The 57,671-nt window shown below is 38.5% G+C and carries 44 protein-coding genes and 1 tRNA gene (1 of these 45 cut by a window edge); 21 read left to right on the top strand and 24 right to left on the bottom strand.

Translation table 11 applies throughout. The annotated features are described in order from the left end of the window. A protein-coding gene (gene ycaO / locus HMPREF2813_RS06095; RefSeq protein ID WP_048946890.1) for a 30S ribosomal protein S12 methylthiotransferase accessory factor YcaO crosses the window boundary here: on the top strand, positions 1 to 1,329 show its 3' portion. The gene continues 435 nt to the left of window position 1, outside the view; only the last 1,329 of its 1,764 coding nucleotides appear in the window; its start codon lies beyond the left edge, outside the window; it ends in the stop codon at positions 1,327 to 1,329. A 573-nt stretch (positions 1,330 to 1,902) separates the two neighbouring features. Next, positions 1,903 to 4,551 carry a DNA topoisomerase (ATP-hydrolyzing) subunit A gene (gene gyrA / locus HMPREF2813_RS06090; RefSeq protein ID WP_014550707.1) on the top strand — a complete coding sequence of 883 codons (2,649 nt, stop codon included), beginning with the start codon at positions 1,903 to 1,905 and terminating at the stop codon, positions 4,549 to 4,551. 54 nt (positions 4,552 to 4,605) lie between these two features. Here the strand turns inward: gyrA and HMPREF2813_RS06085 are convergent, their stop codons facing one another. Next, positions 4,606 to 5,682 carry a homoserine O-acetyltransferase MetX gene (locus tag HMPREF2813_RS06085; RefSeq protein ID WP_005659627.1) on the bottom strand — a complete coding sequence of 359 codons (1,077 nt, stop codon included), beginning with the start codon at positions 5,680 to 5,682 and terminating at the stop codon, positions 4,606 to 4,608. 157 nt (positions 5,683 to 5,839) lie between these two features. On the opposite strand from HMPREF2813_RS06085, the gene HMPREF2813_RS06080 reads away from it, so the two are divergent. Further along, positions 5,840 to 6,520 (top strand): SanA/YdcF family protein, encoded by a 681-nt coding sequence (locus tag HMPREF2813_RS06080; RefSeq protein WP_005659629.1) that lies wholly within the window; start codon positions 5,840 to 5,842, stop codon positions 6,518 to 6,520. Positions 6,521 to 7,389: 869 nt separating this feature from the next. Here HMPREF2813_RS06080 and folC read toward each other — a convergent pair. Next, positions 7,390 to 8,694: a bifunctional tetrahydrofolate synthase/dihydrofolate synthase gene (folC, locus tag HMPREF2813_RS06075; protein ID WP_041174620.1), complete on the bottom strand. Its 1,305-nt coding sequence runs from the start codon at positions 8,692 to 8,694 to the stop codon at positions 7,390 to 7,392. 1 nt (position 8,695) lies between these two features. Beyond that, positions 8,696 to 9,586, bottom strand: a complete 891-nt coding sequence (gene accD / locus HMPREF2813_RS06070) for an acetyl-CoA carboxylase, carboxyltransferase subunit beta (RefSeq protein WP_005653009.1) — start codon at positions 9,584 to 9,586, stop codon at positions 8,696 to 8,698. A 193-nt stretch (positions 9,587 to 9,779) separates the two neighbouring features. Between accD and HMPREF2813_RS06065 the strand changes: the two genes are divergently transcribed. Beyond that, the gene (locus HMPREF2813_RS06065) at positions 9,780 to 11,171 is read left to right on the top strand and encodes a DegQ family serine endoprotease (protein ID WP_005687316.1); all 1,392 of its coding nucleotides are present in this window, start codon (positions 9,780 to 9,782) and stop codon (positions 11,169 to 11,171) included. A gap of 52 nt (positions 11,172 to 11,223) precedes the next feature. On the opposite strand, the gene mfd is transcribed toward HMPREF2813_RS06065, so the two are convergent. The 7 genes from mfd to HMPREF2813_RS06035 form a co-directional block, all read right to left on the bottom strand. Further along, positions 11,224 to 14,664: a transcription-repair coupling factor gene (gene mfd, locus HMPREF2813_RS06060; RefSeq protein ID WP_014550705.1), complete on the bottom strand. Its 3,441-nt coding sequence runs from the start codon at positions 14,662 to 14,664 to the stop codon at positions 11,224 to 11,226. Between the two features lie 102 nt (positions 14,665 to 14,766). Continuing rightward, complete coding sequence (locus HMPREF2813_RS09875; protein ID WP_005652999.1) at positions 14,767 to 14,940, bottom strand: DUF5363 family protein; 174 nt, start codon at positions 14,938 to 14,940, stop codon at positions 14,767 to 14,769. Beyond that, positions 14,937 to 16,907 (bottom strand): tRNA(Met) cytidine acetyltransferase TmcA, encoded by a 1,971-nt coding sequence (locus HMPREF2813_RS06055; protein ID WP_014550704.1) that lies wholly within the window; start codon positions 16,905 to 16,907, stop codon positions 14,937 to 14,939. The genes HMPREF2813_RS09875 and HMPREF2813_RS06055 overlap by 4 nt, the downstream gene beginning before the upstream one ends. A 4-nt stretch (positions 16,908 to 16,911) precedes the next feature. Continuing rightward, positions 16,912 to 17,253, bottom strand: a complete 342-nt coding sequence (locus HMPREF2813_RS06050) for a SirB2 family protein (protein ID WP_005652996.1) — start codon at positions 17,251 to 17,253, stop codon at positions 16,912 to 16,914. 61 nt (positions 17,254 to 17,314) lie between these two features. Further along, a complete protein-coding gene (gene ettA, locus HMPREF2813_RS06045) occupies positions 17,315 to 18,985 on the bottom strand; it encodes an energy-dependent translational throttle protein EttA (protein WP_005663485.1) in 1,671 nt (556 codons plus the stop codon). 163 nt (positions 18,986 to 19,148) lie between these two features. Beyond that, positions 19,149 to 19,472, bottom strand: coding sequence for a HigA family addiction module antitoxin (locus tag HMPREF2813_RS06040; RefSeq protein WP_005650217.1), 324 nt, complete (start codon positions 19,470 to 19,472; stop codon positions 19,149 to 19,151). Positions 19,473 to 19,482: 10 nt separating this feature from the next. Further along, entirely contained in the window at positions 19,483 to 19,788 is a 306-nt protein-coding gene (locus HMPREF2813_RS06035) for a type II toxin-antitoxin system RelE/ParE family toxin (RefSeq protein WP_005650215.1), read from the bottom strand. 324 nt (positions 19,789 to 20,112) lie between these two features. On the opposite strand from HMPREF2813_RS06035, the gene zevA reads away from it, so the two are divergent. Together zevA and zevB are read left to right on the top strand one after the other, a co-directional pair. After that, the gene (gene zevA / locus HMPREF2813_RS06030) at positions 20,113 to 20,733 is read left to right on the top strand and encodes a zinc transporter binding subunit ZevA (RefSeq protein ID WP_014550702.1); all 621 of its coding nucleotides are present in this window, start codon (positions 20,113 to 20,115) and stop codon (positions 20,731 to 20,733) included. A gap of 2 nt (positions 20,734 to 20,735) precedes the next feature. Next, positions 20,736 to 21,704: a zinc transporter permease subunit ZevB gene (gene zevB, locus HMPREF2813_RS06025; protein ID WP_015702144.1), complete on the top strand. Its 969-nt coding sequence runs from the start codon at positions 20,736 to 20,738 to the stop codon at positions 21,702 to 21,704. A 102-nt stretch (positions 21,705 to 21,806) separates the two neighbouring features. Here the strand turns inward: zevB and HMPREF2813_RS06020 are convergent. After that, a tRNA-Asn gene (locus tag HMPREF2813_RS06020) sits at positions 21,807 to 21,882 on the bottom strand. A gap of 436 nt (positions 21,883 to 22,318) precedes the next feature. Between HMPREF2813_RS06020 and uvrB the strand changes: the two genes are divergently transcribed. Beyond that, on the top strand, positions 22,319 to 24,358 hold the full coding sequence (uvrB, locus tag HMPREF2813_RS06015) for an excinuclease ABC subunit UvrB (RefSeq protein WP_005687320.1): 2,040 nt from the start codon (positions 22,319 to 22,321) through the stop codon (positions 24,356 to 24,358). Between the two features lie 30 nt (positions 24,359 to 24,388). Here uvrB and HMPREF2813_RS06010 read toward each other — a convergent pair whose 3' ends face one another. Then, entirely contained in the window at positions 24,389 to 26,314 is a 1,926-nt protein-coding gene (locus HMPREF2813_RS06010; protein ID WP_041174660.1) for an LTA synthase family protein, read from the bottom strand. 228 nt (positions 26,315 to 26,542) lie between these two features. Next, positions 26,543 to 28,813 carry an NADP-dependent malic enzyme gene (locus tag HMPREF2813_RS06005; protein ID WP_005687322.1) on the bottom strand — a complete coding sequence of 757 codons (2,271 nt, stop codon included), beginning with the start codon at positions 28,811 to 28,813 and terminating at the stop codon, positions 26,543 to 26,545. A gap of 197 nt (positions 28,814 to 29,010) precedes the next feature. On the opposite strand from HMPREF2813_RS06005, the gene HMPREF2813_RS06000 reads away from it, so the two are divergent. The 3 genes from HMPREF2813_RS06000 (at position 29,011) to HMPREF2813_RS05990 (ending at position 31,618) form a co-directional block, all read left to right on the top strand. After that, positions 29,011 to 29,631, top strand: a complete 621-nt coding sequence (locus HMPREF2813_RS06000) for a DUF1919 domain-containing protein (protein WP_005687323.1) — start codon at positions 29,011 to 29,013, stop codon at positions 29,629 to 29,631. A gap of 90 nt (positions 29,632 to 29,721) precedes the next feature. After that, a complete protein-coding gene (gene rsuA / locus HMPREF2813_RS05995; RefSeq protein ID WP_005657592.1) occupies positions 29,722 to 30,420 on the top strand; it encodes a 16S rRNA pseudouridine(516) synthase RsuA in 699 nt (232 codons plus the stop codon). A 1-nt stretch (position 30,421) separates the two neighbouring features. Next, positions 30,422 to 31,618, top strand: coding sequence for a Bcr/CflA family multidrug efflux MFS transporter (locus tag HMPREF2813_RS05990; RefSeq protein WP_014550699.1), 1,197 nt, complete (start codon positions 30,422 to 30,424; stop codon positions 31,616 to 31,618). Between the two features lie 31 nt (positions 31,619 to 31,649). Here the strand turns inward: HMPREF2813_RS05990 and HMPREF2813_RS05985 are convergent, their stop codons facing one another. Continuing rightward, complete coding sequence (locus tag HMPREF2813_RS05985) at positions 31,650 to 32,450, bottom strand: hypothetical protein (protein ID WP_014550698.1); 801 nt, start codon at positions 32,448 to 32,450, stop codon at positions 31,650 to 31,652. Between the two features lie 96 nt (positions 32,451 to 32,546). On the opposite strand from HMPREF2813_RS05985, the gene HMPREF2813_RS05980 reads away from it, so the two are divergent. Both HMPREF2813_RS05980 and proA read left to right on the top strand, forming a co-directional pair. Continuing rightward, entirely contained in the window at positions 32,547 to 33,209 is a 663-nt protein-coding gene (locus HMPREF2813_RS05980) for a trimeric intracellular cation channel family protein (RefSeq protein WP_005652973.1), read from the top strand. Between the two features lie 20 nt (positions 33,210 to 33,229). Further along, positions 33,230 to 34,483, top strand: a complete 1,254-nt coding sequence (gene proA / locus HMPREF2813_RS05975) for a glutamate-5-semialdehyde dehydrogenase (RefSeq protein ID WP_050822630.1) — start codon at positions 33,230 to 33,232, stop codon at positions 34,481 to 34,483. 78 nt (positions 34,484 to 34,561) lie between these two features. Here proA and dnaJ read toward each other — a convergent pair whose 3' ends face one another. Then, positions 34,562 to 35,710: a molecular chaperone DnaJ gene (gene dnaJ, locus HMPREF2813_RS05970; RefSeq protein WP_005687329.1), complete on the bottom strand. Its 1,149-nt coding sequence runs from the start codon at positions 35,708 to 35,710 to the stop codon at positions 34,562 to 34,564. 86 nt (positions 35,711 to 35,796) lie between these two features. Continuing rightward, complete coding sequence (dnaK, locus tag HMPREF2813_RS05965; protein WP_011961899.1) at positions 35,797 to 37,704, bottom strand: molecular chaperone DnaK; 1,908 nt, start codon at positions 37,702 to 37,704, stop codon at positions 35,797 to 35,799. 252 nt (positions 37,705 to 37,956) lie between these two features. Between dnaK and HMPREF2813_RS05960 the strand changes: the two genes are divergently transcribed. Next, positions 37,957 to 39,399, top strand: a complete 1,443-nt coding sequence (locus HMPREF2813_RS05960; RefSeq protein ID WP_070647009.1) for a YdgA family protein — start codon at positions 37,957 to 37,959, stop codon at positions 39,397 to 39,399. A 63-nt stretch (positions 39,400 to 39,462) separates the two neighbouring features. Here HMPREF2813_RS05960 and mgsA read toward each other — a convergent pair whose 3' ends face one another. Further along, on the bottom strand, positions 39,463 to 39,921 hold the full coding sequence (gene mgsA, locus HMPREF2813_RS05955; RefSeq protein WP_005687337.1) for a methylglyoxal synthase: 459 nt from the start codon (positions 39,919 to 39,921) through the stop codon (positions 39,463 to 39,465). A gap of 299 nt (positions 39,922 to 40,220) precedes the next feature. On the opposite strand from mgsA, the gene aceE reads away from it, so the two are divergent. From aceE to hda, 8 genes are all read left to right on the top strand, one after another. Then, a complete protein-coding gene (gene aceE / locus HMPREF2813_RS05950; protein ID WP_070647007.1) occupies positions 40,221 to 42,881 on the top strand; it encodes a pyruvate dehydrogenase (acetyl-transferring), homodimeric type in 2,661 nt (886 codons plus the stop codon). Positions 42,882 to 42,942: 61 nt separating this feature from the next. Then, positions 42,943 to 44,562, top strand: a complete 1,620-nt coding sequence (gene aceF / locus HMPREF2813_RS05945) for a pyruvate dehydrogenase complex dihydrolipoyllysine-residue acetyltransferase (RefSeq protein WP_070647005.1) — start codon at positions 42,943 to 42,945, stop codon at positions 44,560 to 44,562. Between the two features lie 113 nt (positions 44,563 to 44,675). Further along, positions 44,676 to 46,100, top strand: coding sequence for a dihydrolipoyl dehydrogenase (lpdA, locus tag HMPREF2813_RS05940; RefSeq protein WP_070647003.1), 1,425 nt, complete (start codon positions 44,676 to 44,678; stop codon positions 46,098 to 46,100). Between the two features lie 158 nt (positions 46,101 to 46,258). Continuing rightward, positions 46,259 to 46,801: an adenine phosphoribosyltransferase gene (gene apt, locus HMPREF2813_RS05935; RefSeq protein ID WP_014550691.1), complete on the top strand. Its 543-nt coding sequence runs from the start codon at positions 46,259 to 46,261 to the stop codon at positions 46,799 to 46,801. An 11-nt stretch (positions 46,802 to 46,812) separates the two neighbouring features. Beyond that, entirely contained in the window at positions 46,813 to 48,882 is a 2,070-nt protein-coding gene (gene dnaX / locus HMPREF2813_RS05930) for a DNA polymerase III subunit gamma/tau (RefSeq protein WP_014550690.1), read from the top strand. 123 nt (positions 48,883 to 49,005) lie between these two features. After that, positions 49,006 to 49,632: a uracil phosphoribosyltransferase gene (upp, locus tag HMPREF2813_RS05925; protein WP_005652947.1), complete on the top strand. Its 627-nt coding sequence runs from the start codon at positions 49,006 to 49,008 to the stop codon at positions 49,630 to 49,632. Positions 49,633 to 49,735: 103 nt separating this feature from the next. Next, the gene (locus HMPREF2813_RS05920; protein ID WP_014550689.1) at positions 49,736 to 50,980 is read left to right on the top strand and encodes a nucleobase:cation symporter-2 family protein; all 1,245 of its coding nucleotides are present in this window, start codon (positions 49,736 to 49,738) and stop codon (positions 50,978 to 50,980) included. A gap of 65 nt (positions 50,981 to 51,045) precedes the next feature. Beyond that, a complete protein-coding gene (gene hda, locus HMPREF2813_RS05915) occupies positions 51,046 to 51,741 on the top strand; it encodes a DnaA regulatory inactivator Hda (protein WP_005694288.1) in 696 nt (231 codons plus the stop codon). A 28-nt stretch (positions 51,742 to 51,769) separates the two neighbouring features. On the opposite strand, the gene yciH is transcribed toward hda, so the two are convergent. The 7 genes from yciH to cmk all read right to left on the bottom strand — a co-directional run bounded on the left by yciH (position 51,770) and on the right by cmk (position 57,201). Continuing rightward, positions 51,770 to 52,090 carry a stress response translation initiation inhibitor YciH gene (gene yciH, locus HMPREF2813_RS05910; RefSeq protein WP_014550688.1) on the bottom strand — a complete coding sequence of 107 codons (321 nt, stop codon included), beginning with the start codon at positions 52,088 to 52,090 and terminating at the stop codon, positions 51,770 to 51,772. Between the two features lie 6 nt (positions 52,091 to 52,096). Continuing rightward, a complete protein-coding gene (pyrF, locus tag HMPREF2813_RS05905; protein WP_005663540.1) occupies positions 52,097 to 52,789 on the bottom strand; it encodes an orotidine-5'-phosphate decarboxylase in 693 nt (230 codons plus the stop codon). Between the two features lie 23 nt (positions 52,790 to 52,812). Continuing rightward, positions 52,813 to 54,003 (bottom strand): lipopolysaccharide assembly protein LapB, encoded by a 1,191-nt coding sequence (gene lapB, locus HMPREF2813_RS05900; protein WP_011961891.1) that lies wholly within the window; start codon positions 54,001 to 54,003, stop codon positions 52,813 to 52,815. Further along, positions 54,003 to 54,296: a LapA family protein gene (locus tag HMPREF2813_RS05895; protein ID WP_005650128.1), complete on the bottom strand. Its 294-nt coding sequence runs from the start codon at positions 54,294 to 54,296 to the stop codon at positions 54,003 to 54,005. Before HMPREF2813_RS05895 ends, lapB begins: the two co-directional genes overlap by 1 nt. A gap of 74 nt (positions 54,297 to 54,370) precedes the next feature. Continuing rightward, positions 54,371 to 54,655 (bottom strand): integration host factor subunit beta, encoded by a 285-nt coding sequence (locus HMPREF2813_RS05890; RefSeq protein WP_011272718.1) that lies wholly within the window; start codon positions 54,653 to 54,655, stop codon positions 54,371 to 54,373. A gap of 122 nt (positions 54,656 to 54,777) precedes the next feature. Continuing rightward, on the bottom strand, positions 54,778 to 56,427 hold the full coding sequence (rpsA, locus tag HMPREF2813_RS05885) for a 30S ribosomal protein S1 (protein ID WP_014550687.1): 1,650 nt from the start codon (positions 56,425 to 56,427) through the stop codon (positions 54,778 to 54,780). 102 nt (positions 56,428 to 56,529) lie between these two features. Continuing rightward, positions 56,530 to 57,201 carry a (d)CMP kinase gene (gene cmk / locus HMPREF2813_RS05880; protein WP_005687356.1) on the bottom strand — a complete coding sequence of 224 codons (672 nt, stop codon included), beginning with the start codon at positions 57,199 to 57,201 and terminating at the stop codon, positions 56,530 to 56,532. Positions 57,202 to 57,671 lie beyond the last annotated feature (470 nt).

The raw sequence follows: 57,671 nt of genomic DNA, 5'->3' as shown, positions 1-57,671 counted from the left end.
CAGTCTGGCAATTATGATCGTGGGATCGTGGCGATGCCTTATGTTCGTCAATCGGACGAACAAACCGTTTACATTCCACAAAGTATTATTGCCAACCTTTATGTCTCAAACGGGATGTCTGCGGGCAATACAAAATTTGAAGCACGCGTGCAAGGCTTGTCAGAAGTTTTTGAGCGTTATGTGAAAAACAAAATTATCGCTGAAGCGATCAGCCTGCCAGAAATTCCAAAATCTGTGATGGATCGCTATCCATCTATTCAAGCTTCTATTGCAAAATTAGAGGAAGAAGGTTTCCCAATTTATGCATTTGATGCTTCACTTGGCGGAAAATACCCTGTTATTTGCGTTGTGCTACTCAATCCGAATAACGGTACTTGCTTTGCCTCTTTTGGTGCACATCCAAATTTCCAAGTGGCATTAGAACGTACTGTGACGGAGCTTTTACAGGGTCGTAGCTTGAAAGATTTAGATGTTTTCTCACCGCCCTCTTTCAATAACGATGATGTAGCTGAACACGCTAATTTAGAAACCCACTTTATTGATTCGAGCGGTTTAATTTCTTGGGATTTATTCAAAGAAACGCCTGATTATGAATTTGCTGATTGGGATTTCAGCGGTACAACTCAGGAAGAATACAATAATTTAATGGCAATTTTCCGTACCGATGAAAAAGAAGTTTACGTAATGGATTACAACCATTTGGATGTCTATGCGTGCCGTATTATTGTGCCAGGTATGTCTGATATTTATCCTACAGACGATTTAATTTATGCCAATAACAATATGGGAATGGATTGGCGCGAAATTTTACTGGATTTACCAAACTGGCATCACGATGCAGAAACCTATCAAGAGTTATTAGAAGAATTAGATGGCCAAGATATTGACGATGCAACTCGCATGCGTGAATTTATCGGCATCGTTGCACCTAAAAATAGCGGCTGGACAACCTTACGCGTAGGGGAATTAAAATCAATGCTCCACCTTGCATTGGGTGAATTAGAACAGGCATTAGATTGGGCAAACTGGACGCTGAATATGAACAGCTCCGTATTCACTACAGAACCTGTGAATTATTACCGCACATTAATTTCCGTCATTGAATTACATTTAGATCAAAATCGCGACCCAGCACAATATCGTGCAGTATTTGAGAAAATGTATGGTAAAGATACAGTTAAACAAGCTTGGGCAGCTGTCTCTGAAGGTGGCAATCCGTTCTACAATCTTCCTGCAAGTGATGAGAATTTGGAAAACTTTAAGGAACATCAGGCGTTACTGGAGGCTTATGGGAAGTTGCAGAAAGCCAAAAAAGAAAATTGGAAATAATTAGGTCAGGATTTCGCCTGACGACGACCTACTTTCTTTTACTCGTGTAAAAGAAAGTAGGCAAAGAAAACACGCCCCAATTAAATCGCTAATCTTTGCTTTATTTCAATTTTCTTAACGGCAATTTTCTAAACTCGCTGCGCTCAAACAGACGAAAATTGCCTAAAAATTGAAAGTCGCAAAGGCGATTTATATGGGGCCCCGAATTTATCAGAGCATTATTTAAAAAGTGCGGTTAATTTTAAATTCATTTTAAGAACAAAAAATATTTTGAGTTTTGACCGCACTTTAAATCGGATAAAGAACAAATTGGGTTCCCTTCTTTTCCACCTTTGTGGAATTGAATTTGTAGGAAATTTTCGTCTGTTTGAGCGCAGCGAGTTTAGAAAATTTCCGTGAAACAAATTCAATGGAACAAAGGGAATAAGGAAAAGCAGGGTTGCCTTTCTTTTTGCCTACTTTTTCTTTGGCAAAGCAAAGAAAAAGTAGGTCGCCATCAGGCGAAATCCTAATGTAAAAAACATACCTTTATGCTATAATCCGCCACAATTTTTGATCAAAAAAGGAATACCAATGACGGATTCAATCCAATCATCTATCACCCCTGTCAATATCGAAGAAGAACTTAAATCTTCCTACCTTGACTACGCGATGTCTGTTATCGTTGGGCGTGCATTACCTGACGTTCGAGATGGTTTAAAACCTGTTCACCGCCGCGTACTATTCTCAATGGATCGCGAAGGCAATACCGCCAATAAAAAATACGTAAAATCAGCGCGTGTTGTGGGTGATGTAATCGGTAAATATCACCCGCATGGTGACTCAGCCGTGTACGATACCATCGTTCGTATGGCACAACCATTCTCACTTCGCTATATGTTGGTTGATGGGCAAGGTAACTTTGGTTCAATTGATGGTGATGCACCCGCTGCAATGCGTTATACCGAAGTGCGTATGCAAAAAATCACGCAAGCATTGCTCACTGATTTGGATAAAAAAACCGTCAATTTCTCGCCAAACTATGATGGCGAATTAATGATTCCAGATGTATTGCCGACTCGTATTCCAGCGCTTTTAGCAAATGGTTCTTCTGGTATTGCTGTGGGGATGGCAACTAACATTCCCCCTCACAACTTAAATGAAGTATTAAATGGTTGTTTGGCGTATATCGACAACAATGAAATTACTATTGATGAATTAATGCAACATATTCCAGGGCCTGACTTCCCGACTGCTGCGTTAATTAATGGTCGTAAAGGGATTGAAGAAGCCTATCGCGCTGGTCGTGGTAAAGTGTATGTTCGTGCTCGTGCAACGGTAGAAACCAACGAAAAAGGACGCGAGCAAATTATCGTGTCTGAATTGCCATACCAAGTAAATAAAGCAAAATTAGTCGAGAAAATTGCCGAATTAATTCGCGAGAAAAAAATCGAAGGCATCAGCAATATTACTGACCTTTCAAACAAAGAAGGGATCCGTATTGAAATTGATATTAAACGTGATGCAGTGGGGGAAGTGGTATTAAACCATCTTTACTCACTCACTCAAATGCAAGTGACCTTTGGTATCAATATGGTGGCATTGGATCACGGTCAGCCACGTTTATTTAATCTTAAAGAAATTATTGAAGCCTTTGTTTTACACCGCCGTGAAGTGGTTACACGTCGTTCTATCTTTGAGCTTCGCAAAGCACGTGAACGTACGCATATTTTGGAAGGTTTAGCGGTTGCTCGTTCTAATATCGATGAAATGATTGCAATTATTCGCAACTCTAAAAACCGTGAAGAAGCCGCAACAGCAATCAGTTCACGCTCTTGGACGTTACATAGCGATATTATTAATCTTCTTGATGTTTCCGCTCGTCCTGATGAGTTAGAAGAAAATCTTGGTATTCAAGGCGAACAATATTACTTATCGCCAGCGCAAGTAAACGCAATTCTAGAACTTCGTTTACACCGTTTAACGGGCATTGCGTTTGAAGAAGTTATAAAAGAATATGAAGAATTATTAGTTAAAATTGCGGATCTTCTTCATATTTTAAGTAGCGCAGAACGTTTAATGGAAGTAATTCGTGAAGAATTGGAAGAAGTAAAAGCACAATTTGGTGATGATCGTTTAACTGAAATTACCGCTGCTTCTGGCGATATTGATTTAGAAGATTTAATCGCACAAGAAGACGTGGTTGTGACGCTTTCTCACGAAGGTTATGTGAAATACCAACCACTGACTGACTATGAAGCACAACGCCGTGGCGGTAAAGGCAAATCTGCAACGAAGATGAAAGAAGAAGATTTCATCGAAAAATTACTGGTAGCAAATACTCACGATACCATCCTCTGCTTCTCTAGCCGTGGTCGTTTATATTGGTTGAAAGTATATCAACTTCCACAAGCAAGCCGTGGTGCACGCGGGCGTCCAATTGTGAATATTCTTCCGTTACAAGAAAACGAACGTATTACTGCAATCTTGCCAGTTTCTGCTTACGAAGAAGATAAATTCGTGGTCATGGCAACTGCTGGCGGTATTGTGAAGAAAATCGCCTTAACCGAATTTAGCCGTCCACGTTCAAACGGTATCATCGCATTGAATTTACGTGACGAAGATGAATTAATCGGCGTGGATATTACTAATAGCAGCAACGAAATTATGTTGTTCTCATCGCAAGGTCGCGTGGTGCGTTTTGCTGAAAATGCCGTGCGTGCAATGGGGCGTTTAGCAACAGGTGTTCGCGGTATCAAACTTGCTTTAACAAACGATATTTCTGACGATGAAAGTGCGGTCGAAATTGAAGATATTTCTGATGACAACACTGAAGCATCATTAGACTTAAATATCGATAAAGTGGTTTCTCTTGTTGTGCCAAAAGGTGAAGGGGAAATTTTAACCGCAACACAAAACGGCTACGGAAAACGCACACAATTAAGTGAATACCCAACTAAATCACGTAATACAAAAGGTGTGATTTCGATTAAAGTGAGTGAACGCAATGGTAAAGTCGTTGCCGCAACTCAAGTAGAAGAAACAGACCAAATTATGTTGATCACTGATGCAGGAACGCTTGTTCGCACACGCGTAAGCGAAGTGAGCATTGTAGGGCGTAACACGCAAGGTGTTCGTTTAATTCGTACCGCAGATGATGAACACGTAGTAAGTTTAGAGCGTGTTTGTGATGCAGATGAAGATGAAGATGATTCTTTGGAAGAAAGCAGTTCTAAAGAATAACTGGTTATAAAAGAAGAAGTGCGGTGAAATTTCACCGCACTTTTTTATGACTAATTAATTACCCGCCAAACCATCTCTAATTCGTTTTTCAAACTGATCATAATCCACTAAAAACGCATCGTGTCCGTAATCTGATGGGAATTCATAAAAATGTAGATCGACTCCACTTTGCTCTAAAAGCTGTTTACTTTTATAAAGATCAATGGGTTTAAAAAGTTGATCCGTTGTCACTGAAACCAATGTATAGCGTGCTTTAATGCGTGACAATGCTTCTTTAACATTGTCATACCCCAAACTGGGATCATACATATCCAACGCACGTAACAAATGCAAATAACTATTGGCATCAAAACGTTCTAAAAATTTTTTGCCTTGATAAGAAAGGTAGGATTCAACTTGAAAGTAATCGCCCCAAAAACTGCCATCTGATTTTGTGGCACGCCCAAAGGCTTTGGCTAGTTGTAAATCGGTGCGGTAAGTCAGCATACCTAGCATACGTGCAATAGATAACCCTTGATCTGGCGGTGTACCCTCGTAATAATCGCCGCCGTTAAAATTAGGATCATTAATTACCGCTTGACGCATTACGTGATTAAAACCTATGGCTTCAGCACTAAAATAAATGGATGAACAAAGATTTACGATATTATCCATAAAATCAGGATAATCAATCGCCCATTGATTCGCTTGCATGCCGCCAAAAGATCCACCAATAATCGCTTTTAAATGGCTAACGCCAAGATGATCAAGCAAGGCTTTTTGTACTTTGACAATATCTTGCACAACGATATTAGGAAATTGGCTACCATAAGGTTTACCCGTTTGCGGATTAATTGATGAAGGCCCAGTTGTTCCCTTGCAACCACCTAATACGTTCGAGCTAATAAAAAAATAACGATCCGTATCCAATGCCAAACCTGCTCCCATAAAATTCTGCCACCAACCATCGCGACCATCATCGAAATAAGGCTCAGCATCGCCAGTCAAAGCGTGGCAAATTAATACCGCATTATTTTTCTCATCATTGAGCGTGCCATAAGTTTGATACGCGACATTAATATAGGAAAGTTTGCCGCCAAGCATCAGAGTTAAAGGCTGTGTGTCAAAAAGCACTACATTTTGCACAGACATTGAAAACCTATCGTAATAATCAGAATGGCGTTTAAACTATCAGTAAGTCGATTAGCTTGTCAAGAAATTTTAGCCGTCTAAACGGCTAAATTATCGCACATCAATGCAATTCACAAAATCCATCAAATTCTCCTTGAAGTGCGGTCGATTTTTCATTATGTTTACCGCTATGCTAGTAAAAAAATTCTCCCCAAAATTCACCGCACTTTTTCGCGCACTATTCTACGCAATCTTTGCATTGATTATACTTTGCTTGCTAGTGGATCGAGGCGTAAGTTTTTATGTTCGCGATAAAATATTCATAAATATTGATGAACTCCCCTTTCGCCCTTACGCCCTTGTGCTTGGCACATCAAAATACACCGCCAGCGGAAAACCGAACGTTTATTACGATAGTCGCTTAATGGCAGCTAAAAGCCTAATCGAACAACAAAAAGTGAATTATCTTTTATTAAGTGGCGACAACCGAACTTTGCAATATAACGAACCAAGAGCAATGTTTCGCGATTTACGCAAAATGGGTGTGCCAGAAACTTTAATGTTCCGTGATTTTGCAGGTTTTCGCACCCTTGATTCCGTTATCCGCGCCGATAAAATTTTCCAAGTGCAAGCATTTACGATTGTCAGTCAAAAATTTCATTGCGAACGCGCTCTATTAATTGCCCAAGCACATAATATTGATGCCATTTGCTTTGTGGCAAAACAGCCAGAATTACATTTTTCCACACAAATAAGAGAAGTTTTTGCCCGCATAAAAGCGGTTTTTGACTTGATATTAGGTGTTGAGCCTTATTTTTTAGGGGAACCTCAGCCATTGCCAAACAGCACCACATTATAATAAATCATATTTCTTCTATTTTTCTAAAATCACACTAATCTAAACTTGTTAAATAAACACAAACTGGTTAAAATCCAACCGATAAGGAAAATACTGTTTTATGCTAAAGGGTTTACTTTAATTGTCGTTGAACTCACAACTTTGTTAGGTTAAATTATGAAACAAGAATCCCAAAAGCAAGCAAAATTGTAAAAAAAACTTCTTAGTATTCTAATCTCTTCTGCCCTTTCTACTACGGCTTTTGCCACTGATTATCAAAATGTTGATGAAAAAATTACTGGAGAAACCCCCATTGGTCATGAAGTTAAGGAAGCTACCAATACCGTTACTGGTAATGTAAAGATTCGAGTAACCCCAAAATATCCCCAAAAATACACTTACCCAAAAGGACTTGTTATCCGAGCTGATCGAACTGAGGAAATTCAAGGAAAAAGCGATATTGCTGTTACTTTAGCTAGTGAAAATAATACCCATACTTCACCCGATTCTAACGCTGCTTACGGTATTGCAGTTGGGTATGATCATGATGGCACTGGCACAAATAATACTATTTTAACACTAAAAGATAATGTCAAAATTAATGTTGATAACACAGAAAAAACTATTTTAAGCGTTTATAGCATTCCTGGTGCATCAACACAAATAGGTCAGCAATTAACAGGGATTCGTATTTATAGAAAAGATTCAAATAAATCTACACCTATTTTTAATGCTGAAAAAGAACTCACAATTGATGTAAAAGATAAAACAGAGAAAAAAATAGTCATAAAGGTTACCAAGGCACCGTGGGTGTGAAATATTCTTGGAAATAATATTCCAAAAAATAAGGGCTGATTTTAAATATCAGCCCTTTGTTTTAATGATAAATTTTATTCCACCACAGCCCAAAATTCGGCTACGGTGTGGAAAGATCCAAAGACTAAAACAACATCATTCTTTACCGCACTTTTGAGTGCTGTACACACACCATCCATAACAGAATTATCTGATGTAGCTTGAATATTTGGGAAATTGCTTTTCAATTTCTCTGCTAATTCATCGCCTGACTGCCCGCGATAGCCGCCTAAGGTTACACAATGCCATTCATCAATAATAGGCGTTAAATGCGCAAATACCCCATTTGCATCTTTGTCTTTGAGCATCCCACATACGGCAATAATTTTGCCCTCAATGTTGCATTTAAGTGCGGTCAATTTTTCAGATAAATATTTTGCGGCATGAGGATTATGCCCCACATCAACGATGATTGTTGGCAAGGTTTCAACTGGTACGCCAAGATAATCCGCTAATTTCTCACGTTTATCTGTTTTTATAGCTTGAAAACGACCAACCAGTTCTACCTCTTGCAAAGATTTTCGCAAAGTCTGTTCTGAAATATCAAAAGGTAAATATTGAACAGCAGCAAGAGCCGTTGCGGCATTCGCCAATGGAATCTGACAAAACGGCAAATTTTCTAACCGCACTTTTTTATTTTGCCATTGCCAATTTTCAGTATTTTGCTCAAACGACCAATCCACATCACGACGAGCAACTTGGCAATGTAATTTTTCAGCCTGATCTAAAATTGTTTGTGGCACATTAGGTTCACCAATCACGACAGGGCAATTTTCGCGGAAAATTCCTGCTTTTTCAAAAGCAATGGCCTCTCTGCTATCCCCAAGAAAATCGGTGTGATCAATATCGATGCTAGTAATCACAGCAAGATGGCTATCCACAATATTGGTCGCATCTAAACGACCACCCAACCCCACTTCTAAAATCACCACATCTAATTTTGCTTGCTTAAATAAATGCAAGGCAGAAAGGGTGCTAAATTCAAAATAAGTCAGCGATTCTGTTTTATTTTCATCAATAAAAGTAAAAGAGGCTGTGTGTGCTTCATCGGGTAAATCTTGATTTTGAATGCGTACTCGCTCGTTATAACGCAATAAATGGGGCGAAGAATACACGCCTACACGTAATCCGTGATTAAGCAGAATCGTTTCTAACAAGCGACAAGTCGTGCCTTTACCATTCGTCCCCCCCACAGTTATCACATAAGGGGCGGGATGAAGTAAATCCAATTTTTCTGCCACAGATTGAATACGATCTAAACCAAGATCAATAGGTTTAAAATGGCTTTTTTCTAAATAAGAAAGCCACTCAGCGAGTGGCGAAGTGGCTTTAAGTTGCATATTATTCATCTTCTGAAATGAGTTCAGGTTCTACAAAAGGAGATGGTTGATTCGTTAATTTACTCAGTACACTTGCCAAAGTTTGACGCATTTCCGAACGTTTCACGATCATATCAATTGCCCCTTTCTCAAGTAGAAACTCACTACGTTGGAAACCTTCTGGCAATTTTTCACGCACAGTTTGTTCAATAACGCGTGGTCCTGCAAAACCAATTAAGGCTTTTGGCTCGGCAATATTTAAATCCCCTAACATCGCAAAACTGGCTGATACGCCGCCTAAAGTCGGATCCGTTAATACCGAAATAAACGGCACGCCTTTTTCACGCATTTGGGCAAGCACCGCGCTAGTTTTTGCCATTTGCATTAAAGAAAACAAGGCTTCTTGCATACGAGCACCACCACTCGCAGAGAAACATACAAACGGACAATTCATTTCCATCGCTTTTTCAGCCGCTTTAACAAATTTTGCACCAACTACAGAACCCATTGAACCGCCCATAAAAGCAAAGTTCGATGCAGCCACAACAATTGGCATATCATAAAGCGTGCCTGTCATAGTAATTAGCGCGTCTTTCTCGCCCGTTTCTTTTTGTGCCGCATTGATACGATCTTTATATTTCTTTAAATCTTTAAATTTTAAAATATCTTTTGGTTCTAAATCTGCCGCAATTTCTTGGCTTGAATCTTCGTCCAATAAATTTAATAAACGCTCACGAGCATCAATACGCATATGATGACCACATTTCGGGCAAACATACAGATTACGTTTGAGTTCTTCACTATAAAGTACTTGTTCACAAGCAGTACATTTTGTCCATACGCCTTCTGGCACATTGGCTTTTCGAGTGGAAGAAGAAGGACTTTTACTAAAAATTCGGTTAATCCAGCTCATTTTTTGACCTTTTTATTGACTAGAAAATTGCGCATATTAGAACATAAATTTATAGAATTTGCTACTTGTAAGACCGTTTTTGTACTGCTCCGATTTCCTTTTAAACAAGATAATTTGCTCTCCTCTTATTGAACATTTTTTTTATTTTTTTGTCTTACAGACCACGTTATCTGAAATCTATTTTGGAGTATTTATGAAAAAAACACGTTTTGTATTAAATAGTATTGCACTTGGATTAAGTGTATTAAGCACATCATTTGTTGCTCAAGCCACTTTGCCAAGTTTTGTTTCGGAACAAAACAGTCTTGCACCAATGTTAGAAAAAGTACAACCTGCCGTTGTCACTCTTTCCGTTGAAGGAAAAGCTAAAGTAGATTCTCGTTCTCCTTTCCTAGACGATATTCCTGAAGAATTTAAATTCTTCTTTGGCGATCGTTTTGCCGAACAATTTGGTGGACGTGGAGAGTCAAAGCGTAACTTCCGTGGTTTAGGTTCTGGTGTCATTATTAATGCAAGCAAAGGCTATGTTTTAACCAATAATCATGTTATTGATGGAGCTGATAAAATTACCGTGCAATTACAAGATGGGCGTGAATTTAAAGCAAAATTAGTGGGTAAAGATGAACAATCAGATATTGCATTAGTACAGCTTGAAAAACCAAGTAATTTAACAGAAATCAAATTTGCTGATTCCGACAAATTACGCGTAGGCGATTTCACTGTTGCAATCGGTAATCCATTTGGTTTAGGTCAAACTGTGACATCAGGTATTGTTTCTGCATTGGGTCGTTCAACAGGTTCTGACAGTGGCACTTATGAAAACTATATTCAAACCGATGCAGCAGTAAACCGCGGTAATTCGGGTGGTGCATTAGTCAATCTAAATGGCGAACTTATTGGAATTAATACCGCAATTATTTCTCCAAGCGGTGGCAATGCAGGAATTGCCTTTGCGATTCCAAGTAATCAAGCAAGCAATTTAGTACAACAAATTTTAGAATTTGGTCAAGTGCGTCGCGGATTGCTTGGTATTAAAGGTGGCGAACTCAATGCTGATTTAGCCAAAGCCTTTAATGTAAGCGCGCAACAAGGCGCATTTGTAAGTGAAGTTTTACCGAAATCTGCTGCTGAAAAAGCAGGACTTAAAGCGGGCGATATTATCACGGCGATGAACGGTCAAAAAATCTCAAGTTTCGCTGAAATTCGTGCAAAAATCGCAACCACTGGTGCAGGCAAAGAGATTAGCTTGACTTACTTACGTGATGGCAAATCCCACGACGTTAAAATGAAATTACAAGCGGATGATGGTAGCCAACTTTCCTCAAAAACTGAGTTGCCTGCATTAGATGGCGCAACATTGAAAGACTACGATGCTAAAGGCGTTAAAGGAATTGAAATCACAAAAATTCAACCTAATTCGCTGGCTGCACAACGTGGTTTAAAATCGGGCGATATTATTATTGGTATTAATCGCCAAATGATCGAAAACATTCGTGAATTAAATAAAGTGCTTAAAACTGAACCGTCAGCAGTTGCACTTAATATTTTACGAGGTAACAGTAATTTCTATTTATTAGTGCAATAATCTGCTTGATATATTTAAGAAAAAAGTCCGATCACAATGATCGGACTTCTTTTTATGCAGCAATCGTTCTTAACAAATCCACCACAAATTCTAACCGCACTTTGTTATCGGATAGATCTTTCATAAACTTAAATTTTAATGGGCCATCAAATCGATACACAATAGGTTCTTTTTGAATTAATTGAATAAATTTATCTGGATTCACTTGTGCTTTTGCTGAAAACTCAATAAAACCGCCTTGTGTTCCAGCATCAATTCGCACAACGTTCAACGGCTCAACCAATAAACGTAACTCTGTAATTTGTAATAAATTTTTCGTTGCATCAGGCAATAATCCAAATCTGTCAATCAACTCAACTTTTAATTCATCTAATTCTGCTTTACTCTCTGCTGCAGCAATGCGTTTATAAAAGGATAAACGCATATTCACGTCTCCTAGATAATCATCAGGCAGTAAAGCAGGCACACGCAATTCAATATCCGCTTGTTGTTGCGTCAATTCTTCTAATGATGGTTCACGCCCTTCTTTTAACGCTTTAACCGCTGCATCCAATAATTCCATATAAAGCGAAAAACCGATGCTTTCAATTTGTCCACTTTGTTCGTTTCCAAGTAATTCGCCAGCACCACGAATCTCTAAATCGTGGGTTGCCAAGATAAAACCAGCCCCAAGATTATCAAGATTTTCCAACGCATCTAGACGGCGTTCAGCATCTTTTGTCATCATCTTTGGCGGTGGCGTAAGCAAATAAGCATAAGCCTGATGATGTGAACGCCCAACTCGTCCACGTAATTGATGCAACTGAGCCAAACCAAAATGATCCGCTCGTTCAATAATAATGGTATTTGCCGTTGGTACATCAATACCCGTTTCGATAATGGTTGAACAAACTAAGACGTTATAACGCTGATGATAAAAATCACTCATCACACGTTCTAACTCACGTTCTCTCATTTGTCCATGCCCTACAATCACTCGTGCTTCTGGCACAAGTGCGGTCAGTTTTTCTGCTGTATTTTCAATGCTTGCGACATCATTGTGGAGATAATAAACCTGCCCACCTCGGAGAATTTCACGCAAAATCGCTTCTCGTACAACAAGATCGTCATTCTGACGGACGAAGGTTTTAATACTTAATCGGCGCGCAGGAGGCGTAGAAATAATGGAAAGATCACGAATGCCATTCATCGCCATATTAAGCGTTCGAGGAATTGGCGTTGCCGTTAGCGTAAGAATATCGATATTCGCACGAAGCTGTTTGATTTTCTCTTTTTGCCCTACACCAAAACGATGTTCTTCATCAATAATCAACAATCCAAGATCGTTAAATTTTACATCTGATTGAATTAATTTATGGGTACCAATCAGTATATCGACTTTGCCTTCTGTAAGGTTTTCCAGAATTTGTTTTTGTTCTTTTGCAGTTTTGAAACGCGATAACACTTCGACATTCACAGGTAAATTCGCAAAACGATCTTTAAAATTCTCATAATGCTGTTGGGCTAACAGTGTGGTTGGCACTAGCACTGCTACTTGCTTATGATTCATCACAGCCAAAAAGGCAGCGCGCATTGCCACTTCAGTTTTACCAAAACCCACATCACCACAAACAAGGCGATCCATTGCTTTTGGCTGACACATATCCGAAATTACCGCATTAATTGCCATTTCCTGATCGTAGGTTTCTTCAAAAGGAAAGGTTGCGGAAAATTGTTGAAATTCTTCACGATCATATTTAAAGGCAAAGCCTTTCTTCGCTTCACGTTGTGCGTAAACATCTAATAACTCTGCCGCCACATCACGAATTTTCTCCGCTGCTTTTTGGCGTGATTTCGCCCAAGCCTCGTTCCCTAATTTATGTAATGGCGCACTTTCATCAGAACCACCAACATAACGGCTAATCAAATGTAATGAAGTCACTGGCACATAAAGTTTCGATTCATTTGCATAATTTAGTAGCAAATATTCGGCTTTAATGCCGCCTGTATCTAAGGTAATCAAACCGCCATAACGTCCCACACCGTGATCAAGATGCACAACTGGCTGCCCTATTTTCAGTTCGGCAAGATTTCGTACAAGCGTATCAGGATTAATTGTTTTACGTTTGTCTCTAGAACGTTGTTGAACACGTTCGCCAAGCAAATTAGCTTCGCCAATAATCGCAACAGGAAGCGATTGTTCAATTATAAAACCTTGTTCAAGAGAGCTGACTAACAAGCTAAATTTTTCATTTTCAATCTGTTCCAAAGATTGAATTTGTTTTGGCTTGAGTTTTAACGGTGAAAGCAAATCAAGCAAAGTCTCTCGGCGACCTTCCGTCTCCACAGAAAACAATAAATTTCCTTTAAAATGCTCAATAAATTGGCGGAGTTGTCCCAATGGTTCTTTTTGCTGGGATTGAATGGTCACTTCTGGTAGAGCGGCAACAGGTAAATTTTTCTGGCGTACCGATGACCGCACTTTTTCCGCTTTAAATGTAATACGTGGATAAGATTTCAATCGGCGATTGACTTCATCTACATTAAGCCATAATTTTTCAGGCGATAAAAGCGGACGCATCGGATCCACTTTACGTTGTTCATAACGCTGTTTGGCATCTTGATAAAAACGCTCGCCTTGCGTTTGGTTATTTTCCATATCCACAAACAGCGTTTGTTCTGGCAAATAATCAAACAAAGTCGCCATTTCAGCAAAGAAAAGTGGCTGCCAATATTCAATGCCAGAAATCAAGGTACCTTTACTAATTTGCTGATAAATATGTTCGGGCTCTCGGCGAATCTCCCCAAAGGTTTCACGAAATTGCGCACGAAAAAATTCAATCCCTTTGTCATCCGTTGGAAATTCGTGAGCCGGCAAAAGATTAATTGAGTTAATTTCATCAAGAGTACGTTGCGTATCCACATCAAAAGTGCGAATGGAATCAATTTCATCATCAAAAAAATCAAGGCGAAAAGGCACCACACTTCCCATTGGGAAAAGATCCAACAAGGCTCCACGAACCGCGTATTCACCGTGTTCTAATACTTGCTCCACAGCTCGATAGCCCGCAGCTTCTAATTGTAAGCGCATTTTATCGATGACCAAACGATCGCCTTTTTTAATCAGAAGCACATTGTGTTGTAAATATTGTGGCGGGCAAAGGCGTTGCATTAATGTCGAAATTGGCAATAAGAAAATGCCTTTTTTCGCATTTTGTAAATGGAAAAGCGCACTTAAACGAGAGGAAATAATTTCTTGATGGGGAGAAAAGGTATCGTAAGGTAAGGTTTCCCAGTCAGGAAATACGCATACATTTTGACTGCTTAATTCCGATAAAACACGTGATAAACGCACCGCACTTCGAGTATCTGGTGTCACCACTACGGTTAAACTTTGATTTTGCTCTGCAATTTCACTAATCGCCAATGCATCAGCACCTGGTAATACATTGCCTAAAATTTTGTGATCATTGGGTTGGGTTGGAATATCAGGTTGGAAAAAAGCCGTTTTCATAAATATAAATAATGCGTCAATCTTGTATAAAAATTGACGCATAGTGTACTGGAATTTGCTCTATCTTTCAATAAGTTCACTGTTTAAAAAAACAGTTGATATTTATTTCTTTAAAGAAGATTCTTTTTTCTTCAAATTACCATTTTCATCTTCTGTTGCTGACATAGGCACGCAGCTACAATTCGGTTGATCTAAACCCCATTCTTTAATGAAGTTGTCATATTTTTCAAGTGCGCGTTTAAACCAGCCTTTTGGTTTTGCGGCTTGTTCTGTCATAAAGTTCCTCGCTCTAAATATTGTTTAATTTCTAAACGCAAACATTCTACGCCTTTTTTCTTGTTAATAGGAAGTGGTTTGTTTGTTAAATAAGCGGAAATTAATGGGAAATTTTCTTTGCCCGCTAATTTTAATAAACGCCTTATTGCAGGAATGCTCGAAAATAAAGTGCGGTGAAAATTAGCGAAGTTTTTTAAGCTCATCCAATCGAATTCATCAAGCTGCCAATCAAGCTGATTTTGCTCAAAATTTATGACGAACGGATGAAAAGATAAAGGGAGATTACGCTGAAATTGTTTGTACGCAGTATCAACTAAAGCCAAGCCTTCTTTGGAAATACCTTTAAGGGCAATCGCTGAATAACAACCACTACTCGCTTCTTGATGCTCGCCTAAATGCACCAAAACAAAACCGCACTTTTGCCAAAATTTTGCGAGTTCGTCGGTGTAGCCAAAACTCACTGAAAGAAAATCCACATCGGCATTTTCCATGGCTTGCATCAAATTTTGCCCAATGCTCTTTTGCTGCCAATTTGGTTGCACGGCGATACGTGAAATGCGGAGTGAACGCAGTTTACAGGCTTGGGAAAGATTTTCGTGGAAACACAAGGCTTGTGGCACAAGATTCCCTTTCGGGCGACGTTTGCCTTGTTGAATTTGAATAATCAACTCATCATCAGCCATATTTCCTTCTTCTAATGCCCAAATTGCACCGAGCAAATTCTGTTGATATTCAGCAAAATAAAAACGTTGATTTTTCCCATCCAGTAAACGACGAAGATCGAGTGGCGATGTTCGATAATGCGCCAATGTCATTAAGCCATAAAAATCTCGAAATAAAAATTGACGATTATATTTTCCTTTACTGCCCTTACTTGTGAGGGGAGCTTCCAAAGCTCGAGGGAGACTGGCTATATCTAAATCCCCCTTCCGCCCTTCGGGCACCTTCCCCCGCAAGCAGGGGAAGGAAAGATTTTTAGCGTTTTCCTCTATGTTATAAGTAATATTGCTATAGTCAAAGTGCTGAAAATCATCTTCGGCATTTAGCAACAAAAGATCATCAATAAAATGTTCTAACGGGTCATTTTCTTGCCAACGTAGGGGCTGTTTAAGCTCAAAATGCTGAAAAGTGCGGTGAATTTTCCGTTTAAATTTTAATTCGAAACCACGCCCCGTACCTTCATAGCTATGAATTGTTGTGCTAAAGACAATATGTTGAAAATATTGAGAATATTCTTGCAATAACGGCAATGGGATCATCGCCGCTTCATCTACCAGCAACCAAGCAGATTGACTAAATTCGGATTCACTTTGTAACGTCAAAGCCAATTCATCTGGCGCAATAAATTCAATTCCGCCTTCTGAAAATTCAATAACGGAATGCACCGCACTTTTATTCGGTGCGGTAAGATAAACTGGCGTTTGAATTTGGTTAGCAAGCATCCCCAATAATGCGGATTTTCCTCTTCCCCGCTTGGCGGTTAGAAAATAAATATCCTGCTCGGTCTGTAAAATAGTCTCGATAATTTGTTGTTGCGCTAACGTAGCATTTTTGTGATTCTCGTTAGAATAAAAAATGGGAGGAAATTCAACCGCACTTTCCTCTCTTAAAATGGGGAAATGATAACGTTCAATGCACTGTTTGAAATGATAAATAAAATTAGGCGTGGCGATTGCTGACTGATTTCCATTCCAACGTAAACTATCTTGATCAGGCTGCTGAGATAAATTTTCCCAATCAGATAACACTAAACAAAGCGTGCCGCCCATTTTCAGTGTTCCAGCTGCAATAGCCAGTGCTTCAAGATGAATGCCATTTCGCGCATCAAATAAAATATGTTCAAATTCTTGCCCGAGCAAATTCGTTGCTTTAGAAAAAGCAATGCCACTTTCGCCGATAATTAATACGTTATCAGGCACAAGCGGCAAAGTTTTGCAGATTAAAATTTGAAGTTGGCGAGATGGCATCGTTTTATTTTAAATAGGCAATTAACATCGCACCAATAAAACTTACGCAAGCAAGCCAAAAGAAAATGCTTTTTGGTTGAGAAACTTTTTTACTGAAAAATTTTGCAGCAAATACGATATACAAAATCAGTAATGCGAATTTAGCCACTAACCACCATTCAATACCAAAAGCAAAGAGATATAAAATGACGACGCCAGACACAATCAGCAAGGTATCTGATAAGTGCGGTAAAATTTTTAATAATTTTATCGAACGCCAATTTTTACCATTAAGCTGCATTGCACCACGAATTACTAACAATGCCAAACTTAAAAAGGCGAAAAAAATATGTAAATCAACTAACATAATCACTCCCAAAAAAGTAAGAAAAGTGCGGTCAAAATCCACCGCACTTTCTCAATCTAAATTACTTCGCAATACGTTTATATTTAATACGATGTGGCTGGGTTGCTGCATCGCCTAAGGTTTTCTTTTTCCACTCTTCGTAGTCTGAGAAGTTACCTTCATAGAACGTGACTTTACCTTCATCGCCGTAGTCTAAAATATGCGTTGCGATACGGTCTAAGAACCAACGGTCGTGCGAAATAACCATTGCACAGCCTGGGAATTCTAAGATCGCATTTTCTAAGGCACGCAAGGTTTCAACATCTAAGTCATTGGTTGGTTCGTCCAGTAATAGCACGTTACCACCACGTTGTAGAAGTTTCGCTAAGTGTAAACGACCACGTTCTCCACCTGATAATTCGCCCACACGTTTTTGTTGATCTACACCTTTGAAGTTGAAACGCCCCACATAAGCACGGCTTGGAATTTCAAAGTTGCCGATAGTGAGAATGTCCTGTCCATTAGACACTTCTTCCCACACGGTTTTCTTATCATCCATAGCGTCACGGAATTGATCCACAGACGCAAGTACAACGGTTTCGCCCATTGTCACAGAACCTGAATCTGGCTGCTCTTGACCTGACAACATTCGGAATAGGGTAGATTTACCTGCACCGTTCGCTCCGATAATCCCAACAATTGCCCCTTTTGGAATGCTGAATGATAAATCATCAATTAAAGTACGGTCGCCATAAGACTTGGTTAAGTTTTGCACTTCAATCACTTTATCGCCCAAGCGTGGGCCAGGTGGAATAAAGAGTTCGTTCGTCTCATTACGTTTTTGGTATTCGCCAGAGTTCAACTCATCAAAGCGCGCCATACGTGCTTTGCTTTTCGCTTGGCGACCTTTTGGATTTTGACGAACCCATTCCAACTCTTTCGCAATTGATTTTTGACGTGCGTTTTCAGTTGCTTGTTCTTGTTCTAAACGTTTCTCTTTTTGCTCTAACCAAGAAGAATAGTTGCCTTCCCAAGGAATGCCCTCGCCACGGTCAAGCTCTAAGATCCAACCAGCTACGTTATCTAAGAAATAACGGTCGTGAGTAATTGCCACAACAGTGCCTTCATAATCATGTAAGAATCGCTCTAACCATGCCACAGATTCCGCATCTAAGTGGTTAGTTGGCTCATCTAATAAGAGCATGTCTGGTTTTTCGAGTAACAAGCGGCAAAGTGCCACACGACGACGCTCACCACCAGATAAATGTTCGATTTTAGCATCCCAATCAGGTAAACGTAACGCATCTGCCGCACGCTCTAATTGGTTATCTAAATTATGTCCATCATGCGCTTGAATAATGGCTTCAAGATTGGCTTGTTCTGCCGCTAATTTATCAAAATCTGCATCAGGATCCGCATAAAGCGCATACACTTCATCTAAACGAGTCAGTGCATTTTTCACTTCAGAAACCGCTTCTTCCACTGCTTCACGCACGGTTTGTTGTGGCTCGAGTTTTGGCTCTTGCGGAAGATACCCAATTTTAATACCCGGTTGTGGACGAGCTTCCCCTTCAAACTCTTTATCTACGCCTGCCATAATGCGTAAAAGAGTCGATTTACCCGCACCATTTAAACCTAAAACCCCGATCTTAGCACCAGGGAAAAAGCTTAAAGAAATATCTTTCAAAATATGACGCTTCGGCGGCACTACTTTGCCGACACGATGCATCGTATACACAAATTGAGATGACATTAATAATTCCTCACAAAAAAAATTCGCCCTATTCTACTGGAAAATAGGGCGAAAATATAGGAAACAAGTGGACAGATTTTGCAAAAGTTTGGCGAAACCTAACCACTTGTAAATATTTAGAGTGAAGTATTCCCTAAATTAAATAGACACTTTAGGGCTCAAATTACATTGCAAATGTAGAAGTATCATGCCGATGTAGAGCGGGCTTAACATTTGCAAGACTTTGTTGAAAACGTTTATTGTGTTCAAGGTCCCATAAATCAATACGTGTTTGCAGATTAAGCCAAAACTCAGGCGTAGTATCAAATACTTTAGCAAGTTTAACTGCCATTTCTAGCGTAATTCGTGAACTATTATTAACAATATTGCTTGCCGTATTACGATGTACATCTAAAATTTGAGCTAAATCACTAATTTTAAGACTTAAAGGTTCTAAAAACTCTTCTTGTAGAATTTCACCAACAGAGGTGGGTTTTCTCGTCATCATATTATCCTCCTTACAAATTATAAGAATGTGGATCTAAATATAAATTATTTACTTCGTTATTTTCATATTTAAAAATTAAACGATATTGTTTATTCACTCGAATGGAATAAATTTTATTTTCTTTTGGCTCAAGCAACTCCAAATGGTTAGCTGGTGGAGAACGTAAATCGTTGATATTTTCTGAGGCACTTATCATATCTAATTTTCTTGCCAATACTTTATACAAATTAGAAGGAATCTTACTATGAGTATCACCATATTGATAAAACCTATAAAGATAATCATCTCTAAAATGCTCACGCTTTAAATTAAACATCTATTATTCTCTTAGTTATACTCGAGCTGATCATAATAAGAATAAATGCACAATGCAAGAGTGCATCTTTCGACTTAGATAAAAAAAACCACCCGAAACGGGTGGCAGGAAAGTAGTTTAGCTATATTTATCATTATTTTATTTAGGAACTTTATGAATATCAAGCAATCACTTGACGGGAGCTATGTTACTGAATATTGAAAGGCAAGGGAAATGCTATTGAGAGTTTTTTTGATTTACATCAACATTTTTGACAGAAAAATTCGTTTTTGCGTGTAGAATAAACAACTTCAAATTCTAGCGTTCAAAATAATAGGATTTTTTGTGAAAACGTATTCATTATTACTCGGTTTATTCGTTAGTTTTGGTGTTTTAGCCCATCCTCACGCATTTATTGATATACAAACCACGCCCATTATAGAAAATAATCAACTCACAGGTTTTTCAATGAAATGGACGTTGGATGAACCAAGTTCGTCTGCAGTTATTTATGATATGAAACAAGCTAGAACTAAATCGGAAAAACAAAAACTTCTTGATGATGTGATGGGAAATATCGTCAGTGAACATTATTTCAGCTATCTATATGATGCTCAGAATAATAAAATCAAATATTCCCCTCGCCCAAAAAATTACGGCATTAATGTTCAAGGCTTACAACTGCAATATTATTTTGATGTGCCACTCGCCCATCCGCAAAAGTTAGAAAAAAATACATTTAGCTTACAAACTTACGATCTCACTTATTATGTGGCGATGACTTACGCTTCAAAAAGTGCGGTAGATTTTTCCGCACTTTCGAAAAATTGCCAAGGAAAATTAATTGAACCTAATGTGGATGAAAAAATCCAAGCCTACGCATCTTCACTTGATAAATCCCAAAAGAACGAAGATGATTCCTTAGGCATAATGTTCGCGCAAAAAATAATAATTCAATGTGAGTAGAAATGAAAAAATATAAAACTGGGCTCGTGTTATTAGTAATTGCACTCGCCTTACTTGTCTATTTTTCCCCTTGGTTTTTCTTACATATTGCCAGTTGGCAAAAAGAGTTTAATCAGCTTATTTCGGAAAATTTACATCAAATTCAAAATAATAGCATCAAGGCAGGCATCACACTTATTTTCGCCAGCTTTATTTATGGCGTACTCCATGCCCTCGGGCCAGGACACGGCAAATTTATTATTGCCAGCTATCTTTCCACGCATGAAAGCCAATTAAAACAAAGCACTATCTTGAGCTTACTTTCATCCTTAATGCAAGGCATTGTCGCGATTACAGCAACAACATTGCTTGTTGTAGTGCTAAATCTTTCATCACGTTATTTCAAATTAAGTCAGCTTTGGTTAGAACGAACTGCCTTGCTATTATTGGTATTTCTCGGCTGTTATTGGATTTGGCAAGGTCTACGTGCCTATCGTAAAAAAGCTAAATTGGCCATTAAATCCCTCAATCCCCTCCCTCTACACGAAAAAAGTGCGGTGAAAAATAACCGCACTTTTCAACCAAACACCTGTAGTTGTGGACACCAACATTTGCCAAGCCCCACACAAACTGCACAAGCAACCAATCTAAAATCACAATTCCTCGTGATTCTAACAATTGGCATGCGACCATGTAGCGGTGCGATTTTCGTTTTATTTTTAGCTTATATGCTTGATCTTTATAGCTGGGGAATTTTAGCTGTATTAGCCATGTCTTTCGGCACGGGGCTTATGCTGTCAGCCTTCGCAGGAATTGTACGTTATGCACGAAATACCGCAATCCACTTAGGGCATTGGTATAGTTCAAAACATACGAAAGGAAAAAGCGAAAGTATCGTGAAATTAATCGCAGGTGGAATAATGCTATTTTTTGCCTTGAGTTTGTTATACGGCACAACCATCTCAACTGGCGGAAGCAAAATCCTATTTTGAAGTTAAAAATAAAGCCCATCAACATGATGAGCTCAAAATCTTTTGGTTGCTAATTTAGAATTTGTAAAAGGAGACAAACAAACTCTAAACCAAAAGAAAAATTGGCTCCTCCTGCTGGACTTGAACCAGCGACATATGGATTAACAGTCCACCGTTCTACCGACTGAACTAAGGAGGAATAAACTTTGTATCACAAGGAACAGGGCGCGAATTTTAATGATCGATAGTTAGCTTGTCAATGCAAAATTTAAAAAAATTTCATAAAAAAATAAAAAATTTCCTCATCTTTTATATACCCCCTAATATTTATTTTTCTATCCACAGAGCCTGTGGATAACTTTGTGGATTAACTTTTTAAAATTTTGCGGATCCCTTGTTCTTACAAGGATTATTCGATCTTGATTATAGATTAGCCTAAAATTAAATTTTAATTTAAAATCAATAAGTTAAGTTTTGTCTAGTAAAAATTTAAAGTTTTTTTAATGAATTTGTGACATCTTCCTCTTGACATCGCTAAGTCTGTGTAAAACTTAGATTTTTGCCTGATCAATTTTACACATTAAATATGCTAAAATAGGCATTATTCAAAACTATCAAAAAACCAACCGCACTTTATGTCTGAAAAAATCAACACAAAACCATTCATTCTGCATTCCGACTTTCGTCCCTCTGGCGATCAGCCACAAGCTATCGAAAAATTGGCTGAAAATTTAACGGATGGTTTGGCGCATCAAACTTTACTCGGGGTAACTGGCTCGGGGAAGACGTTTACTATCGCCAATGTAATCGCTCAATTAAATCGCCCCGCGATGTTACTTGCACCGAATAAAACCCTTGCTGCTCAGCTTTATGCAGAAATGAAAGCTTTTTTTCCAGAAAATGCGGTGGAATATTTTGTGTCTTACTATGATTATTATCAGCCAGAAGCCTATGTGCCAAGCAGTGATACATTTATTGAAAAAGATGCGTCTATTAATGATCAAATTGAACAAATGCGACTTTCTGCGACGAAATCTTTTCTAGAACGTCGAGATACCATCGTGGTGGCTTCTGTTTCTGCAATTTATGGTTTGGGCGATCCTGATAGCTATTTACAAATGATGTTGCATTTACAACAAGGTGCCATTATCGATCAACGCCAAATTTTAGCGAAGTTAGCGGAATTACAATATACCCGCAATGATCAAGCATTTCAGCGTGGAACTTTCCGTGTTCGCGGAGAAATTATTGATATTTTCCCTGCGGAATCTGATGATCGTGCGGTGCGTATTGAATTATTTGATGATGAAATCGAGCGTTTAAGTTTATTTGATCCGCTCACTGGTAGTAGTTTTGGTGCTGTACCACGTTTTACGATCTATCCTAAAACTCATTATGTGACGCCAAGAGAACGTATTTTAGATGCGATAGAAAACATCAAAAAAGAACTGGTATCACGCCGTGAATATTTCATTAAAGAACATAAACTTTTAGAAGAACAACGTATCAGCCAGCGTACCCAATTTGATATTGAAATGATGAATGAATTGGGCTATTGCTCGGGAATTGAAAACTACTCTCGCTATTTATCGGGAAGAAATGAGGGCGAACCACCACCAACATTATTTGATTATATGCCCTCTGATGCCATTTTAATTATTGATGAATCTCATGTAACTGTGCCTCAAATTGGTGGAATGTATCGTGGCGACCGTTCACGTAAAGAAACCTTAGTCGAATATGGTTTCCGTTTGCCATCCGCCTTGGATAATCGTCCGTTACGCTTTGAGGAATTTGAACGCTTAGCTCCGCAAACCATTTATGTTTCCGCAACACCAGGACCTTATGAATTAGAAAAATCAGGCAGTGAAATCATCGATCAAGTGGTTCGCCCCACTGGTTTACTTGATCCACTCATTGAAATTCGTCCAGTGTCAATTCAAGTGGATGATTTACTTTCCGAAGCTCGCCAAAGAGCAGATAAAAATGAGCGAGTTTTAGTCACAACACTCACTAAAAAAATGGCGGAAGATTTAACGGATTATTTGGATGAACACGGGATTCGTGTGCGTTATCTGCATTCCGATATTGATACTGTGGAGCGAGTAGAAATTATCCGTGATTTGCGTTTAGGGGAATTTGATGTATTGGTTGGAATTAACTTATTGCGTGAAGGTTTAGATATTCCTGAAGTGTCTCTTGTGGCGATTTTAGATGCGGACAAAGAAGGATTTTTACGTTCTGAACGCTCTTTGATCCAAACCATCGGTCGTGCTGCGCGAAACTTAAATGGTAAAGCAATTTTATATGCAGATAGCATCACAAAATCCATGGAAAAAGCCATCACCGAAACTAATCGTCGTCGTGAAAAACAAATAAAATACAATGAAGAACATGGCATTGTGCCACAAGCATTGAATAAGAAAGTCGGTGAATTATTAGATATTGGGCAAGGTGCAAACCAAAAAGCGAAAGCCAATAAACAACGTGGAAAAATGGCGGCAGAACCAACCGCACTTTATAATGCACCGAAAAATGCCAAAGAATATCAACAACAAATCAAAAAATTGGAACAACAAATGTATAAATTTGCGCAAGATTTGGAATTTGAAAAAGCCGCGGCAATTCGCAATCAATTACATCAATTGCGTGAACAATTTGTTTTTGATAACTAAAAGAAACGCCAGCTTAAGCTGGCGTTCTGTCTATTTATTTTCACCTGAAGAATACAAGCGATTTTTATATAAATAACTACCTAATAAAGCGTGAGCCAATGCCTCTTTTTTCATTGCATCAGGCACGTCTTTTGGCGTTAAAGTTTCTGTTGATTTATCATAATGATAACCTTGCGCTGCTTTATTTGGCATTTGAATCACCACATCATTATTGCCTTTCATCATTGCTTGAGTTTGATCGTATTGCATAAAAGCACGATCTGGGTTTACATCTTGCGTTAAATCAAAACCAATCATGGGATAATTGCCACTGACGCCTGCTAAAGAAAGCAATGTAGTTGGCATATCAATTTGACTCACAAGACGGCTGTCACGGCGTGGCGAAATGCCATTACCAAGAATCAAGGCTGGAATATGGAAATGCTTAATTGGTACAAGACTTGCTCCGCCTACACGAGAATCGTGATCCGCAACAATTAAGAAAATCGTATCTTTCCAATAATTAGACTGTTTTGCCATTTTAAAGAAATGACCTAACGCATAATCCGCATATTTTGCCGCGTTATTACGAGTGGCTTTTGGTTGCTCATAAAGCTCAATCTTGCCATCTGGATATTCAAATGGATCGTGATTGCTGGAACTAAACACTAAACTAAAAAACGGTTTACCTTCATTTTGTAATTTCGTGAAAGTTTCATTGGCTTTATCAAATAAATCCTCATCACTCACGCCCCAAGTGCCAGTAAATTTTGGATTTTGGTAATCTTGTTGATCCCAAATATCTTTAAAACCATTGCCATAGAAAAAGCTCGCCATATTGTCGAAGTGCTTTTCGCCACCATAAATAAAGGAAGTGTTATAGCCTTGTTTATGTAATAAATCCGCAATAGTAAAGAAACCACTTTGGGCATTATTAAGTTTCACCACTGCACGAGCTGGCGTTGGCGTAAAACCAGCCGTTGTTGCTTCAATACCTCGTACTGAACGTGTGCCTGTTGCATAAAGATTTTCAAATAACCACCCTTCTTTTGCGAGCTGATCCACATTTGGAGAAAGTGGTTTGCCACCGAGTGTTCCAATAAACTGAGCACCGAGACTTTCTTGTAGCAAAATCACGATATTTTTAGGTTTCCCCTGATAAGCCGCGACATTTTTCGTTAAAGTTGGGTATTTATCTGAAATGTAATCACTTTCTGGACGGCCACGGCTAGCTTTAACAATACGAAACATTTCATCTGCATCCATTTTTCCGTACATTTCTGAAGATTTTTCTTCATCTTTAAATTGCTGTGCCGCATAAATGACGGAATAGCCCGAATTAAGCACCAAAGAATTCACTAACGCATCAGAAGAAAATGCCACCATAGCAGGATTTATACCACGGTGTTGAAAACTTGAACGTACGCCCAAAAAACTAATTACAACAACAAGCAAAGCAATCACAGGACGAAGTTTCCAACTCATTGAACGTAAATTTTTGACTGCCCAACCAGAAATTTTCCAATAAATCACGGCAGCTAAAATCGTGAAAACAAGGCTAAAAATCACCGCACTTAAATGCCCTTCCGCAAGCATTGAAAAAACTTCTTTCGGATAAATCAGATATTCGATAAATAAACGATTTGGGCGGTAATCATAGGTTTCAATAAAGGCAGGTGTGGCAATTTCCATAAAGATAATGAACACGCTACCAAAGGTTAGCCATAGGCGTAAAATTTTTACCCAAACTTTACTGCTATGGAACAATGTTGTGAGCAATGCTGGTACGCCAAATAAATAACAAAGTGCCACAACATCCATTCGTACGCCTTGCAAAAATAATTGCAACCAGCCATCTACGGCGGATACACGCTCTGATTGCCACACAGCGAGTCCCAAACGGGATAAGGAAAGGATAATGAGATTAATCAACACGAATGTGAAGATGGGGAATAAAGGGGAATGTGCTTTTTTCATTGTAAAAACCACTAACACAACGGCATCCAAGCCGTATTAAATTAAAGAAAGATAGGCAACTGTCTATCGGTCGGTTCCTTTTCGACACGACAAAAGTCTTAAAGTGCGGTAAATTTTCGCATAGTTTTACTTAATCTCAAATGTAAACACATTCACTAGAAAATAAAGCCTCGAGAAAAATCGAGGCTTCATTAAATAAACGACGGGAATTTACCGCACTTTTTTCGATTACTCTTGTTGTGCTTTCACTGCTGCATAGGCAATCATATTGATAATACGACGAACAGATGCGCCTGGATTAAGAATATGCGCAGATTTATTCATACCCATTAAGATCGGGCCAACGGTAATTGCCGTAGTGGTGCCGCGTAATAAGCTATAACTAATACGTGATGCACTCAAATCAGGGAACACTAATAAATTTGCGCTTCCTTTCAATGGGCTATCAGGCATTAATTCTTTTCTGTGTGCTTCATTCATCGCTAAATCGCCACGCATTTCCCCATCGATCATTAAATGTGGATTGTGCTCTTTGACGATTTGTAATACTTCGCGCATTTTTGGTGCGCCTAATGAATCAGACGAACCAAAATTAGAATGAGAAAGCAATGCAACTGCAGGTTCAATACCAAAACGATGAATTTCTTCTGCTGCCATTAAGGTAATTTCAGCTAATTCTTCTGCTGTAGGATTACTGTTTACGTGAGTATCTGTTAAGAATACGTTACCCGTCGGTAATACAAGACTATTTAAAGCAGCGGCAGTTTTCACACCGTCTTTTAAGCCAATAATATCTCGAATAGAGGCAAGGTGTTTTCCGTATGAACCAAATAAACCACATACTAAAGCGTCTGCATAACCTAAGCTAAGCAATGTAGAAGCTAATACGGTAGTGTTAGAACGCACGACACGTTTTGCGATTGCAGGTGTAATGCCTTTACGTTTAGTAAGTTCGTAATAGTGTTTCCAACATTCTTCATAGCGAGGATTATCTTCGTTATCCACAATTTCAAAATCTACACCTGCAGTTAAACGTAAACCAAGTTTTTTAATTTTTTCTTCAATCACGCTGCGGCGACCAATTAAAATTGGATTTGCCAAGCCCATTGAAATCACTTCTTGGGTGGCATGTAATGCTTTATTTTCTTCCCCTTCCGCTAAAATAATGCGTTGTTTTGCCGATTTTGCTTGGCTGAAAATAGGACGCATAAACAAGCTCGTTTTGTAAACAAACTGAGTGAGTTTTTCAACATAAGCATCCCAATTTTGAATTGGACGAGTTGCCACACCAGATTCCATTGCAGCTTTTGCTACCGCTGGTGCAATACGCACAATTAAGCGAGGATCAAATGGACGAGGAATCACATAATCCCCACCAAATGTTGCCCCTTCGCCACCGTAAGCAGAGGTTACCACTTCGTTTTGCTCTTCTAATGCAAGGTCAGCAATGGCATAAACTGCCGCACGTTTCATTTCTTCATTAATAGTGGTTGCGCCCACATCTAATGCACCACGGAAAATGAATGGGAAACAAAGCACGTTATTTACTTGGTTTGGATAATCAGAACGGCCTGTACATACAATCGCATCAGGACGAACAGCTTTTGCTTCTGGCGGGGTAATTTCAGGATTTGGATTAGCTAAAGCAAGAATAATTGGATGCGCAGCCATACTTTTAACCATATCTTGCGTAAGCGCACCAGCCGCAGAACAACCTAAGAAAATATCTGCATTTGGAATCGCATCGCCAAGTTTACGCCAGCCATTATCTTCAATTGCATAATCTTTTTTGGTTTGATCCATTTTGTCATCACGGCCTTTATATACCACGCCTTTCGAGTCGCAAACTGTGATATTTTCACGTTTCATACCTAAAGAAAGTAATAAGTTCAAACACGCAATTGATGCTGCACCCGCACCAGAAGCAACAAGTCGAACATCTTCAATTTTTTTACCTACAATACGAAGAGAATTGATGATCGCGGCCGCACTAATGATCGCCGTGCCATGCTGGTCATCATGGAATACAGGAATATTCATTCTCTCACGCAATTTTTGTTCAATATAGAAACATTCTGGTGCTTTAATATCTTCTAAGTTCACTCCACCGAAAGTTGGCTCTAACGAGGCAATAATATCCACAAGTTTATCGGGATCATGCTCATTCACTTCAATATCAAACACGTTAATGCCTGCAAATTTTTTGAACAATACGCCCTTCCCTTCCATTACGGGTTTGCCGGCAAGCGCGCCAATATTGCCAAGCCCAAGTACCGCTGTACCATTGGAAATCACCGCTACTAAATTGCCACGCGCGGTATATTTGTAAGAGGCGGCAGGATCTTTTTCAATTTCTAAACAAGGCTCTGCCACACCTGGTGAATAAGCTAAAGCAAGATCGCGTTGTGTTGCGAGTGATTTTGTTGGGGTAACTTCGATTTTTCCAGGAATTGGAAATTCGTGGAAATCTAAGGCTGCTTGACGTAATTGTTCGCTCATAATAAGTGCTCCATTTTCTTGAAACAGGATTGAAATACTGCGTCGATTATATCTGTTTTTTATTCAAAAAATTGTGACGAACTGCAAATTCTTACAACTTTATAACAAAATTTTTTTGATGCGAGGCATTAGCTAGACTTTTCATTTTTCAGCAAAAAAGGTAGGATTTTCGCAACAAAAGCATAAAGGATGAGAAAATGAATCCATTTCAAAAAATTAAAAGTGCGGTGAATAAATGCCAAAGATTTTTTATCAATCGTTCATTACAACGTAAATTGACTAACCAAGGCATGACTGTCATTTCTGCCAATTGCGTGGGGGCTTTTATCTTACATGATTTGCACCAGCCGTTTAATTCCCCTTTTGTGAATCTCTGTCTCTCGCCACAGGATTTTTTGCGTTATTTACAAAATATGGATTTCTACCGTACTCAACCTCTCACATTCGTACAAACAGAAAAAAGTTATCCAGTGGGAAAACTTGCCGATCTTGAAATTCATTTTATGCATTATCACAGTGAGCAAGAAGCCAATGAAAAATGGCAACTTCGCACGTCACGAATGAAGTTAGACAATCTTTTTATTATGATGACAGATCGAGACGGCGTGACCGAAAAAGACATTCAACTTTTTGATCAACTCCCTTTCAAAAATAAAGTGATTTTTACTCACAAGCCCTACCCAGCTTTTAAATCGGCTTGTTATATAAAAGGCTTCGAGAAGCAAAATCAGGTGGGCGATATTTTTGAATTTTCTGGCTGGAATGGGAAAAAATATTACGATCAATTCGATTACGTGAAGTGGTTTAACCAAGCTTAATAGATAAAGGCTGTATTGCAGCCTTTTTTGTTTCGTTCTAAAAGCAAAAACCTGTAAAATGCCTAGCGAATTTTAATAAGAGAAAACATAATGAGATTAGATAAATTTATTGCTGAAAATGTGGGATTAACTCGTTCTCAAGCAACAAAAGCGATCCGTCAAAGTGCGGTAAAAATTAATGGTGAAATTGTCAAAAGTGGCTCAGTACAAATTTCACAAGAAGACGAAATTTATTTTGAAGATGAATTATTAACTTGGGTAGAAGAAGGCCAGTATTTTATGTTGCATAAGCCACAAGGCTGTGTTTGTTCTAATGATGACGGCGACTATCCAACTATTTATCAATTTTTCGATTACCCTTTGGCGGGCAAATTACATAGCGCAGGTCGCTTAGATGTGGATACGACAGGTCTCGTATTGCTTACTGATGATGGACAATGGTCACATCGTATTACTTCGCCAAAACATCATTGTGAAAAAACATATTTGGTGACATTAGCTGATCCTGTAGAAGAAAATTATGCAGCGGCTTGTGCGGAAGGTATTTTATTACGCGGAGAAAAAGAGCCCACTAAACCAGCAAAATTAGAAATTTTAGATGACTACAATGTGAATCTGACCATTTCTGAAGGTCGTTATCATCAAGTAAAACGTATGTTTGCCGCACTTGGGAATAAAGTCGTTGGATTACATCGCTGGAAAATTGGTGATGTAGTGTTGGATGAATCCTTAGAAGAAGGGGAATACCGCCCATTAACTCAAAGTGAAATTGAAAAGTTAGTAAAATAATATGAATCAACAAAAATCGACTTTCATCTTTATTCTTACCCTCGGTATTCTCTCTATGCTACCGCCCTTTGGCGTGGATATGTATTTGCCGTCTTTTTTAGAAATTGCGAAAGATCTCGACGTAAGTCCAGAACAAGTACAACACACGCTCACCTCTTTTGCTTATGGCATGGCGTTTGGTCAGCTTTTTTGGGGGCCTTTTGGTGATAGTTTCGGACGAAAACCGATCATTTTACTCGGTGTTATTGTGGGCGCATTAACAGCTTTAGTGCTTACCGAAATAAATTCAGTTGGAAATTTTACCGCACTTCGTTTTGTGCAAGGTTTCTTTGGTGCCGCACCTGTTGTACTTTCTGGCGCATTATTGCGTGATTTATTTAGTAAAGATCAGCTATCCAAAGTGATGTCCACCATTACGTTAGTGTTTATGCTTGCACCTTTAGTTGCGCCAATTATTGGGGGTTACATCGTTAAATTTTTCCATTGGCATGCGATTTTTTACGTTATTTCGCTCGTGGGATTATTAGCCGCTGCATTGGTCTTTTTCATCATTCCAGAAACCCATAAAAAAGAAAATCGCATTCCGCTGCGCTTAAATATTATCGCTCGCAATTTCCTTCTGCTTTGGAAGCAAAAAGAAGTGCTTGGCTACATGTTTGCCGCCTCTTTTAGCTTTGGTGGGTTGTTTGCTTTTGTGACGGCAGGATCAATTGTCTATATCGGCATTTATGGCGTTCCCGTCGATCAGTTCGGTTATTTCTTTATGATGAATATCGTTACGATGATCTTTGCCTCCTTTTTGAATAGCCGATTTGTTACTAAAGTGGGTGCAGAAACAATGTTACGGATAGCCCTCGCAATTCAATTCCTTTCTGGAATGTGGCTAATTTTGACCGCACTTTTAGATCTTGGTTTTTGGCCAATGGCAATTGGCGTCGCCTTTTTCGTCGGTCCAAACCCAGTGATTTCATCAAATGCAATGGCATCAGCTTTAGAAAAATGTCCTCAAATGGCGGGAACAACAAATTCTTTGATTGGTAGCGTACGTTTTGCAGTGGGTGCAATTATGGGAAGTTTAGTCGCGTCAATGAAAATGGATACTGCCGCACCAATGCTCTTTACTATGGGGGCATGTGTCGTGATTTCCGTGTTGGCGTATTACTTTCTAACCAGCCGAAATCTTAAAAGCCGTGGGTAAATTCCCCACGGCGCAATGATTGTTTTCTTTATTAAACAAAAACCATCCATAACGGCAAGCAAACAGCAATAAATAATAGGATAAATAAACTATTGGTAGATAATGTCCACTTTTGGAAACTATGCAGAATCAGAATAGCCGCAATCACAAAATGGCAAACAAAATAAATGATGTAGGCAAAAACACTCTCAGAATTAACCGCACTTTCCATACCATTTAAAAGTAAAAATAAAAACATTGCCAAAGCATTTAGAGCAAGCAATATAATCATTGCTAAAGGCAACAATGCTATAAAACCTTGTAAACGATTTCGTGCAATAACAAGCGCAAGATTTGCTAAAATCACGCCAGATAAAATTGGTGCAAAAGGGTTATATTCAGCAAAATCACTCGCAGGAAGCACGGTAAAAATCATTAAATAACTCAAACAACCTAAACCCGCAATTAATGCAGCCATCAATAAAAAACTGTTACGGATTTTTTCAGTTTTGGGTTGTTTCCAAATAAAATACACGACAGAAAGACCACATACGCTCATCACGTTAGTAAGCGTGTGATTATTTTGTAATAGGCTTATCAGCAACCACACTGCCCAATAAATAGCAAAAGTCATATTCACTTTGATTAAACGACCACGCTGCCCTGGGCAAATTTCGCCACGATAAAACACCAATAAAGAAATTAACTGTGCAACCAACACGCCTACACCTAAATGAGGCATTGTTTGCTTTTCAGATTGCAAAGAAAAAATAAATAGATCGATGCCAAGCACCATTGAGATCGATAATACCGCAAGCAATGCTGCGATATATTTAGAAGATTGTTCTGACATAATTTTGACGACTGAAAAATAATGCACCATTATGCTAAAAATTCATTAAATTTTAAAGTAAAATGAAACCAATTTTAACCGCACTTAGGTACATGAATGTTACTTAGTATTTTATATATCATCGGTATCACCGCTGAAGGAATGACAGGCGCACTTGCGGCAGGTCGTGAAAAAATGGATATTTTTGGCGTGATCATTATCGCATCCGTCACTGCCATTGGTGGCGGTTCTGTGCGTGATGTACTGCTTGGGCATTATCCTCTCGGCTGGGTTAAGCACCCAGAATATTTTTTAATGGTGGCAAGTGCGGCGGTAATTACCGTATATGTTGCGCCATTCATCAATCATTTTATGCGCTACTTTCGCACTATTTTCTTGGTGCTCGATGCGATGGGTTTAGTGGTGTATTCCATTATTGGTGCACAAATTGCAATGGATATGGGACATAGCCTCACTATTGTTTGTATTGCAGGTTGTATTACGGGTGCCTTTGGCGGAGTTCTACGCGATATGCTATGCAATCGAATTCCTCTCGTATTCCAAAAAGAACTCTATGCCAGCATTGCGCTATTTGCCACGCTGACTTATTACGCATTAAGTACACTTCAAGTAGAACATACGCTTGCCGTGTTACTCACACTTATTAGCAGCTTTACTTTACGTCTTTTAGCTATTCATTTCGAATGGGGTTTACCCGTGTTTAATTACCAAGAACTCACATCGGAAGAACAAGATAAGCTGCCAAATAAAAAGAAATAAATACAATAAAGGGAATAACTATGTTAGAACAAATGGGTAAACAAGCCAAAGATGCAGCATTTATCTTGGCTCAACTCACCACTGCTGAAAAAAATCGTGCATTATCCATTATTGCAGAACAACTCGAACAACAAGCACCACTTATCTTAGCCGAAAACGCAAAAGATATTGAACTTGCCAAACAAAATGAATTATCGGATGCCTTGATTGATCGCTTACTGCTCACGCAAGAGCGTTTACAAGGCATTGCTAATGATGTACGCCACGTTATTTCACTTGCAGATCCTGTGGGGAAAATCATAGACGGCGGTACATTGGATAGCGGACTTAAAATCGAACGCGTACGCACTCCGCTCGGTGTCATTGGCACAATTTATGAAGCTCGCCCAAATGTAACCATTGATGTGGCAAGTCTTTGCCTTAAAACTGGCAATGCGGTGATTTTACGCGGTGGTAAAGAAACGCAGTTTTCTAACAAGATTTTAATCGAAGTTGTGCAAAATGCTTTAGAGCAAGCAGGCTTACCAAAATTTGCTGTGCAAGCCATTACCGATCCAAACCGTGAACTCGTTATGCAATTATTAAAACTGGATCGCTATGTGGATATGATTATTCCTCGTGGTGGTTCGGATTTACATGAATTGTGTAAACAACATTCTACTATTCCTGTTATTGTGGGTGGCGTGGGTGTTTGCCATACTTTCGTTGAAGAAAGTGCGGATCAAAATAAAGCGATTTTTGTTATTGATAACGCCAAAACCCAACGTCCAAGCACCTGTAACACATTGGAAACATTGTTAGTTCAACATTCTATTGCTGAAGAATTTTTACCAAAACTCGTCTCTCACCTTTCCGCTAAAAACGTAAAATATCATGCAAAACCCACCGCACTTAATATATTGAAACAAGCGGGTGCGAATGTCTGCGAAGTGACAGAAAAAGAATTACGCAAAGAATGGGGATCATTGGATTTGAATGTCATTGTTGTGGAAGATATTCATGCTGCTATTGAGCATATCCGCCAATATGGTACGCAACATTCTGAAAGTATTTTAACCGCTTCACAAAACCTAGCCCGTCAATTTATCAATCAAGTTGATGCGGCAGCCGTTTATGTGAATGCAAGCACACGCTTTACTGATGGCGGACAATTTGGATTAGGCGCAGAAGTTGCCGTGAGTACCCAAAAACTTCATGCTCGTGGCCCAATGGGATTAGAAGCATTAACCAGTTATAAATGGGTTTGTGAAGGCGAATATACTGTCCGCAAATAAAACCTAAAGTGCGGTAATTTTTAGAAGAGATTATTTGCATATAAAAAAGTCCGCGAAATGCGGACTTTTTCACTATCTTTATTTGTCAGATTTACCCAAATTATCAAAGAATTTTTTCACACCGTCTAAAAATCCTGAAGATTTTGGTGCATGTTTACTTAAATCTTTACCTTGTAAACTTTCCTCAAGTTTTTGAAGTAATTCTTTTTGCTCGCTGGTTAAATTAACTGGCGTTTCTACCACGATACGGCAAATTAAATCGCCCGCATAGCCACTACGTGTAGAGGTGACACCTTTTCCTCGCATGCGGAATAATTTTCCTGTTTGCGTTTCAGCAGGGATTTTGAGTTTCACTCTGCCATCTAAAGTTGGCACTTCAATTTCACCGCCAAGCGCTGCAGTAGCAAAGCTGATTGGTACTTCACAGTAAAGATTAGAGCCATCACGTTCAAAAATATTATGTTCTCTCACGTGAATCACAACATATAAATCTCCAGCTGGTGCGCCATTTTCGCCCGCTGCACCTTTACCAGCTAAGCGAAGCTGGTTGCCCGTATCTACGCCTGCAGGAATTTTTACTGAAAGATTTTCTTTCTTATGAACTCGTCCTTCTCCATGACAACTGCGACAAGGTTTTTCAATTTTCTTACCGCTACCGTGACAAGTTGGACAGATACTTTCAGATACAAAGAAACCTTGCTGACGACGAATTCGACCAGAACCGTGGCAATGCGGACAAGTTTCCACTTTAGAGCCTTTTTCTGCCCCAGAGCCACCACAGCTATCACAATGTGCAAGAGTATTGATTTGAATATCTTTGGTTGTACCTTTTACGGCTTCTTCTAGGCTAATTTCTAAGTCATAACGTAAGTCTTCGCCACGAACAACGCGCTGACGACCACGTCCACCACCGCCGAAAATATCGCCAAAAATATCACCGAACATATCACCAAAATCAGCACCGCCAAAGCCGCCACCGAAGCCACCAGTGCCACCACCTTGTTCAAAGGCTGCGTGGCCATATTGATCGTAGGCTGCGCGTTTTTGATCGTCGCCTAATACTTCATAAGCTTCATTAATTTCTTTGAATTTTTCTTCTGCTTCTTTACTGCCTTGGTTTTTATCGGGGTGATGTTTAGACGCTAAACGTTTATACGCACGTTTGATGTCGTCCTCACTCGCCCCTTTTTGTAGGCCAAGGACTTCGTAGTAATCTTTTTTTGCCATAGTAATTTTGTAATTTGTTGCTGAAAATAAATACACCAAAAGGGCGTGTTTCCACGCCCTTTGTTTATGCTAAGAAGAGCGGTGAATTATTTATTATCTTTCACTTCTTCAAATTCAGCATCTACCACGCCATCATCTTTTGCTGATGATTGTTGTGGTTGCTCGCCACCAGCTTGTTGAGCTTTTGCTTGAGCCACTTGCATTAACGGTTCAGAGGCTTTAATTACCGCTTCAATTTTCGCTTCAATTTCTGCTTTATCTTCGCCTTTTGCCGCTGTTTCAAGCTCAGCGACTGCAGTTTCAATTTTCTCTTTGTCTGCGACACTCAATGCATCGCCAGCTTCTGCAATTTGTTTACGTGTTGCGTGAGCAATACCATCTGCTTGGTTACGAGCTTGAACAACTTCTTCAAATTTACGGTCTGCATCAGCATTTGCTTCTGCATCACGCACCATTTGTTGAATTTCTTCATCAGATAAACCAGACGATGCTTGAATACGAATTTGTTGCTCTTTACCCGTATTTTTATCTTTTGCTGATACGTTGATTACGCCGTTTGCATCGATATCAAATGTTACTTCGATTTGTGGCATACCACGCGGTGCAGGATTAATACCTTCTAGGTTGAATTGACCTAAAGATTTATTGTCTGCCGCACGTTTACGTTCGCCTTGAAGAACATGAATAGTTACCGCACTTTGGTTATCTTCTGCTGTTGAGAATACTTGCGATTTTTTAGTTGGAATCGTGGTATTTTTCTCAATTAAAGTGGTCATCACACCGCCCATGGTTTCGATACCTAAAGATAATGGAGTTACGTCTAATAAAAGAACATCTTTCACATCGCCTTTTAATACACCACCTTGAACTGCCGCACCGATTGCCACCGCTTCATCAGGGTTCACATCTTTACGTGCTTCTTTACCAAAGAACTCAGCAACTTTTTGTTGTACAAGTGGCATACGAGTTTGGCCACCCACAAGAATAATATCGTGAATTTCACTCACGCCTTTACCTGCATCTTTTAATACCGCTTTCAAAGACTCAATTGAGCTTGCCACTAAATCTTCTACTAATGCTTCTAATTTTGCACGAGTGATATTTAATGCTAAGTGTTTAGGGCCTGTCGCATCTGCAGTGATGTACGGAAGGTTCACTTCAGTAGATTGCGCTGATGAAAGTTCAATTTTTGCTTTCTCTGCAGCTTCTTTCACACGTTGTAATGCCATTGCATCATTACGTAAATCAATGTTTTGTTCTTTTTTGAACTCATCAATAATGTAATCAATTACACGGTTATCGAAGTCTTCACCACCTAAGTGAGTGTTACCACCAGTTGCCAATACTTCGAAAGTTTGTTCGCCATCAAAGTTATCAATTTCGATGATTGAAATATCAAATGTACCACCACCTAAGTCGTAAACAGCGATCACTTGGTTCTCTTTGCTTGAACCTAAACCAAACGCTAACGCAGCCGCTGTTGGTTCATTAATGATACGTTTAACATCTAAGCCTGCAATTTTACCTGCATCAATCGTTGCTTGACGTTGTGCATCATTAAAGTATGCAGGAACAGTAATTACCGCTTCAGTTACCGCTTCACCCAAGAAATCTTCTGCCGTTTTTTTCATTTTTTTCAACACTTCTGCTGAAATTTGCGGTGGGGCTAATTTGTCGCCTTTCACGTTTACCCAAGCATCACCATTGTCAGCACGAGTAATTTCAAAAGGCATAATTTTAATATCGCGTTGAACTTCTTCGCTTTCAAAACGACGACCAATTAAACGTTTAATCGCAAACAATGTATTTTTTGGGTTAGTGATTGCTTGACGTTTTGCTGGCTGACCGACTAAGGTTTCATTATCTGTATATGCAATGATTGACGGAGTAGTACGTGCCCCTTCTGCATTTTCAATAACGCGCGCTTTATCGCCGTCCATTACAGCTACACAAGAGTTTGTTGTACCTAAGTCAATACCAATAATTTTTCCCATTTTGTACTCCTAGTAAAAATTTTAAAATTCAGGGTAATTTATTACGAGTTTTAAGATGTGGATATTCCTTCGCATTTCAAGAGAAAATTTTAAAAATTTTTTATTTCTTAAAGTGCGGTAATTTCCGTTCTTGTTTTTCAAAATAAGTCTCAAATGATGAACTTCAAGGGGAAAACAAAAATTTTCAGGCAAGAAAAAGGGATTTGTGATAAATTTGGCGAAAATTTTTACTTTAAAATAGGAAAGAAATAAATGAAAAAATCAAAAATTGCTGCAGGCGTAGTCGTTGCGCTTGCTGCTGTTTGGTGTACCAGTGCATGGTTTACAGGGAAAAAAGCTGAAGAAGAATATTTACATCAACTAAAACAATTAAATCAACTATTTGCCAAAACTGAGGCATTAGAAGAAAGTAAAATTTTTTATAAAAATATAAAATATGACAGAGGATTATTTGCGTCTCATATTCAAGATCAAATTGAAATTCATAAAGCAAATGAAACGATCATTATTCCTTTATCATCAATACTTTATCACGGGCCTTTGCCACTTGATCGCGTGGCAAAACTGAATTTCGTTCCAGCCATTTTTTCAAGCCAAACATTGTTAGAAAAAAATGCAACAACTCAGGCATTCTTTGATATCACAGAATCAGAGAAACCGTTACAACTGAATTTCACAATGAATTATTCATTAAGCGGTAATGCGGAATTAAAACTTGCATCGGGGCAATATCACAATGAGCAATCTAAGACAGATTTTGATTGGTCAAATGTCGTATTAAATATTGATTTAAACCAAAATACACCAAATAACTATGTGCTATCTGTCGATACATTTAATTCAAATGCCCCTAATCATGCAGTTTCAACCGCTTCATCAATTAAAATAAAAGATCTTGTCGTACAAGGCTCGTTGCAAAGCACAAAATGGCCATTTATTTATAGTGGGAATATCAATAGTAAAATAGGCTATTTTGAGCAAAATACCGAATCTGCAGAGACTGGCGAAAAATTCTCTCTTATTCAGAAAAACAGCCAAGCAAATTTAACTACACAAGTTGAGGGAGATACAGTAAATATCATCAATAAAACAAATCTGGATGAATTACATATTAACGGTAACAACTTAGGTAAAGTGACCAACAATGTAGAATTCAACCATATTGATGGCAACGCATTACAAGAACTTTTAAATATTTTAGTTGCAATAGGCAAAGCCGACTCAGATACGCCTTTATCTAAACCATTGGTGCAAAAATTACAACAAGCAGGCATGATCATTGCGAATAATCAGCCTCAAATTAAATTTACCCCTCTTTCTATTTCTGATGAAAAAGGCAAAGTGGCATTGGATCTAAATATTGCTTTAGTGCCAAATCCTAAATTTGATTTAATACGCAGTGGCTTATACAAACAATTCAAAGATTTTTCCATTAATTTTGATGTGAATAAAGAAACTGCAATTTCATTGTTATCTAAATTCACACCAGAAAACCAAAAGCAAGATTTAATCTACCGAATAGATGAATTAGTTGCTGAAGGCGAAGCAAATGGCATTATCGTAAACACCGATAAAACCGTCACATTAACGCTTGCTTTAGAGAATAACGAATTGAAACTAAACGGCAAGCCAATCCCAGAAGAACAATTGAAAATGATCCTCTTCATTCTTGTAATGGGAGGATTTGGGAGATAACAAAACAGGGCGATAAATTATCGCCCTGTTTAACTATAAAGTGCGGTAAATTTTCGTTGCAGTTTAAGCTAAACGCTCTTTTAAATACCCTTCATAATCTGGCACGTCAATTTCCACATCTTGTTCAAATAAAACTGAAGTTAAAAGAAAATCTGCAGAGCTTTGATTAATCGCAACAGGGATATTCCACACTGTTGCAATACGCATAAGGGCTTTCACATCAGGATCATGTGGGGCGGCATTCATTGGATCCCAAAAGAAGATCATCATGTCGATTTTCTTTTCTGCGATTAATCCACCAAGTTGTTGGTCACCTCCCATCGGACCACTTAATAAAGATTGAATGCTTAAACCTGTTTCTCGTTCTAAAATATGCCCTGTTGTACCTGTTGCATAAAGTATATGAGGCTTAAGTGCCTCTTTGTGTTTTTGCGTCCAATTCAGTAAATTTTTTTTACAACTATCGTGAGCCACAAGTGCAATACGTTTGTGTTGAGTGAGGGTTCGAGTTGTTGTCTGCATTGCTGAGTCCTTTTTGAAAAAAATCTGAAAAAACTTTAAAACAAAGCCCGATGGAATGCAATATTTTACTGGTTATTTTAGCGAACAAAAAAACACAAAAAAATTACCGCACTTTCAAATAATTATTTATGGCAAAGCTGATTTGATATGATGATTTGATGAAAATTCACTATCTTTATCTCAAAAAATCTTCTAAAATTTACAAGATTTGTTAAATGTTTGTGAAAAGCAAATATTGCCGTATTCGTGTTTAGCCTTGTCTAAACTAATATTCACTCAAAACAGATTAAGGAAAACCTATGTCTGAGATTTTAAAAAATGACGTTGATCCAATCGAAACACAAGATTGGTTGCAATCATTAGATTCATTAATTCGTGAAGAGGGCGTTGAGCGTGCTCAATATATCGTTGAGCAAGTTATTGGTCAAGCACGTACAAGTGGTGTTTCATTGCCAACAGGAGTTACCACTGATTACGTGAATACTATTCCTGTGGCTGAGCAACCTGCTTATCCAGGTGATCACGCCATCGAACGTCGTATTCGTTCAGCAGTACGTTGGAATGCGATCGCGATGGTTTTACGCAGTCAGAAGAAAGATCTTGATTTAGGTGGGCATATTTCCACTTTCCAATCTGCTGCAACCATGTATGAAGTTTGCTACAACCACTTTTTTAAAGCTGCAACAGAGAAAAACGGTGGTGATTTAATTTTCTTCCAAGGCCATGCAGCACCAGGTATGTATGCGCGTGCATTCTTAGAAGGTCGTTTAACTGAAGAACAAATGGATAACTTCCGTCAAGAAGCCTTTACCGACGGTTTATCTTCATATCCACACCCTAAATTAATGCCTGAATTCTGGCAATTCTCTACGGTTTCTATGGGTTTAGGCCCTGTGAATGCCATCTACCAAGCGCGTTTCTTAAAATACTTAGATAACCGTGGCTTAAAAGACACCAAAGACCAAAAAGTCTATGCATTCTTAGGCGATGGCGAGATGGATGAAATTGAGTCTAAAGGGGCATTAACTTTTGCAGCTCGTGAGAAATTAGATAACTTAATCTTCACGATCAGCTGTAACTTACAACGTTTAGACGGCCCGGTTAATGGTAATGGTAAAATCGTTCAAGAATTAGAAGGGCTATTTACTGGTGCTGGCTGGGAAGTGATTAAAGTTTTATGGGGCAGCGATTGGGATAAATTATTCGCGAAAGATACTTCAGGTAAATTAACTCAGTTAATGATGGAAGTGGTTGATGGCGACTATTTAACCTTTAAATCTAAAGATGGTGCTTATATTCGTGAACACTTCTTCGGTCGTTACCCAGAAACTGCGGCATTAGTAGCAGATATGACCGATGATGAAATTTGGGCATTACGCCGTGGTGCACACGATAGCGAAAAATTATATGCAGCCTATGTAAAAGCACAAAATGCAACGAAACCAGTTGTAATTTTAGCTCATCAAGTTAAAGGTTATAAAATTCCTGAAGCGGAAAGTAAAAATACCGCTCACCAATCTAAAAAAATGTCTTACGAAAGCCTTAAAGGTTTCCGTGACTTCTTTGAACTACCATTAACCGATGAACAAGTCGAAAAATTAGAATACATTAAATTTGCTGAAGGCACACCTGAGTATGAATACTTACATGGCCACCGTAAAGCATTAAACGGTTATGTTCCTGCTCGTCGTACTAAATTTGATGTTGAATATAAAGTACCTGCATTAGAAGAATTTAAGGCCTTATTAGAAGAACAACCTCGTGGTATTTCAACCACTATGGCGTTCACTCGTGCATTAAACATCCTATTAAAAGATAAAAATATTGGTAAAACTATCGTTCCAATGATTGCGGATGAAGCGCGTACATTCGGTATGGAAGGTTTATTCCGTCAAGTAGGTATTTATAACCCACATGGTCAAAACTATGTTCCTTCAGATCGTGATTTAGTGGCTTACTATCGTGAAGCAAAAGATGGTCAAGTTCTACAAGAAGGTATCAATGAATTAGGTGCAACCGCATCTTGGTTAGCCGCAGCAAATTCATATTCTGTCAATAACCAACCAATGATCCCATTCTTTATTTATTACTCAATGTTTGGTTTCCAACGCGTAGGCGATTTAATGTGGGCAGCGGGAGACCAATTAGCGCGCGGCTTTATGGTAGGGGGTACTTCTGGTCGTACAACCTTAAATGGCGAAGGTTTACAACACGAAGATGGTCACAGCCATATTCAAGCTGGCGTTATTCCTAATTGCGTTACTTACGATCCATCATTCGCATTTGAAGTTGCTGTTATTATGCAAGATGGTATCAACCGTATGTACGGCGAAAAACAAGAAGATGTATTCTATTATATGACTACATTAAATGAAGTTATGGATCAACCTGCAATGCCTGCTGGTGCGGAAGAAGGTATCCGTAAAGGTTTATATAAATTTGAAACAGTGGAAGGTAAAAAAGGCAAAGGTCACGTTCAATTGTTAGGTTCTGGTGCGATTATGCGCCACGTGCGTGAAGCGGCACAAATTCTTGCAAATGACTACGGTGTGACTTCAGATGTATTTTCTGCGCCTTCATTCAATGAATTAGCACGCGAAGGTCATGATGCAGCACGTTGGAACTTATTACACCCAACAGAGACACAACGTGTGCCTTATGTTACTCAAGTATTAGCTGATTTACCAACCGTTGCTTCAACTGACTATGTTAAAGCATACGCAGATCAAATCCGTGCATTTGTACCAAGTCGTCATTATCATGTGTTAGGTACAGATGGTTTCGGTCGTTCAGACAGCCGTGCAAACTTACGTGAACACTTCGAAGTCGATGCTCGTTATGTGGTGGTTGCAGCACTTTCACAATTAGCAAAAGAAGGTACAGTTACTAATAAAGTAGTGGCTGATGCGATTGCAAAATTTGGCTTAAATGTAGATCGTATCAATCCGCTTTATGCGTAATTGATAAGAATGCGGTTAAAATTTTGGTAAATTTTGACCGCACTTTAAAAGGAACAAACAAATGTCAAAACAAATTAATATTCCAGATATTGGTAGTGATGAAGTTACCGTAACAGAAGTGATGGTAAACGTAGGAGATACCATTTCTGTTGATCAATCTATCATTAACGTTGAAGGCGATAAAGCTTCAATGGAAGTCCCAGCACCAGAAGCGGGTGTTGTAAAAGAAGTTTTAGTGAAAGTGGGCGATAAAGTTTCAACTGGTACTCCAATGCTTGTATTAGAAGCGGCAGGTGCTGCTCCAGCAGCTGATGAGCCTACTGCTCCAGCGGTTGCTACCGCACCAACGGCTTCAGCTATTGTAGAAGTAAATGTGCCAGATATTGGTGGCGATGAAGTCAATGTAACCGAAATTATGGTTGCAGTTGGCGATACAATCACTGAAGAACAATCTTTAATTACCGTTGAAGGCGATAAAGCCTCAATGGAAGTTCCTGCACCATTCGGCGGTGTGGTAAAAGAAATTTTAGTGAAATCAGGCGATAAAGTTTCAACTGGTTCATTAATTATGCGTTTTGAAGTACCAGGTACAGCTCCAGCAACATCAGCACCACAGGCAGCAGCTCCAGCAGCATCAGCTTCAGCACCACAGGCAGCAGCTCCTGCTACTACTGCACAAGCACCTCAATCAAATAACAACGTATCTGGATTAAGCCAAGAACAAGTAGAAGCAAGTACAGGATATGCACACGCAACACCAGTAATTCGTCGTTTAGCTCGTGAATTTGGTGTAAATCTAGATAAAGTAAAAGGTACTGGTCGTAAAGGTCGTATCGTTAAAGAAGATATTGAAGCTTATGTGAAGACCGCAGTTAAAGCTTATGAAAGCGGTGCAACAGCACAAGCTACTGGCAATGGTGTAGCAAATGGTGCTGGATTAGGCTTATTGCCATGGCCAAAAGTTGATTTCAGTAAATTTGGCGAAATTGAAGAAGTTGAATTAAGTCGTATCAACAAAATTTCAGGTGCTAACTTACATCGTAACTGGGTAATAATTCCACACGTTACTCACTTCGATAAAGCAGATATCACGGATTTAGAAGCGTTCCGTAAAGAACAAAATGCATTAGCAGAAAAACAAAAACTCGGTGTAAAAATCACGCCAGTTGTGTTCATTATGAAAGCGGTGGCAAAAGCATTAGAAGCGTATCCACGTTTCAACAGCTCAATTACCGAAGATGCTCAACGCTTAATCCTGAAAAAATATATTAACATCGGTGTCGCAGTAGATACGCCGAATGGCTTAGTAGTGCCTGTATTCAAAAATGTGAACAAGAAAGGCATTATCGAACTTTCACGTGAATTAATGGAAGTATCGAAAAAAGCCCGTGAAGGCAAATTGACTGCATCTGATATGCAAGGTGGCTGTTTCACCATTTCAAGTCTTGGTGGTATTGGTACAACTCACTTTGCGCCAATCGTAAATGCGCCAGAAGTAGCTATCCTTGGTGTGTCTAAATCATCAATGGAGCCAGTATGGAACGGTAAAGAATTTGCGCCACGCTTAATTCTTCCGATGTCATTATCATTCGACCACCGTGTCATTGATGGTGCAGATGGTGCTCGTTTCATTAGCTATCTTGGCTCTGTTTTAGCAGATTTACGTCGCTTAGTAATGTAATCTGTAGGTGGGCTTTAAGCCCACCGATTAATGAAATCTTTGGTGGGCAGAAACCCATCCTACAAAGACCGTAAAAGTGCGGTCAATATTTTGAACGTTTTTACGAGGTAAAAATGAGTAAAGAAATTAAAACCCAAGTCGTTGTACTTGGTGCAGGTCCTGCAGGTTATTCAGCCGCATTCCGTTGTGCGGATTTAGGATTAGAAACTGTTATTGTTGAGCGTTATTCAACCTTAGGTGGGGTGTGTTTAAACGTAGGTTGTATTCCATCTAAAGCGTTATTACACGTTGCAAAAGTAATTGAAGAAGCAAAGCACGCTAATAAAAATGGTATTTATTTTAGTGAACCACGCATTGATCTAGATGAAGTACGTGCAGGAAAAGAAGCTGTTGTTGCTAAATTAACTGGCGGTTTAGCGGGAATGGCAAAAGCACGTAAAGTGACTGTTGTTGAAGGTTTAGCGACTTTTACCGATTCTCACACATTAGTTGCGCGTGATCGCGATGGAAACCCAACGACTGTTAAATTCGACAATGCCATTATTGCGGCAGGTTCTCGTCCAGTTCAATTACCCTTTATCCCACACGAAGATCCTCGTATTTGGGATTCAACAGATGCGCTCAAATTAAAAGAAGTACCGAAAAAACTACTTATTATGGGCGGTGGTATCATCGGTTTAGAAATGGGTACTGTATACAATGCTTTAGGTTCTGAAGTTGAAGTTGTTGAAATGTTCGACCAAGTGATTCCTGCAGCAGATAAAGATGTTGTTGGTATTTACACTAAACAAGTTGAGAAAAAATTCAAGTTAATGCTTGAAACCAAAGTGACTGCAGTTGAAGCAAAAGATGATGGTATCTATGTTTCAATGGAAGGCAAAGCCTGTAATGACACCAAACGTTATGATGCGGTGCTTGTTGCTATCGGTCGTGTGCCAAATGGTAAATTGATTGATGCAGGTAAAGCAGGTGTTGAAGTGGATGATCGTGGTTTTATTCACGTTGATAAACAAATGCGTACCAACGTACCACATATCTACGCAATTGGGGATATTGTAGGTCAGCCAATGTTAGCACATAAAGGTGTTCACGAAGGTCACGTTGCCGCAGAAGTCATTGCGGGACAAAAACACTACTTCGATCCTAAAGTAATTCCATCAATCGCTTATACCGAACCAGAAGTGGCGTGGGTAGGTAAAACTGAGAAAGAATGTAAACAAGAAGGCTTAAACTACGAAGTGGCTAAATTCCCTTGGGCAGCATCAGGTCGTGCTATTGCCTCTGAATGTTCAGAAGGTATGACGAAATTAATCTTTGATAAGGATACTCATTGCGTACTTGGCGGTGCAATCGTAGGTTCTAATGGTGGGGAATTATTAGGCGAAATCGGTTTGGCAATTGAAATGGGTTGCGATGCAGAAGATATTGCATTAACTATCCACGCACACCCAACTTTACACGAATCCGTTGGTTTAGCTGCGGAAGTATTTGAAGGCTCAATCACTGACCTTCCAAATGCAAAAGCGAAGAAAAAATAATTTCTATCTAAGAAGTTTTAATTCATCTTAAATTGTAAATTCAAACTTAAATAAAAATCCCCAATAGGGGATTTTTATTTTCCTCCCTTTCTGTTTTTTTATGATAGAATGCCAGCCTAAAAACGTTTATTTTTTTACCGCACTTTTGAGCATTATTTATGACTACACAACTTGATTTAATTAAATCTTCTATCAAATCAATTCCTAACTATCCAAAAGAAGGCATTATCTTCCGCGACATTACGACCCTTTTAGAAGTTCCAGCAGCTTTTAAAGCAACAATAGATCTTATTGTGGAACAATATCGAGACAAAGGAATCACAAAAGTACTTGGAACTGAATCTCGTGGTTTTATTTTTGGTGCACCGGTAGCTTTAGCCTTAGGATTGCCTTTTGAATTAGTGCGTAAACCTAAAAAATTACCACGTGAGACTATTTCGCAATCTTATCAATTAGAATATGGTCAAGATACTTTAGAAATGCACGTTGATGCAATTTCACAAGGAGATAATGTTTTAATTATTGATGATTTATTAGCAACAGGTGGCACCGTTGAAGCAACAGTAAAATTAGTGCAACGTTTAGGTGGAACTGTAAAACACGCTGCATTTGTGATTAATTTACCTGAATTAGGTGGCGAAAAACGCTTAAATCATTTAGGTGTTGATTGCCATACACTCGTCAATTTTGAAGGTCACTAATTAAGGATTCGATGAGCTATCAAGTCTTAGCCAGAAAGTGGCGACCAAAAACATTTGCTGATGTCGTTGGGCAAGAACATATTATCACGGCATTAGCAAATGGATTAAAAGATAATCGACTACATCACGCTTACCTCTTTTCAGGCACGCGTGGTGTAGGAAAAACCTCTATTGCTAGATTATTCGCGAAAGGATTAAATTGTGTTCACGGTGTAACGGCAACGCCTTGTGGCGAATGTGAAAATTGTAAAGCCATTGAGCAAGGCAATTTCATTGATTTAATTGAAATTGATGCGGCGTCTCGCACAAAAGTTGAAGACACGCGTGAATTATTAGATAACGTGCAATATAAACCAGTTGTGGGCAGATTTAAGGTTTACTTAATCGATGAAGTTCATATGCTATCTCGTCATTCATTTAATGCGTTGCTCAAGACTTTGGAAGAACCGCCCGAATACGTAAAATTCTTACTCGCGACAACAGATCCACAAAAACTACCTGTAACTATTCTTTCTCGCTGTTTACAATTTCATCTTAAAGCATTAGATGAAACCCAAATCTCCCAGCATCTTGCCCATATTTTGACGCAAGAAAATATTCCTTTTGAAGAACCTGCATTAGTTAAACTTGCAAAAGCGGCGCAAGGAAGTATTCGTGATAGCTTAAGTTTAACGGATCAAGCCATTGCAATGGGCGACCGACAAGTTACAAATAATGTTGTAAGCAATATGTTAGGGTTGCTTGATGATAACTATTCTGTTGATATTTTATACGCCTTACATCAAGGCAATGGCGAACTCTTAATGCGAACACTGCAAAGAGTTGCAGATGCGGCAGGCGATTGGGATAAATTACTTGGCGAATGTGCAGAAAAATTACATCAAATTGCGCTTATGCAACTTCTTCCACAAAAATCTTCAGATAACAATGAACATTTTTCATTTTTAGCCAAACATATCTCTCCAGAAAATGTTCAGTTTTTTTATCAAGTCATTGTTTCTGGTAGAAAAGATTTATCAAATGCGCCAAATCGTCGTATTGGTGCAGAGATGACATTATTGAGGGCATTGGCATTCCACCCAAAGTTCCTTACGGCAGTACCAAAGGCTAACACTACTATTACTCCACCGCCATCAACGCCAAGTGCGGTTGAAAATACGGATAATTATGTCGATGTGCCAGTACTGTCGCAAAGTATCAAATCTGCTTATTCTCAAGTAAAACCAAATAAAACGAGCATTCCAAATTTGGCAAGCCTTTCGGCTTTAGATGCGCTTGAACATTTAACACAACTGGAAAACCAAGAACGTCAAGAACACAAAGCTGAATCATTAGCTGTAGTAAGTGAAACCTTACATCACATCCAAGAACTAGACGAAGAAAAATCTCATAAAAAAATGACCGCACTTCCCGTGCGAGAAATGACTGAGCCAAAGCCAAAGCCCAAGCACATAGAAAAGCCAACATCACCACCAAATGCCGCACAGGCTCCACAAAAAAATAGCACAGAAGAAAATTCAAGTGATGATAATGTAGAAATTGCTCAAGATGAGCAAGAAATCTTGAGTGCTGACACCTATCGTTGGGAATGGAGCAATCCAGAACTTGCTAAAGCCGATACAGGCGTTCGTCCTTCTGATATAAAACAGGCGATTTTAAAAGATATTACGCCTGAATTACGTTTAAAAATCATTACCAAAACTCAACAAGATGAGTGGGCAGATATAGTTGAGCGTTCTGGCTTAACAGGATTTAGCAAAGAATTAGCATTAAATTGTTTCTTACAAAGCAAAACCGATGATGAAATCAATCTTGGACTACGTTCAGAAAAATCCCATTTACGCCAAGACAGAAGTATAAAAAATTTAGCTGAAGCATTAAGCAAATTACAAGGTAAAGATATTCGATTAACAATTAATCTTGATGATAGCAATGTCACGACGCCAATTGAATATCGCCGCAATATTTATCAAGCATTGCGGGAAAAAGCTCAAAATGAGTTGCAAAAAGATAGTAAATTACAAATTCTACTTAATGAGTTTGATGCAAAATTAGATGTAGAAAGTATTCGACCAGTTTAAAGACAATATTGTATTGAAAACTCCCGTTTCAAGTCAGAATATTTTTATAAACCTCTACCATTTTGTATTTTTTTAATCTAGAATTTGTCAATTTGTTTTTTAAGAGCCAAAAGGAGAGTGAAAATGAAACTGGTTGAAGTAAAACACCCACTTGTAAAACACAAACTAGGTGTGATGCGTGAAGCTGAGATTGATACAAAAAAATTCCGTGAACTTGCAACAGAAATCGGTAGCCTATTAACCTATGAAGCAACCTCTGATTTAGAAACTGAAAAAGTAACGATCAACGGTTGGAATGGGCCAGTAGAAATCGATCGAATTAAAGGTAAAAAAGTAACGGTTGTGCCAATTTTACGTGCAGGTTTAGGTATGATGGATGGTGTACTTGAACACGTACCAAGCGCACGCATCAGTGTAGTGGGGATCTACCGTAATGAAGAAACCCTTGAACCAGTTCCTTACTTCCAAAAATTAGCTAGCGATTTAGAAGAGCGACTTTCAATTGTTGTCGATCCGATGCTTGCAACGGGCGGTTCTATGATTGCCACCCTTGATCTTTTAAAAGCAAAAGGTTGTAAACATATCAAAGTATTAGTGTTAGTCGCTGCACCAGAAGGAATTAAAGCTCTTGAGGCTGCACACCCTGACATTGAACTTTACTGCGCTTCTATTGATAGCCATTTAAATGAACAAGGTTACATTATTCCCGGTCTTGGTGACGCGGGCGATAAAATTTTTGGGACAAAATAATCCCCAAAACAAGACGGCATTTAAGCCGTCTTTTTTCCGTGCGTGAAACACAAAAAAAACTGACCGCACTTTTAAGTTAATTCAAACAGAGAGTTGAAACTAAATGACAAACCAAATCCCTCCTTCCCTAGCGGAAAATCAAAGCAAATTAAAACAATCTTTCGTTGGCCTACAAATGCTTTTTGTTGCATTTGGTGCGCTAGTACTCGTGCCATTAATTACAGGCCTTGATTCCAATACGGCATTATTAACGGCAGGCGTTGGCACCCTACTCTTCCAATTTTGCACAGGCAAACAAGTGCCTATTTTCTTGGCATCATCTTTTGCCTTTATCGCGCCCATTCAATATGGCGTACAAACTTGGGGAATTGCGACTACGATGGGCGGTTTAGCGTTCACTGGTCTTGTTTATTTCGCCTTGAGCACTTTAGTAAAATTACGGGGAGCAGAAGCATTACAACGTTTTTTCCCACCAGTGGTTGTTGGGCCAGTAATTATTATCATTGGCATGGGGCTTGCACCTATTGCGGTGGATATGTCCTTAGGCAAAAACAGTGCCTATGCTTATAACGACGCAGTATTAGTTTCAATGGTAACGCTTCTTACCACTTTATCTGTGGCAGTATTTGCCAAAGGATTGATGAAACTTATTCCAATAATGTTCGGTATTACCGCAGGCTATATTTTGTGTTTATTTCTGGGTTTAATTAATTTCCAACCAGTGATTGATGCGCCTTGGTTCAGTTTGCCCAAATTAACGACACCTGAATTTAACCTAGAAGCCATTCTTTATATGTTACCAATTGCTATTGCCCCCGCCGTAGAACACGTTGGCGGTATTATGGCGATTAGCTCGGTAACAGGTAAAGACTTTTTAAAAAAACCAGGATTACACCGCACTTTATTAGGCGATGGCGTCGCTACCGCTGCTGCCTCTTTAGTTGGTGGCCCGCCTAATACGACTTATGCGGAAGTTACTGGTGCTGTGATGCTAACACGCAACTTTAACCCAAATATTATGACTTGGGCTGCAGTTTGGGCTATTGCGATTTCATTCTGTGGAAAAGTAGGCGCATTCCTATCAACCATTCCAACGATTGTAATGGGTGGAATTATGATGCTTGTTTTCGGTTCAATCGCAGTTGTGGGCATGAATACCTTAATTCGCGGAAAAGTTGATGTTACCGAAGCTCGTAATCTTTGTATTATTTCTGTCGTAATGACATTTGGTATCGGCAATATGTTTGTAGATGTGGGTAACGTATCACTAAAAGGTATCAGCTTGTGCGCGATTGTTGCTATCATCTTAAACCTTGTTTTACCGAAAGCAAAAAATGAAGTAGAATAAGCCTCATTTCAAAGGGTTAAATTATCATTTAGCCCTTTCTTACTTAATCTGTACTACATAAACATTTGAATAAGCAACTTCCCTTACCTATTCATCAAATTGATGATGCTACATTAGAGAACTTTTACGGCGATAATAATCTTTTATTGCTCGATTCTTTACGCAAAAATTCATCTGATTTAAAACAACCGTTTTTCTACATTTGGGGAGATAAAGGCTCTGGTAAAACCCATTTACTTAGAGCATTCAGTAACGAATATTTAATCAATCAACGTACTGCTATTTATGTACCCCTTAGCAAATCTCAATATTTTTCTACCGCAGTTCTTGAAAATTTAGAGCAACAAGAATTAGTATGCTTAGATGATTTACAAAGTGTAATCGGAAATGATGAATGGGAATTAGCTATTTTTGATCTGTTTAATCGAATTAAAGCAAGTGGGAAAACGCTTTTACTAATTAGTGCAGATAAATCGCCTTCCGCACTTTCTGTCAAATTGCCTGATTTAAACTCTCGCTTAACTTGGGGGGAAATTTATCAATTAAATTCATTAACAGACGAACAAAAAATCAAAGTACTACAACTCGCAGCTTACCAACGAGGATTCCAATTATCTGACGAAACTGCAAATTTTTTAATTACACGACTAGCACGAGATATGCATACTCTATTTGAAGCACTTGACCTACTAGATAAAGCATCATTACAAGCTCAACGAAATCTTACGATTCCTTTCGTCAAAAAAATTTTGAATCTCTAACAAAAAAGGCACTAATGCGCCTTTTTAATCATCCACCTAATAATTTAACTTTAAACCCTTTTTGCTCTAATAATTGCTTGAGCAAATCTCGTTTTTCCCCTTGAATTTCAATAATACCATTTTTAACTGCTCCACCACATCCACAACGTTTTTTTAATTCAGCAGCTAATTTTTTCAATTCCTCATCAGATAAATCTAAACCAGTTATAACTGATACGCCAGCACCTTTTCTACCACTCGTTTGTTTTTGAATACGTACAACACCGTCTCCTTTTGGGCGAACTACAGAAGCCTTTTCCTCTTTAATTCGACCCACATCTGTTGAATACACTAAAACAGAATCTGACATTTATGATTACCCAATAGATACATTAATAGAACGGAGAACCTCCGCAGGATTATCCGCTTGAGTTATTGGGCGTCCAATAACTAAATAATCTGAACCTGCACGAATTGCTGCAGTAGGCGTCATTACACGTCTTTGATCGCCAAAATCAGTTCCTATTGGACGAATCCCTGGGGTCACTAATTTAAAATCTTCTCCACAAGCGTTACGTAAAATTTCAACTTCTTGAGGGGAACAGACTACACCATCTAAACCCGCCCGTTGGGTTAAATGAGCTAAGCGTAAAACTTGTTCCATTGGCGATGCATTAATCCCAATTTGTAATAAATCCAAGTCTTCCATACTGGTTAATACCGTCACAGCAATAAGCAATGGTGCATCTTTCCCATAAGGTTCAAGAATTTTCTTCGCTTCTTCCATCATACGCAAGCCACCACTTGCGTGTAAATCCACCATCCATACGCCTAAATCAGCAGCAGAACGAACTGCTCTTGCTACCGTATTTGGAATATCGTGATATTTCAGATCCAAAAAAACATCAAAATTACGTTGATGTAATTGTTTTACAAAATTAATACCAAGTGTAGTAAACATTTCTTTACCCACTTTTAATCGACACAAACTTGGATCAATTTGATCAACTAAAGCAAGAGCCTCTGCTTCTTTCTCATAATCCAATGCCACAATAATTTTACTTGTCATAGTGTTACCTCACTGAGTATCAATTAATTATGTTCTTGATTTGAAACTGGTTTAATACTTTCCCATTGACGGCAAGATGGGCAATTCCATAATAGCTTATGGATTTGATAACCACAATTTGTACAACGATAAGGCGATGTTTGCTTAATTCTTTCGCCAACCATTTTATGTAATAAAATTAAGCTTTCTTTTCCCCGTCCCTCTTCTGCATCATCAATTTGATATTGCATAAAACGATGGAAAATTAAAGTACTTGGCTTTTTCGTGAGTTGCTGATAAAGCTTAGCTTGAGCAGCAGACTTGCCATCTTTTTCTTCAATTAATTTAACCAAAGCTAGCTCTACTTCATCATTATTAATAATTTGACCTGCACGAATTAGAAATAACTCAAAATTATCTAACTGATTTAATTCTTCGTAACAATGTTTTAAAGGTAACAAAATTTCACCCGTATAATCTGGATTTTGCTCCAAAACATTTTCTAATATTTTTACTGCTTGTTGATATTGACCGTCAAGCATTGCTAAATTTGCAAGCAATAAAGAAGCGCGAACACAAGTCGGAGAAACCGACAAAGCCTTTTGTAAAACACTGCGTTTTTCAACCGCACTTTCAGGCTCTAAACTTTGTGAATATTCACAATAACATTGCGCAAGTTCAATATTATTCTCTTGTGGCTTTATTTTAGCGAGTTTTTCAGCAATATTGACTGCTTTTTTCCATTCTTTTGTCTTTTGATAAATCACTAAAAGTTGCTGTAAAGCATTTTCTGCAAACTCAGGTTCATCTACTAGTAAAATATAAAGATTCTCAGCTCGGTCAAAAAAACCAACCACCATAAAATCTCGAGCAAGCTGTTGTTTTGCAAGTAATTTTTGTTCAAAAGTATAATTAGGACTAAGATCTAAAGCTTGATGAATGCGCAATGCGCGATCAACTTCGCCTCGAGAACGAAACAGATTGCCAAGTGTAAGTTCTGCTTCAAATTGAGAGTGACTTTCGATTTCATTTTCGATTTCTTGCTTTTGCAACATATCTAAAAACAAATCTACAGCTTTATCAGTTTGATTGGAAAGTAAAAAATTCACTCCCGTAACATAATCTCGGGAGAGTTTATTACTTATGTCATCTTGATCTTTCTTCGCACTACGCCGCCCCATATACCAGCCATAGGCAGCAGCAATAGGCAATAATAGAAAGAGTAATTCTATCATTAAACGACCTTATCGCGCGTAGTCGTCAATTCATTGATTTGTAAAGTCTGACGTTTCACTTGACGAGCTAGTGCCATATTTTTTAATTTTAACTTAATATAGAAAAAAGCAGTAATTAGCCAACCAAGAATTAAACCTAACCCAAATAAAATAGCAACGAGGCTTGAAAGCTGAAACTGACTTTCTGCCACAATATAATTAAATGTAATAATCTGATCGTTATTCGCACCAATGGTAATTGCAACTAACACAATAGCAATAAAGATCACAATACCTAAAATATATTTAATCATTTCATTTCCTTTAAAATATTTGTAACCCAAAATAAACTTTTTAATCAAAAATATTTTAATTAAATTTTAATCAATTAAGCCTGAACATCCACTCGAGCTTTTAATTCTTTACCCGCTTTAAAATATGGAACAGACTTAGCTGATAAGTTTACTGAATCGCCTGTTTTCGGATTTCTTCCCAAACGTGGTTGCCGATGATGTAAAGAAAAGCTACCAAAACCTCGAACTTCAACACGATCACCATTTTCAAGAGATTGAGAAATAAACTCTAAAATATCTTTTACCATATTTTCAATTTCTTTTGCAGATAAAGTTGGCTGTTTTGCTGACAATTTTTCCATAAGTTCTGACTTAGTCATCCTCTATACTTCCTTAATATTATTTAAATTAAGATCTATTGATAATAAATTACACAAATATATTAGCAATAACTCCTAACAAATAAGGCTGGACATCAGCCCAGCCTTATTACGTGAATTAATTATTCACCTTTAGCTGCTTTAAATGCTTCAGCCATTGCATTTGGAATAACAATATCTTCTTGTTTGTTATTTACACTTGCAACTGCCGCAGCTTCTTCAGCTTGATCTTTTGCTTTCACTGATAAGTGAACAATGCGAGATTTACGATCTACTCCAGTGTATTTCGCTTCAACGACATCGCCAACAGCTACTTCACTTGTTAAATCAACAGAACGGATATAACCTTCAACACCACCTGCTAATTCAACTTTAGCACCTTTAGCATCTGCTTCAACAACAGTTGCAGATACTACCGCACCTTTTTTGTTGATTGCAACAAAGTTATTGAATGGATCTTCTTCAAGTTGTTTAATACCTAAAGAGATACGTTCTTTTACTGCATCAACAGCTAATACAACAGCTGACACTTCGTCACCTTTTTTGTATTGACGAACAGCTTCTTCGCCTGAAATACTCCAAGAAATATCAGATAAGTGAACTAAACCATCGATACCACCTTCAAGACCGATGAAGATACCGAAATCAGTGATAGACTTGATTTTACCCGTTACTTTATCGCCTTTATTGTGAGTTTCAGCAAATTGAGTCCATGGGTTAGCTTTACATTGTTTTAAGCCTAAAGAAATACGACGACGTTCTTCATCAATTTCTAATACCATTACTTCTACAGTATCGCCTAAGTTAACAACTTTAGATGGATGGATATTTTTGTTAGTCCAATCCATTTCAGATACGTGAACTAAACCTTCAACGCCATCTAAGATCTCAACGAAACAGCCATAGTCAGTTAAGTTAGTTACTTTACCTGTTAATTTGCTGTTTACTGGATGATTTTCAGCAATTGCTGCCCATGGATCTTGACCTAATTGTTTTAAGCCTAAAGATACACGAGTACGATCTTTATCGAATTTTAATACTTTAACAGTAACTTCATCGCCAACATTTACGATTTCACTTGGGTGTTTAACACGTTTCCAAGCCATATCTGTGATGTGTAATAAACCATCAACACCACCAAGATCAACGAATGCACCGTACTCAGTTAAGTTTTTAACGACACCTTTAACTTCTGAACCTTCCACAAGATTTTCTAATACTTGTTCACGTTCTTGGCTGTTTTCAGATTCAATTACTGCACGACGAGAAACAACAACGTTGTTACGTTTTTGATCTAATTTGATTACTTTGAATTCTAATTCTTTGCCAAGTAAGTGATCTGCTTCACGCGCTGGACGAGTATCAACTAAAGAGCCTGGTAAGAATGCACGAACACCGTTTAACTCAACTGTGAAGCCACCTTTCACTTTGCCGTTGATTAAACCGATAACGGTCGCTTTTTCTTCGTAAGCTTTTTCTAATTCAATCCAAGATTCGTGACGAACCGCTTTCTCACGAGAAAGTTTAGTTTCACCGAAACCATCTTCAACTGCATCTAATGCAACATTTACAGTATCGCCAACTTGGATTTCAAGTTCGCCTTGTGCATTTAAGAATTCAGCAACTGGAATTGCAGACTCAGATTTTAAACCTGCATCAACAAGCACAAAGCCTTTTTGGATAGCTACTACAGTACCGCTAACGATTGAACCTTGACGAGTTTCAAGGACTTTTAATGATTCTTCAAAAAGTTGAGCAAAAGATTCTGACATATAAATAATCTTCTTAATTTAAGTTAATAACATCCACATTAAAATCCATAAAATGCGGGGTTGAGGATAAATGCTTATTCTTCCTTGAACAAACAGTTAAATCTAAACTGATACCTTTTCTTGAATATAAGCTAACGCCTGATCGATTACTTCACCAATACTCAAGGTTGTACTATCCAATAATAAAGCATCATCTGCTGGTTTTAGCGGCGCAACTTCACGATTTCTATCACGAAAATCACGCTCTTTTATCTCGGCTAAAATCTGTGCAAAGTTACCATTTATTCCTTTATTTTGCAACTGTTTATAGCGTCTTTTTGCACGTTCTTCAGCACTTGCATCTAAAAATAATTTTACTTGTGCATTTGGGAATACCACAGTCCCCATATCTCTACCGTCCGCAATTAATCCATCATTTTTCGCAAAATCTTGCTGAAGTTGTAATAAAGCTGACCGCACTTTTTGAAAGACTGCTACTTTTGACGCAGCATCTGCCACTTCTTGCGTGCGAATTAAACGGCTCACATTCATTCCTGCAAGCAAAATGTTTACCTCGCCATTTTGAGGAATAAATTGAATATCTAAATGACGTGCTAATTCTGCTAAATCTGTTTCATTTGTTAAATCAGTTTTACGTTGCAACGCTGCCAATGCAGTAACGCGATAAATCGCCCCACTATCCAACAATGCATAGCCCAACTTTTCAGCCAACGCATAACAAAGCGTCCCTTTCCCAGCACCACTAGGACCATCAACAGTAATAATCATTCCCATACAAATTATCCTTTCATTCTCAAAATTTTGCGCATTATAGAGACAATTGCCCCTCATTACCATCCTAGAGATTATTACTAGCTTCCATGTTTTGTATGGCTTATCTAATAAAGTTAATTTCACAAGCTCTAGGAAAGCGTAAACTCCCTTTCAAGCTTTTTCTTAAATTTCAGAAAATCTAACCACATAGAAAAAGGTTTTTAAAAACATTTCAAGGTTTTTTTAATAACTATTGTGGCACTTAAGGACGAAATTCTTTCAGCTAAAGTAGCTCTTTTTTCTATTATTAAATTGGACAATCCTTCTGACGTTCTACACTTCGTTTATACAAAAAACTGAAATTAAGCACGCTAGACATTATGCCTTTTAATATATACGCATTTTTTCAAACTTGTTCTAAAGACTTTTCTACATTACAATAAAAAACGTAGCTATCAATACAAATAATCAAATAATCAAATAATCAAATA

The sequence above is a fragment of the Haemophilus sp. HMSC066A11 genome (assembly GCF_001811665.1).
GTDB classification, from domain to species: Bacteria; Pseudomonadota; Gammaproteobacteria; order Enterobacterales; family Pasteurellaceae; genus Haemophilus; species Haemophilus influenzae.
The sequence above is the reverse complement of the archived record's forward strand: the minus strand, read 5'-3'. Positions and strand labels throughout refer to the sequence as shown.

Bases quoted from the DNA above. Each gene is read 5' to 3' on its own strand.
- gyrA (WP_014550707.1), top strand. From the start codon at position 1,903: ATGACGGATTCAATCCAATCATCTATCACCCCTGTCAATATCGAAGAA.
- HMPREF2813_RS06085 (WP_005659627.1), bottom strand. From the start codon at position 5,682: ATGTCTGTGCAAAATGTAGTGCTTTTTGACACACAGCCTTTAACTCTG.
- HMPREF2813_RS06080 (WP_005659629.1), top strand. From the start codon at position 5,840: ATGTTTACCGCTATGCTAGTAAAAAAATTCTCCCCAAAATTCACCGCA.
- folC (WP_041174620.1), bottom strand. From the start codon at position 8,694: ATGCAACTTAAAGCCACTTCGCCACTCGCTGAGTGGCTTTCTTATTTA.
- accD (WP_005653009.1), bottom strand. From the start codon at position 9,586: ATGAGCTGGATTAACCGAATTTTTAGTAAAAGTCCTTCTTCTTCCACT.
- HMPREF2813_RS06065 (WP_005687316.1), top strand. From the start codon at position 9,780: ATGAAAAAAACACGTTTTGTATTAAATAGTATTGCACTTGGATTAAGT.
- mfd (WP_014550705.1), bottom strand. From the start codon at position 14,664: ATGAAAACGGCTTTTTTCCAACCTGATATTCCAACCCAACCCAATGAT.
- HMPREF2813_RS09875 (WP_005652999.1), bottom strand. From the start codon at position 14,940: ATGACAGAACAAGCCGCAAAACCAAAAGGCTGGTTTAAACGCGCACTT.
- HMPREF2813_RS06055 (WP_014550704.1), bottom strand. From the start codon at position 16,907: ATGCCATCTCGCCAACTTCAAATTTTAATCTGCAAAACTTTGCCGCTT.
- HMPREF2813_RS06050 (WP_005652996.1), bottom strand. From the start codon at position 17,253: ATGTTAGTTGATTTACATATTTTTTTCGCCTTTTTAAGTTTGGCATTG.
- ettA (WP_005663485.1), bottom strand. From the start codon at position 18,985: ATGTCATCTCAATTTGTGTATACGATGCATCGTGTCGGCAAAGTAGTG.
- HMPREF2813_RS06040 (WP_005650217.1), bottom strand. From the start codon at position 19,472: ATGATGACGAGAAAACCCACCTCTGTTGGTGAAATTCTACAAGAAGAG.
- HMPREF2813_RS06035 (WP_005650215.1), bottom strand. From the start codon at position 19,788: ATGTTTAATTTAAAGCGTGAGCATTTTAGAGATGATTATCTTTATAGG.
- zevB (WP_015702144.1), top strand. From the start codon at position 20,736: ATGAAAAAATATAAAACTGGGCTCGTGTTATTAGTAATTGCACTCGCC.
- uvrB (WP_005687320.1), top strand. From the start codon at position 22,319: ATGTCTGAAAAAATCAACACAAAACCATTCATTCTGCATTCCGACTTT.
- HMPREF2813_RS06010 (WP_041174660.1), bottom strand. From the start codon at position 26,314: ATGAAAAAAGCACATTCCCCTTTATTCCCCATCTTCACATTCGTGTTG.
- HMPREF2813_RS06005 (WP_005687322.1), bottom strand. From the start codon at position 28,813: ATGAGCGAACAATTACGTCAAGCAGCCTTAGATTTCCACGAATTTCCA.
- HMPREF2813_RS06000 (WP_005687323.1), top strand. From the start codon at position 29,011: ATGAATCCATTTCAAAAAATTAAAAGTGCGGTGAATAAATGCCAAAGA.
- rsuA (WP_005657592.1), top strand. From the start codon at position 29,722: ATGAGATTAGATAAATTTATTGCTGAAAATGTGGGATTAACTCGTTCT.
- HMPREF2813_RS05990 (WP_014550699.1), top strand. From the start codon at position 30,422: ATGAATCAACAAAAATCGACTTTCATCTTTATTCTTACCCTCGGTATT.
- HMPREF2813_RS05985 (WP_014550698.1), bottom strand. From the start codon at position 32,450: ATGTCAGAACAATCTTCTAAATATATCGCAGCATTGCTTGCGGTATTA.
- HMPREF2813_RS05980 (WP_005652973.1), top strand. From the start codon at position 32,547: ATGTTACTTAGTATTTTATATATCATCGGTATCACCGCTGAAGGAATG.
- proA (WP_050822630.1), top strand. From the start codon at position 33,230: ATGTTAGAACAAATGGGTAAACAAGCCAAAGATGCAGCATTTATCTTG.
- dnaJ (WP_005687329.1), bottom strand. From the start codon at position 35,710: ATGGCAAAAAAAGATTACTACGAAGTCCTTGGCCTACAAAAAGGGGCG.
- dnaK (WP_011961899.1), bottom strand. From the start codon at position 37,704: ATGGGAAAAATTATTGGTATTGACTTAGGTACAACAAACTCTTGTGTA.
- HMPREF2813_RS05960 (WP_070647009.1), top strand. From the start codon at position 37,957: ATGAAAAAATCAAAAATTGCTGCAGGCGTAGTCGTTGCGCTTGCTGCT.
- mgsA (WP_005687337.1), bottom strand. From the start codon at position 39,921: ATGCAGACAACAACTCGAACCCTCACTCAACACAAACGTATTGCACTT.
- aceE (WP_070647007.1), top strand. From the start codon at position 40,221: ATGTCTGAGATTTTAAAAAATGACGTTGATCCAATCGAAACACAAGAT.
- aceF (WP_070647005.1), top strand. From the start codon at position 42,943: ATGTCAAAACAAATTAATATTCCAGATATTGGTAGTGATGAAGTTACC.
- lpdA (WP_070647003.1), top strand. From the start codon at position 44,676: ATGAGTAAAGAAATTAAAACCCAAGTCGTTGTACTTGGTGCAGGTCCT.
- apt (WP_014550691.1), top strand. From the start codon at position 46,259: ATGACTACACAACTTGATTTAATTAAATCTTCTATCAAATCAATTCCT.
- dnaX (WP_014550690.1), top strand. From the start codon at position 46,813: ATGAGCTATCAAGTCTTAGCCAGAAAGTGGCGACCAAAAACATTTGCT.
- upp (WP_005652947.1), top strand. From the start codon at position 49,006: ATGAAACTGGTTGAAGTAAAACACCCACTTGTAAAACACAAACTAGGT.
- HMPREF2813_RS05920 (WP_014550689.1), top strand. From the start codon at position 49,736: ATGACAAACCAAATCCCTCCTTCCCTAGCGGAAAATCAAAGCAAATTA.
- yciH (WP_014550688.1), bottom strand. From the start codon at position 52,090: ATGTCAGATTCTGTTTTAGTGTATTCAACAGATGTGGGTCGAATTAAA.
- pyrF (WP_005663540.1), bottom strand. From the start codon at position 52,789: ATGACAAGTAAAATTATTGTGGCATTGGATTATGAGAAAGAAGCAGAG.
- lapB (WP_011961891.1), bottom strand. From the start codon at position 54,003: ATGATAGAATTACTCTTTCTATTATTGCCTATTGCTGCTGCCTATGGC.
- HMPREF2813_RS05895 (WP_005650128.1), bottom strand. From the start codon at position 54,296: ATGATTAAATATATTTTAGGTATTGTGATCTTTATTGCTATTGTGTTA.
- HMPREF2813_RS05890 (WP_011272718.1), bottom strand. From the start codon at position 54,655: ATGACTAAGTCAGAACTTATGGAAAAATTGTCAGCAAAACAGCCAACT.
- rpsA (WP_014550687.1), bottom strand. From the start codon at position 56,427: ATGTCAGAATCTTTTGCTCAACTTTTTGAAGAATCATTAAAAGTCCTT.
- cmk (WP_005687356.1), bottom strand. From the start codon at position 57,201: ATGGGAATGATTATTACTGTTGATGGTCCTAGTGGTGCTGGGAAAGGG.